Source organism: Streptomyces sp. NPDC001157 (assembly GCF_053598255.1).
Window position 1 is genome coordinate 1 of record NZ_JBSFJW010000055.1, and the last position, 45346, is coordinate 45346.

Below are 45346 nucleotides of genomic sequence, written 5' to 3' on the forward strand. Positions count from 1 at the left end.
CAAAGCCTGGGCCGACAACGGCTACAAGACCAAAGCCGTCGAACACGCCGCCCACCTCGGCATCGACCTCGAAATCGTCCAACGTGACCCCACCCTCCGCGGCTTCCACGTCCAGCCCCGCCGCTGGGTCATCGAACGCACCCTCGGCTGGCTCATGCACCACCGCCGCCTGGCCCGCGACTACGAAACCCACCCACACCGATCAGCCGCCATGATTCAGCTCGCCGTCATCAACCTCATGACCCGCCGCCTCACCCATGAAGCCACCACCAACTGGCGCGACCGCTAAGCCAAATGAAACAGACAACCGAGAATGAAACGCTCACTTAGAAGGCGCTTGGTCAGGGGTGGCATGCTGGGTCTCTGACCTGCATCGATATGTAGAGCTGAGGGGCTGTCAGGAAAACTTCCCGCGTTCTCGGGAAGCGGGGCCGTAGGGAGTCCTCAGGCATGGTGAGCACAAGGTGTCTGACGTTGCTCCGGCAGCTCATGGATTCTGGCCGTGCCCGCGATCTGTGCAAGTCGGCACTCTCAACTTGGGAAGCGACGGCGCTTGGGCGACCGCATGGCTGCTGAACTGGGCGTTTGCACTCGGGCGTGGTGCCTGAGGGCGCAGGACAGCACCGCTGTTGACCGTGGTTGTCCGGTCTTAAGTGCCTGTTTCTGAACCTGGTCCGCCAAAGATCTCGTAGCGCGGTGTGCTCGTTTCAGGGGGGCTTCCGCGCGTGTACCCCTCCGCCAGGGACGCTGTCCGCGATGATCACTTAGTCCGATTCACATGATCGGTGTCCGGCTCCATCAAGGAGGGCTGCATGAATCCGAGCTACGTCGAGAAGCGCGTGAAGGAGATCCTCACCCAGGAAATGGGCGATGCCGCGCCGAAGGAGATCAACAACCGCATGTTGCTCAGTTACTTGGATTTTGACGAGCTGAGCGTGACGGAGCTGGTCATGCAATTCGAGGAGGAGTTCGCAATGGAGATGGAGGAGGAGGAGTTCAACAAGTGCGTCATCGTCCAGGACCTCATTGACCTCATCATGGGTGGGCCTCATCATAGGTGACTGAAGTCGACGACGGGGCGGGTGCCGGCCGCCGCAGAGCTTCATGCTGGTGTGGATGGTGTAATGCTGGCGCGACGCCGAAAGGTGGCCCAGCCGGTAGGCCAAGGCCATCGTCATCACCTTGAGACCGATCAAGGTCCCGGTCGCCTGGTGGACTCCCGGTGACGCTGATGACCGTCAGAGCCACGGCGTTCGTAGCGTTCCTTAGTTCGCGCCACACCAGCCCCGGGAATTGCCGTTCGGGGAACGGTCACCGTGACCGTTTCCCGAACGCTTGCACAAAGCGACTATTTCGGGCCTGCGGCTCTTGACCTGCTGATATGGGGTTCAGAAACAGGCACTAAGGGCACGCCGTCGGCTCGCAGGCGCGGGAACGCCTCTCGGTGGCCGAGGGCGGTCGGCATTCGGAAGCGCGCCTTGGTCGGGATTGTGTCGTTGCGGGAGCACACAGAATCAGGGTTCGGCGGCGGCTGCACAGCGCCGATGTGGGCGGCATCGGCGCGGACCAGCAGTTGTGGTTATGTGCGGGGCACTACAGATGGCCGGTGTGGTCACCGCCGGCTGGTGGCGACGTAGGTGCCGTGCCAGGTGTGGTCCCAGACCTGGCCGGTGGCGGCGTTGACCGACAGCATGCCGGTGATCTTCCCGGACTGCATGGTGTGCAGGGTGTAGTAGCCGGGGTAGGACTCCGGGGCGACTGTGGTCAGCGTGCTGCCGTGCTCGCGGAGCCACTGCCGGGCGATGTCCTGGGCCTGCGTGGCCGAGACCCGGGCCTGGTTCCGGCCGCCGTAGTGCATGCCGTAGGCGGTGTTCCACATCATCGCGGGCCCGTACTCGATCTGTACGGCGCCGTCGGCGGGGTTGACCAGGACTTCGGTGGCGGGCCGGCCACCGGTTGTCTCCAGCTCGGCGTAGAAGTTGCGGGAGAACTGCATGACCTCGCCGACCCGCAGGCCGAGGCGGTCGGCGAACGCCGTCGCCCGCTGGCGGGCCTGGCCGAGGGTCTGCACCCGGTGGCCGTTGCCTGCCAGCCACCAGTTACCCATCATGTTGCTGCCCATCATGCCCGGGCCCCATGACCCCGAGCCGCCGCCCATCATGCCGGAGCTCTGGCCGCTCCACATGTCCGGTCCCCATCCGCTGGTCGGGCCCGTGGTGGGGGCGCTGCTCGCCCCGGGGGCCGGAGTGGTGGGCGCTCGACTGGCCGACGCGGTGGGGGTGCGGCAGGCGGTTCCGGCGTTGCCGGAGGCGGTACTGGTCGTACCGCAGGCACCGACGGCCACGGTGCCCGCCAGGGCCAGAGCCGCGACAGCGGCGGTCCGTGCACGCCTACGGGTCATGATCCTCACCTCTGCGGTCGGTGATCCCCGTCCGCGACCGCCGTACCGCGGCCGCCCGCTGGGCCGGTCCTGCAGCCAGCTTCCCGCCACGCGGACGGCCCGTCCCAGGGCCGTCCGGCCCCTGTCCGCCGGCGACCGGTCCCACCAGGGCGCTGCTCGTGGGCCCGGACGCGGGCCTGCCTCTGCAGCCGGTTCGCACAGGACTGCTTCCGGTGCGGGGCACCCGGGTGGGGGCTTACCCGCCGAGGCTCGACGGGTCTGCAGTCGTACTCCTCGGTGCGCCACACCTTGATGTCCTCACGGACAGCGAGCCGGTGACCAGGAAGGGCGCACCGAGTGGGCGCTCGGCACAGCCCTGCAGCGTCATGAAGATCCGCGAGGCGACGGACAGAGCGATGCTGAACCAGTTGGTTGAGGGCTTTTCGGCGGGCAGTACAGGAGGAAGAGGCACGGGTTGCAGGTCCGCGCCCCGGGCGCCGTTGACCAGCAGGTGCGACGACGGGATCGCGGCCCGTCGCGCACGCTGGCGGGGGCCGGTGTCAGGACCGGCCCCCGCACGGCCTGCTCAGCTCTTGCCCAGCATCTTGTTCATCTGCGTGATCTCGGCGTTCTGAGTGGTGATGATGCCGTCGGCCAGGGAGGTGGCGGCGCCGTACCTGCCCTTGTTCTTCTCGGTGGTGGCCATCTCGACGGCGCCCTTGTGGTGCTCGATCATCATGGTCAGGAACATGGTGTCGAACTCCTTGCCGGACAGCTTCTTCAGCCCGGCCATGTGGGCGCTGCTCATCATGCCGGGCATGCCGGACTGGCCCATGCCGGGCATGGAGGACATGGAGTTGCCGGACGTCGGCATGTCCTTGCCCCAGGACTTCAGCCAGCCGGACATGGCCGTGATCTCCGGTCCCTGTGCCTTCTCGATCCGTGCGGCGAGCTCCTTGACCTGGGCGGAGGAGGCCCGGTCGGCGGCGAGTCGCGCCATCTGAACGGCCTGCTGGTGGTGCGGGATCATGCCCTGGGCGAAGGTGACGTCCTCGGCGTTGTACGTGTCGGCGGCGGTGTCTCCATCAGTGGAGGACGACGCGGATGTGCCGGCGGACGCGGCGCTGCCGCTGTCGCTGCTGCCGCCGCCGCAGGCGCTGAGGACGAGCGCGGCGGTCGTGGTGGCCGCGATCAGCGCGGCGCGGCGGGTGAGGGTGCGGGGGGTTGCGGACATGTTCGAACTCCTGTGGTGGGAGGAAGAGGGATTCCGGGCGTGCGCGAGCACCGCGCCGGTGGACGGCGCGGTGTTCCAGCAGGCTCTAGATCCGCAGGAGTTGGAGTTCGGCCAGAGAAGGCGGCGCGCGGGTGCCGTCCGGCGCCGCGGCGGAGTGCGGGCACGCGGCGTCGGCTTGTATGGCGAAGGCGACCGGATCGGGCGCGGCCGTGGGCAGTTCCGGCCCGCCGCCGATGGCCGCGGACACGCAGGTCGGGTCGGCGTGCTGGACGAGGCATCCGCCGCAACGGCCGCCGGAGCAGTCACCGTCGTCCATCGCAACGGGAGTTGCCAGGGGACGGTGGTGGACGCGATCCGGGGCGAGGCCGCCGGGCGCCAGGGCATGCATGCTCAACAGCCCCGCGAGCAGCCCCAGTACGAGCAGCACCTGCCACCGCCGTACGGGCGGTTGCGCGAGGCGCTGCTCGGAACTGGTCACAGGGCTTGTCCTGGGTCGGGGGCGGCAAGTGGCTCGTGATGGATACGGGGGTGGCATTGCTCGCGTTCACCACGGCCGGGACGGTTTCGGGGTTACGTCGTCATCGGCTGGGGTCGGTGCGCCGTGAGGCGCCCGCATGGGCGAGGGCGGCGCCGGAGCCCGCGCAGGTCGGCTACCGCCATGGTTTTGTGCGTGTTCGGGATTAATTCGGTCGTCGTCCGCAACATTCCCGCCAGGGGTAAGGGAATGGGCGGGGACAGCGGCCGTGAGGGGGCCTACACACGCAGTGCCCGGCGCAGCGTGTCGCTGAGTTCCGCGTATTTCTCCTCGGCCCGGGCGGGATCGGTGCGGACGGCCTCACTGACGCAGCTGCGCACGTGGTCGTCGAGGAGGCCGAGGGCGACCTCCTGCAGGGCGTGGCTGGCGGCGGTGATCTGGGTGAGGACGTCGATGCAGTAGCGGTCGTCGGTGACCATGCGGGAGATGCCGCGTATCTGGCCCTCGATCTTGTTGAGGCGGTCCAGGTGGTCGGCCTTGTGGGCGGCGTAACCGGGTGTTTCGCCCCGGTGCTGCGGGGTCGCCGGAGTGGTGGTCATCGGGGTTCCCCTCCCTCGTGTCCCTCGTGCCCGGTCCCCGGCGTGGGGGCCGTGTAGCGGTCCGGGTCGGCGTCGAAGGCGGCGGCGCAGTGGGCGGAGCAGAAGCAGTGGGTGCCGTGCTCGGTCTGCCGGTGCTCGGCTGCGGTCGCCCTGTCCACCTGCATGCCGCACACCGGGTCCGTGACCGTGCCGCTGGCCTGGGAAGCGGGTGCGTGCCGATGAGCCACCGTGGCGGCCACGTCCGCAGCCGCTGCCAGGTCGGCGGCGGACTCGACCCGGGGCTGAACCCGGGCGGGCCGGGCGGGTGGCAGCGGCTGGACGTGCCAGCGGCGCAGCCGGGAGGCGTTGGTGACGACCGACAAGGAGCTGAGCGCCATGGCCGCGGCGGCGATGACCGGGCTGAGCCGGATGCCCCACAGCGGGTAGAGGGCGCCCGCGGCGAGGGGGATGCCGACGCCGTTGTAGACCAGGGCGAAGAACAGGTTCTGCCGGATGTTGCGCATGGTGGCCCGCGACAGGCGGATCGCGGTGACGACCCCGCTGAGCGAGCCCGAGATGAGGGTGATGTCGGCGGCCTCGATGGCCACGTCGGTGCCGGTACCGATGGCGAGGCCCACGTCGGCGGCGGCCAGGGCGGGGGCGTCGTTGATGCCGTCGCCGACCATGCCGACGGTGCGGCCCTCGCCCTGCAGACGGCGGATCTCGTCGGCCTTGTGTTCCGGCAGGACTTCGGCCAGCACCCGTCGTACGCCGACCTGCCCGGCGATCGCCGCGGCGGTGCGGGCGTTGTCTCCGGTGAGGATGACGACCTCGATGCCGAGGCGCTGCAGGGCCGCGATGGCGGCGGCGGAGTCGTTCTTGACGGTGTCGGCGACCGCCAGTACGCCCGCGGGACGTCCGTCGACGGCCGCGAGGACGGGGGTCTTGCCGTCGCCCGAGTAGACGGTCGCCACGGGGACGAGGTCGGTGGTGTCGATGCCGACGTCGCCGAGCAGGCGCGCGGTGCCGACCAGGACGACCCGCCCGTCGACGGTGGCCTGGACGCCCTTGCCGGTGACCGAGTCGAAGCCGGTCGCCGTCGGCGGGTGCAGTCCGCGGTCCCGTACGCCGGAGACGACGGCCTGGGCAAGGGGGTGTTCGCTGTCGGCCTCGGCGGCGGCCACCAGCCGCAGCAGCTCGGCCTCGTCGAATCCGCCGGCCGGGTGGACGTCGGTCAGGACGGGCCTGCCCTCGGTGACCGTGCCGGTCTTGTCCAGGACCACGGTGTCCAGCTTGTGCGCGGTCTCCAGGGCCTCGGCGGAACGGATCAGGATGCCGGCCTGCGCGCCCTTGCCGGTGCCCACCATCACCGACAGCGGCGTGGCGAGCCCGAGCGCGCACGGGCAGGCGATGATCAGCACCGCGACCGCGGAGACCAGCGCGAGGGTCAGCGCGGGTGATGGCCCGAGGGTGAACCAGAGGGCGAAGGTGCCGACCGCCACGGCAATGACCGCGGGCACGAAGTACGCCGACACGGCGTCCGCGAGCCGCTGGATGGGGGCCTTGGACGCCTGGGCCTGCTGCACCAGGCGGATGATCTGGGCGAGCATCGTGTCCGCGCCGACCTTGGCCGCCCGCACCCGCAGGGACCCGGTGCCGTTGACGGTGGCCCCGATGACGACATCCCCGCTGTGCTTTGTCACGGGCATCGCCTCGCCGGTGACCATCGACTCGTCCACGGCGGAGGAACCCGAGAGCACGTCGGCGTCGACGGGGATCTTCTCTCCGGGCCGGATGACGATCTCGTCCCCGACCACGACGTCCTCGATGGGGATCTCGGTCTCGGCGCCGTCCCGTACGACCCGCGCGGTGCGGGCCTGCAGGCCCAGCAGGGCACGGATGGCCTCGCCGGTGCCGGCCTTCGCGCGCGCCTCAAGGAGCCGCCCGACCAGGATCAGGGTGAGGATGACGCCGACGGCCTCGAAGTAGACCTCCCGCACGTCCTCGGGCAGCAGGCCGGGGGCCAGAGTGACCAGCAGGCTGTAGCCGTAGGCGGCACTCGTACCCAGCGTGATCAGGGAGTTCATGTCCGCGGCCCGGTGACGCAGGGTGAGCCAGCCCGTCACATGGACCGGCCACCCGGTGTAGAACATCACCGGCGTGATCAGCGCCAGCTGCAGCCAGTGATTCAGCATCCAGCCGGGCACCCAGTCCGCGCCGAAGACCTCGTGCGCCATCACCGCGAACAGCACCGGAGCGGTAAGCACCGCGCCCACCAGCACCCTGCGGGTGAGGTCCTCGATCTCGGCCCGCCGTTCGGCGGCGTCAGCGGCCTCCGACTCGGCCGCCGTCCGCTCCTCACCGACCCTTGGCCCGCCCCTCTCCGGACGTGCCGCCGTGGCGCCGCGGCCGTCCGTGGCGGGCGGTGCGGAGCCTTCCGCGGGTTCGACCAGCAGCGTGCCGTGAATCATGTTCATGCCGCAGGCGAAGCCGAAGGAGCCCGGCCGGTCGGGGCTCAGCCGCACGGTGGTGCGGGTGTGGGCGGGCAGGCCCGCGCCGACCCTGAGGTCGGGGAAGACCACACGGGAGGTGCACTCGCCTGCCTCCTGCCGGTCGAAGACCAGCTCCACCGGCGTGCCCTGGCGGACCTTGATCACGTCAGGGCTGTAGCCGCCCCGTACCGTCACCTCCACCCGCTGCACGCCGCCCTCCAGCCGCGCGGCACCGGCCCGGCGCGGCCCGAAGAAATACCAGCCCAGTGCCGCGATCAGTAGGGCCGCGGCCAGAACGACAACGACATCGACGGCGCCCATGAGCCTGCTCGCCTCCCTGGTCGGTCTGCCTTCAGCCTGAACTCCGGTACCCCTACCAGGTAGGGGCTGAACGGCCCACCGGTCCTGGACCGTCCGGCCCCAGACCGGCACATCGGGCGGAGGGACGATACGTATGAAGACAGAAGTCCCCGGGGTGCCGAGCCGCACCCCGATCGCCGAAGAGCCGAAGCAGGTGAGTGGCGATGATGTTCTGGTACGGCCATGACGTCGGCGGCTGGGGCTGGTTCATGATGTCCGCCGGCATGATCCTCTTCTGGGCCCTGATCATCTTCTTCGGTGTCCTGCTCTACCGCGCCCTCGCCCGGCCGGACGGGACCGGGACGACGGCCGGCACCCTGCCGCAGGGGCCCACCCCCGAACAGCTCCTCGCCGAGCGCTTCGCCCGAGGAGAGATCGACGAGGACGACTACAACCGCCGTCTGACGGTCCTGCGCGGACGGACCGGCGAAGGCGCCAGGCTCGCCAAGAGCTGATCGCACACCTGATCTCACACCTGACGGGCACGCTCTCAGGAGGCCCGCGATGAACACCAACCAGCGCAATTACGGCCTGTATGCCGTCGCGGTGGCGATCGCCGTGGTCGGCGCCCTGGCCCTGGGGGTGCCGGTGGGCACGCTCGCCCTCCTGGCGGTCGTCCTCGCCTGCCCGCTGATGATGTTCTTCATGATGCGCGGCATGCACGGTGACGGCGGTCACGGCACACCCCGCAAGTCCCCACCGGAGGACGACCCGCTGGCCGAGCACCACAGGCCGCCCTACGGAAGGGGCCGGACCTGACCGGTCCGGCCGCCGCGCCCACGGCGGGTGCCGCCGGGAGTTCGCCCGGCACCTGAGCACGCACCGAGGAGGCCGCCATGGCTGACTCCGCCTACGGTCAGTGGCCGCTGGTCATCCTGAACACGCTGCTGTTCGTCGCGTTCGTCGCGTTCGCCGCGGGCTTCTTCCACCCCGCGAGCAAGCGGGACTGGCGGGCGATGGGCGCGTACAGCGCCTTCCTGGTGGCCCTGTTCACGGAGATCTACGGCACGCCGCTGACCGTCTACCTGCTGGGCGGTTGGCTCGGTTTGCGCTTCCCGCTGCTGCAGGACACCCACGCGGGCGGCCACCTCTGGAACGACCTGATCGGCCGGATCGGCGACCTGCACCTGAGCCCCTTCCACCTGGCCCCCTACGTGGCCATCGGCGGCGGTTTCTGGCTGATCGCCACGGCATGGAAGACCCTGCACGCCGTCGCTCAGGCCGACCGGTTGGCCACGACCGGCGCCTACGCATGGGTCCGTCATCCGCAGTACGACGGCTTCCTTCTCGTCGTGATCGGTTTCTTGCTGCAGTGGCCCACGATCCCGACGCTGGTGATGTTCCCGGTCCTGGTGTACGTCCACGTCCGCCTCGCCCGCGGCGAAGAACAGGAAGTGGCCTGGCGCTTCGGCCCCGAATGGGACGCCTACGCCGCTGGCACACCACGCTTCGTCCCGCGCCGCCGCAGGACTCCGCCCGCACCTCGCCCTCTGCACCGGGCCGCGCGGGACGACCGGCCCCGACATGCCTCAACCACCCACATTTCCGGAGGCTGAACGTGTACCCCAACTCCGCGTCAGCCGCGGCACGTTCGCGGCGCCCCAGAGCAGCCGCCCGGACGACCGCGACCGTTCTGCTCACGGCCGGTCTGCTCACCCTGTCCGGCTCGGCGGCGTTCGCGCACGGGGGCGAGGGGAGCGATCGGTCCTTCGACCTCGTACGGCAGGGCATCGCCTATCTGGTGACCAAGCCGCATGACTCGATGGCCATCGAGGACAAGATCAACGACTCGCTGGAGGCCAAGGACATCTCCCACGTGGACCTCGCCTATGTGCGCAAGGCCCAGCAGGCGTTCAAGTCCGGCGACCTCACCGCCACCCGCATCCTGCTGGAGCGGTCCATCGGCGCCCGCCTGGCCACCACACCCGCAGACCCCGTGCCGATCGACAGTCCGCTGCCGGTCACCGGCACCGAGACCGGCACCCTCGTGGTCGCCGACCCGCTGCCCGGCCGCGGCACGCTGCACGCCGGGGACTGGGGTCTGCTCGCCGGCAGCGTCGCCGTAGGAGCCGTGGGCGTGACCCTGGCGATCCGTATCCGCCCCCACGACACCCATGGGGGAGCGCCCTCCGCGGGAGGCACGTCATGACCCGCATGGAACCGGCACCCACCGAACCGCCCGTCGAACCGGCACACCCCGAACACGTCGGCAGAACAAGGCGCTTCATGGATGCCGTCGACGAACGTCTGGGCATCAAGGCCATCCAGTACCCGGTGCCCTCGCACGCCAACACCGTCGGCTACAGCCTCGGTGGCCTGACCGCTGTCAGCCTGCTGATCCTCATCGCCACCGGCATCGTGATGGCCCAGTTCTACAACCCGGATCCGGCCTTCGCGAACGCCTCCGTACGCCACCTCGTCAACGGTGTCTACCTCGGCAAGTACCTGCGCGGACTGCACTACTGGGCCGCCGAGGCCATGTATGTCCTCGCGATCCTCCACCTCCTGCGCATCTACCTGACCGGCTCCTACAAGCGCCCCCGTGAGGGCAACTACCTCATCGGCGTCGGCATGTTCGCCCTGATCATCGGCGCCATGTTCACCGGCACCGTGCTGAAGTGGGACCAGGAGGGCTACGAGGCCCTGAGCCACAACCTGGAGATCGGCAAGCTGCTGGGCGGCCTGGGCTTCTGGTTCCATTCGGACTTCTCGGGCCAAGTGCCCCTCCTGGTACGCCTGTACGTCGCCCACGTGTCACTGATCCCGATGATGATCCTGGGCCTGCTGGTGCTGCACGCCCTGCTGGTCAAACGGCACAAGATCTCACCGCGCCCGGACAACCCCACCGAGACCGGTGAGCCGTCCGAGCCGTTCACGCACCACCTGCGCCGCATCGGCGCCCTCGGCCTGATCCTGCTGTCCGCCCTGTCCGTGCTGGCGATCGTCTTCCCGCCGGGCATCGGCTCGACGCCGGTGGAGGGCATCGAGGTCACCAAGCCGCCGTGGATGTACTGGTGGCTGTTCACCCTGGAGAACTGGATCGGCCTGCCCGGCATCCTCTGGGGCGCCGGCGTCCTCTTCGCCCTGCTGATCGCCCTGCCCTTCGTCGACCGCGGCTCCGAACGCCACTGGCGCCGCCGCCCGGTCGCGATGATCCTCGGTGCGGCCGTGATCGTCTTCCTGATCGTGCTGACGATCCTGGAGGCCGTCACCTCTCCCGCCCAGCACCTGATGGGAGGCTGACGCCATGTCCCGCGCCCAGGTGAGCCTGTGGACCCTGACCATCGTCGCCGTCCTCGCCACCGGCGGCACCGCCCAGGCCCTCGCCGCCCCGGCCTCCACGGCCGCGGACGTCACGGTCGCCGCCGGCCTGTTCCTCCTCGCCGTCACCGGCACCCTGCTCTTCCGGGTCCTGCGCCACCTCCTGCGGTCATCGACACCGCCCCACCCCTAGGGAGCAGCCATGACCGCCGTCAGCGCACTCCAGGCCCCACCGGTCCTGGCGGCCGCCGGGATCGAGAAGAGCTTCCGGCGCGGGACCTGGCCGCAACGCCGCCGGACCCCGGTCCTGCGGGGCGTCGACCTCGCGCTGGCGCCGGGCGAAGTGGTCGGCCTGGTCGGGGAGAACGGCGCCGGCAAGAGCACCCTGATGAAGATCCTCGTCGGCGCCCTGGCCCCGGACGCCGGCACGGTCGCCCACGCCGGGCAACTCGGCTACTGCCCCCAGGAGCCCGTCCTCTACGAACGCCTCACCTGCGACGAGCACTTCGAACTCTTCGGCCGCGCCTACGACTTGGCCGACCGGACCGAACGCCGAGCCCGCCGGGCCCTGTACGAGTCCCTCGGCTTCGAACGCTACGCCGCCACCCGCACCGAACACCTCTCGGGCGGCACCCTGTCCAAGCTCAACCTCGCCCTCGCGCTGCTCGCCGACCCCGAGGTACTGCTCCTCGACGAGCCGTACTCGGGTTTCGACTTCGATACCTACCTCAGGTTCTGGGACCTGGTCGCAGACCGTCGTACCGCAGGCCGCTCCGTCCTGATCATCAGCCACTTCGTCACCGACGAGGAACGCTTCGACCGGATCGTCGAACTGCGCGAGGGCCGGGCGGTGCCACGATGACGCCCACGACCGTTTCCACCGACGTGCTGCTGGCCCGCCGCTTCCTGGCCGCGGCCGCCCGCACCCCGGTCAACCTGCTCACCCTCGTCCTCGTCCCGGTGGTGTTCGTGGTGGTCGCCGCCGGACCGCTGGAGGACGCGGCCGGCCTGCTCGGCGGCCCGGGCGGACCCGCCGTGCAGACCGCGACGGCCGGCTGGGCGGCCGGCTTCATCGCCGCGATCGGCATGTACTTCCAGACCCGCGAGGCCCGCGCCGCCGACCGCCGCCTGGTCCAGGCAGGACTTGCTCCGGCACGCCTGGTCACCGCCCGCATGGCCACCGGGCTCACTCTCGCGCTGGTCGCGTCGGCAGCGGCCCTGGTGGCCCTGGCCGCCCGCTCCGGCCTGGGCGACCAGCCGGGTCGTGCGGTGGCCGGAACCCTGTTGTACGCCGTCGTCTACCTGGCCATCGGCGCCCTGACCGGCGCGCTGGTCACCAGCCCCGTGAACGGCACCGTCCTCGTTCTGTTCGTGTGGATCCTGGACGTCTTCTTCGGCCCGGTGATGGGCTCCGCCGACCGCCCCGCCACCCGCGTGCTGCCCACGCACTTCGTCACCCTCTGGACGGTCGACCTGCCCTCGCACCACAGCGGCCGGATCGGCGACCTCGGCTGGGCCCTCGTCTGGGCGTCCGCCGCTCTGGCCACCGCCTGGCTGGTCATCACCGCCACCAGCCGCACCGCCCACGCCCGCCGCACCCGGGGCCAGTCGGCCACGGGCGTCCGCATGGCCCTGCGCGAGGCGGCCCGCAACCCCGTCCCGTGGGCCCTGCTGATCGCCGTACCGGTCGTCTTCGTCCTGCTCGCCGTGGCCACCACCCCCGGCGAATGGACCACGATGAGCGTGCGCGAGAACGGCGCCACGACACTTGGCCGCTTCTGGCTGCCCGACATCCACGGCGGCATTATGGCCCCCATCGCGATCGCCTCCCTGGCCGCCCTGGTCGGCCTGTTCACCGTCCTCGACGCCCGCACCGGCGACCGCCGCCTGGCTCTGTCCGGCTTCCGCCCGCTGCCCCTGCTCCTCTCCCGTCTGACGGTCGTCCTCCTCGGCGCGCTGGTCGCCACGGCCGCCTCGCTGGCGGTGACGGCCACCGTGTTCGACGCTCGCCAATGGGGCTGGTACATCGCCGCGAACACACTGATCGCCCTCACCTACGCCCTGCTCGGCGTCCTCCTCGGTCCGCTCTTCGGCCGGGTCGGCGGCGTCCTGATCGCCTTCCTGCTGCCCTTCATCGACCTGGGCATAGAACAGAGCCCGATGCTCCACCCCACTCCGCCCGCCTGGGCGCACGCGCTGCCCGGCTACGGCGCCGGCCGCGTCCTCACCGACGCCGCACTGACCCCCGGCTTCGACGAACTCACCGGCCTGCTCACCGCCCTGGCCTGGCTCGCCGGCCTCGCCCTGGCCGTGCTGCTGCTCTTCGGGGCCACCGCACACACGTCCGGGACACGTGGCCGCAGGCCGGATCCGGCACGGACTACGACCCTCGCTGCCGGATGAGCTGTGCGAGGTTGGTACGGACGCATGCCGCAGTGGAGCGGTCAGCAGGGCAGGTCCAGGGTGATCGCGCTCCCGCGCTCAGTGTTCTCGGCGTGTGCCGTTCCACCGTGGGCGGTGACCACCTCCTGGACGAAGGCGAGTCCCAGGCCCGATCCCTCGCCGGTGCGGCTGGCTTCGGCGCGGGCGAAGCGGTCGAAGGCCCGGGGCAGGAACTCCGGTGAGAAACCGGGCCCCTCGTCGGCGACGCACAGTCGAAGCCGGCCCTCGTGGACGGCGGCGGTGAACCGGACGGCCCCACGGCCGTGGCGCAGGGCGTTGTCGAGCAGGTTGCCGATCGCGGGCACCAGCCAGCGGGCGTCGATGTCGATGGTCGCGTCGGCCGTCTCGACGGTCAGGGCACGTCCGTTCCGCTCCGCGGTGCGCAGATACGGGGCGACGGCGGTGTCGGCGAGGTCGGCCAGGCGTACGGGCGCTCGGGTGATGTGGTCGCTGCTGCCGAGCTCCTCCAGGTCGAGGAGTGCGTTGGAGAGGTCGATCAGGCGCTGGACCTCGGTGTCCACGGAGCGCAGGGTGTCGGTGAGTTCGCCGGCGGAGCGGGGGCGGTGCAGCGCGACGTCGAGTTCGGCCCGCATCAGGGTGAGCGGGGTGCGCAGTTCGTGGCTGGCGTCCGCGATGAAACGGCGCTCGCGTTCGGCGGATGCTTCGAGGCGGTCGAGCATGTGGTTGAGGGTGTGGCCGAGCCGGGTGATCTCGTCGTGGCGGTCGGCGGGAACGTCGAGCCGCGTGTTCTGGGCGCCGTCGGCGAGGGTGGCGGCGCCGCTGCGGTAGCGCTCGACGGGACGCAGGGCGGCGCGGGCGGTGCGATAGCCGACGTACGAGGCCGCGATCAGGGTCAGGGCCGAGGCGATCCCCAGCTGGGCGAGGAGTTCGCGCAACGCCTCGTCACGGTGGCCGCGCCGGAGGGCGGCGACCACGATCCGGGGCTGTCCGTCCGTCGTGACGCGCCTGGCCTGCAGCCGCAGGGTGCCGGAGGTGATCGGCAGCAGCGAGCCGACGTTCCGTCGGACGGTGGCTCCGTCCTTGACGGCGCTCAACTCGGCGGAAGTGAGCAGCAGTTGGTGGCGGAGGGCATCGCTGGACTGCAGGACGCGGCCTTGCGAGTCGAGGACCTGCCGGAGGCTGCCGCTGGGACCCGGCGGCAGTGCCTCACCCCCGCGGACGGCCTGGTCGAGGCTGTGCTGATAGGTGGTGAGGTCGTCGTTGAGCTGCTGGTCCAGGGCGGTCTTGACCCGCCAGTAGACCAGTCCGGCGGCCCCGGTCAGGACCAGGGACATGGTGACGGCGACGGCCAGTACGAGGCGGGTGACCACGGGCAGCCGCCGGAACCAGGCCCGCAGCCGGGTCCGGAGTCCGTCCGGCCGGATCACGGCGCGGTCTCCAGGCGGTAGCCGCGCCCGCGCAGGGTCGTGATCGTCGTACGGCCGAAGGCGCGGTCGACCTTGGCACGCACCTTGGAGACGTGCACGTCGATGGCGTTGCTGCGCAGGTCGGTCTCGCCGTCCCAGACCTCGTCGAGCAGCTGGAGGCGGGTCACGACCCGGCCGGCGTTCTCCATCAGCACCCGCAGCACGTCGAACTCACGGCGGGAGAGTTCGAGTTCGCTGTCCGCCCGCCAGGCCCGCTGCTGATCCGGGTCGAGGACGAGGTCGCCGACCTGGAGGCGGCCGGTGGTTTCGGGGCGGCGCCGGGAGATGGCCCGCAGCCGGGCCAGCAGCTCCTCCATGGCGAAGGGCTTGACCACGTAGTCGTCGGCGCCGGCGTCCAGACCGGCCACCCGCTCGTTGATGGCGCCGCGCGCCGTCAGCAGGATCACCGGGACGTCGATGCCCTCGGCGCGCAGCGTCCGGCACACCTCGACGCCGTCCGCCCCCGGCAGCATGACGTCGAGAACCACGGCGTCCACGCGCGGGTCGCGGGCGGCGGCCAGCCCGGAGGGGCCGTCGTAGTGGCCCTCGGCGGTGTGGCCGGACTCGGTGAGGTAGCGGACGACCAGGTCCGTGAGGCGCGTCTCGTCGTCGACGACCAGGTAGTGCATGCCGGCCAGGCTAACCGTGCCGGGTCGCTGCGAGGACGGCTCCCCGGGTCGGGAAGGCTTCATGGTCTGTTCATGTGAAGTCCCTACCGTCGTTCATGTCGCGGTGCACCGCGGGCCGCGACCGGTCCGCCGTCCGACGTGCCGGGACGGAAGGGACACTCATGCACGCAGCGGTCACGGTGCTCGCCGCCAAGGGCATCACCGCCCACATCGCCCCCATGGACCTGATGACCCGCGGCGCCCTCGACGTCGTCGCCCTGCTCGTCCTGGTCGGCTGGCTCTACCGGCGGCGCCCCAGCGTACCGGCGATGCCGCTGGTCCTGGTCGCGCTGAACGTCGGCCTGTTCGCCGCGATGAGCACCATCAGCGCGGGAAAGTTCCCCGCCGGGGTCGGCTTCGGGCTGTTCGGCATACTCTCCCTGGTGCGGCTGCGCAGCGCGGCGTTCATCCTGCGCGACGTCGCCTACACCTTCGTCGCGCTGGTCATCGCCCTGTGCACCGGGCTTCCGCAACGCGACAGCTGGCTCGTCATCGCCCTGGCCGCGGTGGTCCTGGTCGCGGTCCTGGTGGTCGACGACCCCCGATCCTACGAGCCGCCCACCCGCACCGTGAAGCTCACGCTGGACCGGATCTACGACGACCCCTCCCTGATCGCCCAGGACGTCGCGTTCCGCTTCGGCCAGGCACCGCTGTCCGTAGTGGTCGACGAGGTCGACTACGTACGCGAGACCACCCGGGTCTCGGCCCGCTACCCGGCGGCACCGGACGAGCGCGCCGCCGTCCCGGAGACCGAGCCGCATGAGCAGGTGCTGACGTCATGATGTCGGCGTCCTCGCTCACGACCGCGCTCGGTCTGTCCGCCCTGCGCGGCGCCACGCTCGCCGAGGTCGACGCGGCCGCCGCCCTGCAGCACCGCACCGACCGCAAGTACCTTCTCCCGCTCGACGAGGCGGGCACCTTCGTCCGCCTGCTCGCCGACAGCCACCACGTCCTCGACCTCGACGGACGCCGTACGACGAGCTACCTCAGCACCTACTTCGACACCCGGCAACTGGCCGCCTGGCGTGCGCACGTCCAAGGCCGGCGCCACCGCTGGAAGGTCCGCACCCGCCTGTATGCGGAGGACGGACTGTGCCGGGTGGAGGTGAAGACGAAGGACGGCCGCGGTGCCACGGTCAAGCAGGCCCTCAAGGTCGCAGCCACCGCGTACGGCGAACTCGGCGTCCAGGCGGCCGAGTTCGTCGACGACGTGCTGGACGCGTCCGGCATCCCCGTCACGGCCGGGGAGCTGAGCCCCGCCGCCGAGATCCGCTACGTCCGCGCCGCCCTCGCCGACCTGGACCGCGGCACCCGCGTCACCCTCGACAGCCACCTCACCTGCCACCACGGCGAACGTGCCGCCGCCCTCGACTCCGCCCACGTGCTCGTCGAGACCAAGGGCGGTCTCCAACTTGCCTCCGCCGACCGGTTGTTGCTGCGCCTGGGCGCCCGCCCGGTGTCGCTGAGCAAGTACGTCATCGGCCGGTCTCTCCTCACCCCCGGCCTGCCCGACAACGACGTACGCCGCCTCGCCCGCACTCACTTCACCACCGAGGCGACCCCGGTACCGCTCCTCGAAAGGACCCCCGCCGCATGAACGCCCTGCGCGGTATCAAATGGCCGTACGCCGTGATCGCGCTGGTGGCCGTCGCCGCTGCCGCCGTCGGCCTCCTGCGACCGCAGCTGATCCCGGCCGCCTCCTCCACCTCCGCGAAGAAGAAGCCGGGAGCGACGGCCCTGATCAAGCAGAACCCGCCGCCCGCACTCTTCACCGACGCCCAGATCACGGCGATCGGCGGGCAGGCATCGGCCGAGCGCAAGAAGGCCGACGCTCTCTTCGCGCACTGGAAGGCCGCTCACGGCACCACCCGTGACGACAAGGCGTTCGCCGCCTGGGCCGCGCAGCAGGTCCCGGCCCCGCCGACGGTCAGGCAACGCACCGCCGAACTCCACCAGGTCCAGGCACTCGCCAAGACCCGCACCGCAGCCGGGAAGAAGGCCGCCACCTGGCTGGAGCTGTACGGCAAGAAGGACATCTGGAAGCTCTACCTCCACGACCAGCGCGAACTGGTCCCCGCCGCGCAGGGCAAGGCGGAGAAGGCCGAACTGAAGGCAGCCCTGAAACTGGCCAAGACGATCAGCGACCAACTCGCGGCCAAGGACAAGGAGCCGGCCCCCTTCGTCCTGGACCCCACCCTGCGCCCGGAGAAGCACATCAAACCCGGCGCCAAGGGCCCGTACTCCTACCCCTCCCGCCATGCCGCCCGCTCCGCCGCGGCCGTCACCTTCCTCTCCGCGCTCTCCCCGCACAAGGCCGAGGACTACGAGTGGATGCGGGCCGAGGTCCTCTACTCCCGCCTCTATATGGCCGGCCACGTCGCCAGTGACCTCATCGCCGGCACCCTCCTCGGCGACCTGATCGGCGACTACGAACTGGCCGTCAGCGGCCACTGACACAGGCCACCTGCCGTTCACCGACCCTGTACCCCGATGTGTCGGTGCCGACGAACGCGGCGCGCTGGATCGGTGCGGTGCAGCACCGTATGGCTCGGGCAGGGGAGTATCTGAGTGCTTCGGCGGTGGACCTCGTCATCGCTGATACCGCTTCGCAACCCTTTCCGGTCCGTCCGCTTCAGCTGACTACTGGGCCTGTCTCACCACAACGATCAGTTTGCTTATGGAGCAGATCACGGCGGCGACCGGTGAGGAAGCACCCACCTGCAAGACCGTCCTGAGCGCACGTGAGTAAGGCTCTCCCGCTCCGCAGCCGCACTGACCGATCGACCCGGATGAAAGCGCCCGGAAGGTGAGGCGGGGCACGACGAAGGCCCCGACCGGTGAACGGTCGGGGCCTTTCGACCCTGTGGGACGTCAGAGTTCCTTGATCCGGATGTGGCGGAAGGCGACCTTTCCGGTGTGGGCCTGAAGGCCGATGAAGCCCGAGGCCGGGTCGGCGGTGGCCGGCTTGCCGCGCCAGGTGTCGGTATTGGTGAACAGGGAGGTCTGCGTGCCGTCCATGCGGACGGTGTAGGTGTCGCCGCGGACTTCGATCTCGCAGTCGGTCCACTGGCCGGCGACGAGCGGTGCGGGGCGCTGGTACGCCTGTCCCTGAGGTACGGGGATGTTGTAGATGGCGCCGGTACGGTGCTGGTCCTGTCCGTCCGGTGCGGCCGTGTCGTCGATCTGGATCTCGAAGCCGGTGTCGACGGCCACCCAGTGCTGGTTGGTGTACGGGATCAGGTGGGTGGGGTCGGCCCGGTCCGGGACGGGCCGGCGAGGGTCCCGGGACCGTACGAAGATCCCGGAGTTGTCCCGGACCGACTCGACGCGCAGTTGCAGTCGCAGGATGAAATCGCTGAAGGGCTGTCGCGCGTAGTAGAGCAGGCCGAGTTCGCTGCCGCCGGGCTGGGTGACGATGGCTCCGTCGGTCAGGGCGAAGGTTCCGCCGCCGACTCCTTGCCAGAGACTGAAGGTACGGTCCGTGCCGTCGAAGAGGGGACGGAATCCAGCTTCGGGGGCCACGGGGTGTGGCCGGGGCAGGATGTGGTCGGCGGTACGGCGGGAGAGGGCCACCCCGGAGAGCATGGGGTTGGGCGAGCCGATGGCCGGCAGGACGCACGGGCCGACGGCGTGGAGGTTGTCGCTCTCGTGCAGTCGGCCCCAGACGTCGGTCACCGAGGTGGTCGCGTCTTCGCCCATCCACAGGGTGCCGCTTTCGTGGTGCGTGGAGGAGAGCGTGTCGCGGCGGGCATCGGCCGAAGGAGGGGTGTTCTGCCAGCCGCCGCTGCCCAGGTACTGGATCGGCCCGCCGTCAGCGAGGACGAGGGCGATCTCGTCGGTGGCCTGGTCCAGCGCCTTCCAGAGCGCCATGTTGCGTCCGGTCGGGTCGGCCGGGTCCTGGGCCTCCAGCCGTACCAGGGCCCGCGGCATGCCGTAGTCGTAGGGGCCCTGTGGGCCGAACACGTCCAGGGCGACGCGGTTTTGGGGATCGGGGGAGGTCTTGTCGCCGGTCATCTCGCCGATGCCGCGCAGGGTCACGATGACCCACTCGTCATTCAGGTCGCGGAAGCGGTCGAGGGTGTCGATGTCGGGGATCTTCTTGAACAGTTCGGCCTCGGAGTCGGTACCGAGTGCCCCGACGCCGGAGGCCGTGATCTGGACGTGGAAGTGGCCCAGGCTGCCGTCGTGGTGGGTGTGCACGCCCTTGACGAACAGGGCGGAGACGGCGAGTTCCTTGATGCCGGCCAGGGCGCTGTCGAGGGAGGCCCGGGGCAGGCGGATGGTGACGTTGGAGCGCAGGTGCGCCATCAGGTTGCGGCCGATCAGGCCGTGGCTGTTCGGCAGGGTGGACAGGGCGAGGCGGGTGTTCTCCACCGTGCCCAGGCCGAGGAAGACGTGCCCGCCCGCGGGGACGTCGATGGTGCCCTGGTTGGTGACCACGCGGGTGATGTGGCCGCCCTGACGCTCCAGACGGATGACCTTGGTGCGGTCGACCAGCATCAGCCGCTTCTTCACGTCCCGCTCGGCAGGCCCGCCCACCGCGCTCTGTTCCGCTTCCGCCTGCGCCAACCGGGCGGCCCGGATGAGCAGTTGCATGGCGTTGAACTTGTTGAACGGGAAGAAGCCGGGGCGCGGGGAAGCGGACTGCACTGCGAGTGGGGCGTCCAGTTCGCGCATCAGCTGCGCTTTCGGCTGCTTGGCGGTCATCGGGGTGCCCCGGTTGCCGACGAGCGCGGTGGAGTTGGCCGAGCGGCTGCGCAGTCCGTCGAACAGCCGCTCCTTCAGGGCCTCGTGGAGGGGGCCGTACACGAAGTCGTTGGTCTCGGAGGTGCCGATCTGCTCGGCTGCCGCGTCCAGATAGCCGCCCGCGGTGAGGTCGTCGACCACGGCCTTGGGCCAGCCGTCCAGCTCGGAGTCGATGAAGTACGGAGACCACCCGCCCCAGAACAGGGACCGGCCGCCCGGGCAGAACGCCAGACCGGGGAAGCGCTGGTTCCACGCCTGCGGGCTGTCCGAATTCCACGGGACACCCCATATCTCGCCGGGATTCAGCTGGGGCGGGAGGTTCTGCGTGTGCTCGGGAAGGGCGAATGGACCGGCCTCCAGTACGAGAATGCGGTGGGCGCGCGAGGTGTCATTGAAGAACAGGTGACTCGCGAGGATCGCGCCGAAGCTTCCGCCACCGAGCACGATCATGTCGAATGGCCGCGCATCCGCATGTGCACCTGTATCGGTGCTGGCCAGGGCCTCGTCCAGGCCGTTGCACACATAGCGGCCCATCACGTCCAGGGTGAAGTCGGTGGTCTGGGGAACCAGGCTGGTCGGCATAATCGGAACCTCCGCCGAGTGGGCGCGCCATAGGATTTCGGACGCGGCTGGCTGACCGGTTTAATCCTCATCAAGAGGGCCGTCAACGAAAACAGGGAAAGTGTCAGAGTGTGTTCCGCTCCACTGATTTCCTTGTGTGTGCGGCTGCCTCACCCACAGCTGACACACCAGCCGGAGAGGCATGGTCACGCCGACATCGCTATCGCGGAATCGAATCAGTCGCGCGGAAGGCGGGCAGGCATCCGACACCACCACCCGTTCCAGCGTGCTGGACAGGGCTGGCTGCTGCAACTCGAGTCCTGGATGGGGCGCAAGCCTCGAAGAGGGGGTGTGAAGGGTTTCGTAAGGGGCGTTGTCGGTGTCGCGGACGCGGTAGTGACAGGGAGTCGACCCGCCCCTCATGATGGGCGTTGAGCGCGCCGTTGCGGCTCCCCAGGCGCCTCCCGCCTGTTCCGGACCAGCCCGCGCCTCCCCACGCGAACCGGCGTTCGCCCACTGTGTCGTACGTCGAGGCCCCCCTCTCAGCGTGTTCGCGCAAGTACGCACCACCTGACCGGCCACTTTCGCAGGCGGCCCAACAGGTCGCCATCTGGGGGGAATTCATGTCCACGACGGTCGTCGTGATCGGGGCGGCCCCGTACGGCCTGTCCACCGCCGCGCACCTCAAGGCACGCGGCCTGCACGTCAGGATCTTCGGCTCGCCGATGGCGAGGTGGGCCGAGAACATGCCCGCGGGCATGCTGCTGAAGTCGCCGCCGAGTGCCTCGGTGCTGTCCGCACCGAAGCCCGGCTTCACTCCGAACGCCTACGCCCGTCAGACGGGCGAGCCTGGACGCCCGCCTGACGGGACACGATCCGGTGCCGGTCGTACTTCGTCAGGGAGCACACGGTCTTCGCGGAGACCTTCCACGCGGAGTCCTGATGCACGGACACCCCCGGGCCGTCCGGTCCACCTCTGGGTGCGTAGCGCCGTCGTGGCCGGCGCAGCGCCGTGGCCGGTGATCGTCCTGCTGCTCGCTGCTTTCCGGGGCGTTCGGATGCTCCGAAACCGAGTGGGTGGTGGGTACGCCGCGTCGCACTGCGATTTTGCGTAATTGGTCGATTACGCTCTGTGTGTGATCCGTGTGATGGTCGGCAGCCGCGTTCGGGGTCGTCCCGCGCCGTCCGTCCTGCTCATCGGGTTCATTCTGCTGGTGGCGTCCCATTTGCTGGGCGCCCTGCACGGGCCGGGCTTCCTCGGCCCCCACGCGCCGCTCATGCCCTTGAGAGCGGTGCAGCCCACTACCGCAGCGGAGGCGGTGGAGGTGGCAGGGGCGGAGGCGACCGGCTCCGACCACGAACACCACCACGAAGTCTTCGAGGACACCGTCGAACACGCGATTGACCGCGTGCGAGTCTCCGCGGACGGCCCGCTCCACGCCCCTCAGCCGGTCGAGCCGGTCATCGATCAACCGTTCACGCACGCATCGCCCGACCGCGCCGGCCCGGACAGCGGTCTGCCATGGCCGCCGGGCGGACGATCCGCATGCGCCCGGCATTGCGTCTGGCGGCAGTAGGCACCACCCGCACGCCCTCACCCGGGCCGCGCTGAGGACAGCGGCGGTCCACGGTCCGGCGTGCCCAAGCGCCCCTGCACCGCCAGCACCGCACCCATCTGACCGATGGGTGCGAAGGAGCCGTACCTACATGGATCCCACCCTGCTCGAATCCCTCATGCCCGTCGGGGCAGACGCCCCCGTTCCCCCGATCGCCCGCCGCCCTGCTCACCTGGTGGGCAACACCCCGGTCCTGTGGATCGACGAGCCGTTCGCCCCGTCGGGCCGCGGCTTCCACGCCAAGCTGGAAGGCACCAATCCCGGTGGCATCAAGGACCGCCCCGGCCTGCACATGATCCGCGAGGCGCGTCGGCGCGGCGACCTCGCACCGGGTGCGCCGATCGTCGAGTCCTCCAGCGGCACCCTCGGACTCGGACTCGCCCTGGCCGGGCTGACGTACGACCATCCCGTCACCGTCGTCACCGACCCGGGCATGGAGCCCTCGATGGTCCGGCTGCTCACCGCCCTCGGCGCGCACGTCGACCAGGTGACCGCACCGCATCCCGACGGAGGTTGGCAGCGGGCCCGCCAGGAGCGTGTCGCCGAACTGCTGGCCCGCACGCCGGGCGCGTACTGCCCGGACCAGTACCACAACCCCGACAACACGGCCGCCTACCGTCCACTGGCCGCCGAGCTCATCGCCCAACTCGGCCGCATCGACGTCCTGGTGGCGGCGGTCGGCACGGGCGGGCACTCGGCCGGTATCGCGGCCGGGCTGCGTGAGTCGTGTCCCGGGCTGAGGCTGATCGGGGTGGACACGGTCGGCTCGACGATCTTCGGCCAGCCCGCCGGGCCGCGGCTCATGAGGGGTCTGGGGTCGAGCATCTACCCCTCCAACGTCGATTACGGCGCCTTCGCGGAGGTCCACTGGGTGGCCCCGGCCGAGGCGGTGTGGGCCTGCCGGCAGCTGGCTCGCCGTCACTACGCGTCCGGAGGCTGGAGCGTCGGAGCGGTGGCACTGGTGGCCGGGTGGGCGGCACGGACGTATCCCGCCGCAACCCGGATCGCCGCGATCTTCCCCGACGGCCCGCACCGCTACCTGGAGACCGTCTACAACGACGCCTGGTGCCGGGAGCACGGACTCCTCGGCCAGGAACCGCCCACGGAACCCGACGAGATCGCCGACCAGGACGAGTGCGTGGTCACCGGCTGGACGCGATGCGGTCGGGTTCGGGACCCGCTCGGGCGTGCGGCGGCGAAGGAGGGCGTGCGATGAGGCGGCTGCGGGCCCAGGTGGCCTCCTTCGACCGGCCGGCACGGCTGTTGATGGTGAACCAGTTCGCCATCAACCTGGGCTTCTACATGCTGATGCCCTATCTGGCCGACCACCTCGCACACGGCCTCGGCCTGGCGGCCTGGGCGGTCGGGCTGGTGCTGGGCGTGCGGAACCTCTCCCAACAGGGCATGTTCCTCGTCGGCGGCACCCTCGCCGACCGCTACGGCTGCAAGCCCATGATCCTGGCCGGCTGCGCCCTGCGCACGGTCGCCTTCGGGCTGCTCGCGGTGGCGGCCAGCCTGCCCGTCTTGATCGTGGCCTCGGCGCTGACGGGCCTGGCGGGTGCGCTGTTCAACCCTGCCGTACGGGCGTATCTGGCCGCCGAGGCGGGAGAGGAGCGGCGGGTGGAGGCGTTCGCCGCCTTCAACGTCTTCTACCAGGCGGGCATCCTCGTCGGCCCCCTCGCCGGACTCGCCCTTCTTACCTGGGACTTCGGCGCGGTCTGCACGGTCGCCGCACTCATCTTCGGCGCGCTGGCCGTCCTTCAGGCTCGCGCCCTGCCCGCCCGTCCACCGACCGACCGGAGCTCCGAACCCGCCTGGCGGGCAGTGGCCGCCGACTGGCGCACCATCGCCGCGAACAAGCCGTTCCTGCTTTTCGCCGCGGCGATGAGCGGCTCCTACCTCCTGGCCTTCCAGGTCTACCTCGCCCTGCCGCTCCGCGCCCGCGAACTGTTCGGGGAGCGGAGCGGATTGGTGACCGGCGCGATCTTCGCCGTCTCGGCGCTCGCCGCACTGTCCGGGCAACTGAAGCTGACCGCATGGGCGAAACGGAACCTGCCCGGACCGCGGGCCATCGCATACGGGCTGGTGGTGATGGGCGCAGCCTTCCTGCCGCTGCTCCCCGGGGCGCGTGATGCCGTCATCGGGGTGTGTGCCCTGACGCTGTGCGCGGCGCTGCTCGCCTGGGGTGGGGCACTGCTCTACCCCTTCGAGATGGACACCGTCGTACGGCTCTCCGGCGACCGGCTGGTCGCCACGTATTACGGCGCCTACAACACCGCCTCCGGCATCGCGATCTCGCTCGGGAACCTGGCCGTCGGGACGCTGTTCGACACGGGTGTGGGGTGGTTGCCGTGGGCGGTGCTGGCTGCCACGGGACTGGTGTGCGCGGGGCTGGTGGCATGGTTGCACCGCGCCGGGCATCTGGCGCCTCAGTCAATTCCGGTGCCTGGCTGAGGTGACACCGGCGTCGGCTCAGCGCGCCTTCGTCATGGGTGGACGTGGAGACTGTCCGCGAGGCGGGCGTGGCTGTGCCGCCAACCGCCCCGCACCGGCACGGCGTCAACAAGGTGTGGATGGTGGTCGTCGAGACCGGTGTGCTCGTGCTCGACGAGTGCGAGTGCCGGTTCCTTCGGCGGCCACAGCCGCACCGCCAGGAGACCGGCGACCAGGGCGATCACCCCCAGGGCAGCCACGGCCGACTGGAGGCCCGCCTCAGCGCCGAGCCAGCCGGCCAGGGGATATGTCAGCAGCCAGCAACTGTGCGAGAGGGAGAACTGGGCGGCGAAGGCCGAGGTGCGCTGCTCGGGCGGGACCGAGCGGCGGATCAGGCGGCCGGTCGGGGTGAGCACCATCGAGCACGCGGCGCCGAAGGCGGCCCAGGTGAGCAGCAGCGCGGGCCAGCGCCAGGCGCCGCTGCCGGCCGCGGTGAGGGCACCGAGCCCGGCGAAGCCGACCGCCAGTGTGAGGGCGCCGGACAGCATCACCGTGCGGTCGGATACGCGGTCGAGCAGGCGGGGCAGCAGCAGGGCGACGAGCATCGAACCGCCGCCGTACGCCCCGAGGGCGAGCGGTACGTCCGCCGGACCGCGTCCGAGCTGATCGCGTACGTACACAACGCTGTTGACCGTGACCATCGCGCTCGCCGCGGCTACCGCCAGGTTGAGGACGAGCAGAGCCCTCAGGCGCGGGGTGGCGAGGAAGACGCGGGTGCCCGCGGTCGCCTTGGCGTACACGCCGCCGGCGGGGGGCCCGTCCCTGACGGCCGGCTTGGGCAGGACGACGGAGACCACCAGGGCGGCCGAGGCCAGGAAGCCGGCCACCGTGCCCAGGAACAGCCAGTTGTAGGTGATCAGGGAGAGCAGCGCGGCTGCGAGGGCGGGGGAGAAGAGGCTTTCCAGGTCGTAGGCGAGACGGGACAGCGACAGCGCCTGCGTGTAGTCGCGCTCGGCGAGGAGTACGTCGGGGATGACCGCCTGGAAGGTCGGTGTGAAGGCGGCGGATGCCGACTGGAGCAGGAAGATCAGGACGTAGACCTGCCAGACCTGGTCCACGAACGGCAGCGTCAGCGCCACCGTGGCACGTATCAGGTCCGCGCCGACCATCAGGGCCCGGCGCGGCAGCCGGTCGGCGACCGCGCCGACGACCGGGGCGATCGCCACGTACGCCACCATCTTGATCGCGAGCGCGGTACCGAGCACCGAACCGGCGTCGGCGGCCGCGATGTCGTACGCCAGCAGGCCGAGCGCCACCGTGGCCAGGCCGGTGCCGACAAGGGCGATGACCTGGGCGGTGAAGAGGTGGCGGTAGGCGCGGTTGCGCAGGACGGCGAGCATGCGGCGGTCTCCCGGGCCGGTCGGAGGCGGGTGGGACTTGCGTCCACTGTATAGATGAGTGCGCACCTGCGCACATATCGATTTCAAGCCGGAATCGCTGACGCCCGTCCCTGCCCGCTCCGGCCTCTACGCTGTGTGCATGCCTGCTCGCGAATCTCTGCCAACTGCACCCGAGGCGCATCTGCGTCCCCCGGACAGCGCGCGTCTCGCGGAGGCGACCGAGGTGTTCTCGCTGCTGTCGGACGCGACCCGGCTGCACCTGCTGTGGCTGCTCGCTCAGGAGGAGTCGGACGTCGGCTCGCTGGCCGAGCGGTGCGAGGCGTCCCGCACGGGGGTGAGCCAGCACCTGGCGAAGCTGCGGCTCGCGGGGCTGGTCGAGACGCGGCGTGAGGGGCGGCACATCTACTACCGCCTGAGCGACGGGCATCTGCGGCGGCTGGTGATGGAGGCCCTCAGCCATGCCGACCACCGGGTCAGCGGGAAGGCACCGCACGACTGAGGGCGGCGGTGGCCGGCCGAGGGCCTCCGCGAGGGTTTACTCCTGAGCACCGGTCCGGCGGCGTACGAGATAGACGGCGCCGCCTGCGACGAGGAGGGCCGCGGCGCCTGTGCCGACCCAGGCACCGGCCGACAGACCGCCGCCGTCGTCGTCCTTCTGCTCGGCCTGGGCGGCGGGGGAGGCCGACGGGGGCGTCCCCTCGGCCGTCGGCGAGGGGGATACGGATGCCGTCTCGCTTTATAGACTTCGGCGTTTCGGTGTCTGGATCTGCCTCGGGACCGGTGCTTCTGCCCGCACCGGCTACCCACCGAGCACGTCGGCGAGTTGGGTGCGGGAGCTGATGCCGAGCTTGGGAAACGCCCTGTAGAGGTGGTGTCCCACCGTGCGCGGGCTCAGTAGCAGCTGGGTGGCGATCTCCCTGTTGGTCGCGCCGGTCGCGGCGAGCCGTACCACCTCGCGCTCCTGCGGACTCAGCCGCGCGATCGGCGAGTCCGCGGCGAGCCCCGGGTCGTGGTGCCCGCCCGCCGCCCGCAGCTCGGTCTGGGCCCGCCGCGCCCACGGCCGAGCGCCCACTCGGTCGAAGCGCTCCAGCGCGGCGCGCAGCCGCTCGCGCGCGTCGAGCTTGCGGCGCTGCCTGCGCAGCCACTCGCCGAAGAGCAGCTCGGTGCGGGCTCGCTCGAAGCTGTCGTCGATCGAGTGCAGGTCGAGGGCGGCGAGGTAGTGTTCCTCGGCCTGGGAATCGGGTCCGACAAGGGCCCGGCAGCGGAGGAGCTGCGCGTGGACCGCGGGCTGCCGGAGGGCGTCCGCGCAGGCCGCGAAGGCATCCGCGGGCGCCTTCGCCCGCTCCGGGCGGCCGGCCCGCACGGCTGCCTCGACCAGGTCGGGCAGCAGGTGGCGGCCCATCAGCGGGTGGCCGGCTTCATCCCGCGCCGTCTCCAGCCGCTCCAGCGCCCGCTGGCTCTGTCCGGAGCCGAGGTCGAGCAGGCCCAGCGCCCACAGCGCGTCGGAGGTGCCCCGGCCGACGCCCCGCGGGCGGGTGTACTCCAGGGCCAGGTCGGCGAGTTCACGGGTGCGGTCCTCCTCGCCGCGGGCGGCGGCCAGCACGGCGAGCAGGGCGCGCAGGTGGGCGATCCGGTGGTGGAGGCCGTAGTAGTCGGCGAGCCGGAGCGCCTCGGCGGCGTGCGCCTGGGCGTCGTCGCGGCGGCCGAGCGCGAGCTCCACCTGGGCGAGCAGGTGCAGTGTGGTGGGCAGCCAGCCGCCGACGCCGTGGTCGCGGCAGTGCGCCACGGCGGCGGAGGCGACCCGGTGTGCGGTCGTGTGGTCGGCGAGCAGGTGGCAGTAGTGCCCGGTCATCAGCCGGTCCATCAGGCTGACTTCATCGCGGTCGCAGGCGGCCACCAGCTCGGCGAGCGGCCGCCGCGCGCCACGGACGTCAGGGTCAGCGGGGACGTCGTCCGCGGCCGCATCCGCGTTCTCGTGCCGGGTGGCCGTCGCGTCGGCGAAGACGTGCGCCGGCACCGCGAGGACCGGCAGATCGGGTGCGCGGGCCGCGATCTGGGCGATCAGCGCTGCGTCCCCCGCGGCGAACGCCGCGTGCAGCGCGTCCGTCAGCAGCACGGGGAGTTTGTCGGGGCGCTGCGCGGCGGTCGCGTCCGCGCCCTCGGCGAGGATCCGGGCGGCCCGCGCCGGGCTGCCGAAGCCGAGCTCGACCACGGCCCGCACTCGGGCGAAGTCCGCGGCCATTCCAGGGTCCTGCAGCGGCTGCGGCACCTGGTCGGCGAGGGCGCCGCAGCGCTCGTCCTGTCCGGCCTCGCTGGCCCGCTGCGCCGCGCCGATCAGACGCCTCGCCCGCAGCGCCGGCTCTGCGGTCAGCTGAGCGGCCCGCTCGTAGGCAGCGGAGGCCGAAGCCATCGCCTGCCGGCTTCCCGCCCACTCGGCGACCCTCTCCAGCTCCGCGGCCACCCGCTCGTCCGGCCCGGTCGCCGCCGCGGCCAGGTGCCAGGCTCGGCGGTGCGCGTGCCCGGCGCCGTCCAGCGTCCGCGCCAACGCCAGGTGCGCCGCGATCCGCTCCGCGAGTGGCGCGCTGCGGTAGGCGGCGAACCGAACCAGTGGATGCCGGAAACGCAGCCCTGTGCCGGAGACGGCCAGCAGCCCGGCTCGCTCGGCGGGCGCCAGATCGTCGACCGATGCCCCGGACCGGGCTGCCGCCGCCAGCACCGCGGTCAAGTCCCCGGTGTCGTCCGCGGCGGCCACCGCGAGGATCAGGCGGGTGGCCTCGGGCAGCCTGCGGATCCGCTCGGCGAGCGACTCCTGCAGCCGACTAGGCAGCGCCGACGACACCTCTGGCAGCACCAGCGGCCCCAGTTGGCCGGACCGCTGCGCCGGGGTGAGCGCTGCGGACAGCTCCCGCAGCGCCAGCGGATTGCCTTGCGCCTGGTCGATGATCTGCTCGGCGACGTGCGGCGCGAGCCCGGGCAGCAGCGCCGCGGCCGCGCTCCGGCCGATGCCGGTGACGTGCAGCCTGGGCAGCGCGCGCCCGGTACTGCCGGGCCAGTCGCCGCGGGCGGCGAAGAGCATCGCCACGCCCTCGGCGCGCAGCCTGCGGGCGGCGAACGCCAGCACATCCACAGACGGCTGGTCCAGCCACTGCACGTCGTCGACGAGACACAGCAGGGGCGTGTCGGTGGCGGCTTCGGCCAGGACGGACAGCGCGGCGAGGGCGACGGTCAGCCGGTCCTGCACCGGCGCGTCGACGAGGCCGAAGACGGAGCCCAGCGCCTGGGCCTGCGGGGCGGGCAGCCGGTCGAGCACCTCAAGGATCGGCAGGAAGAGCTGGTGCAGTCCGCTGAAGCCCAGCTCCATCTCGGACTCGATGCCCTCGACGCGCAGCACCCGCAGGCCCTGCGCGCGGGCGGCGACGTGGTCGAGGAGCGCGGTCTTGCCGATGCCGGCCTCGCCGTGCAGCAGCAGGGCGCTGCTCTCGCCGCGCAGGGCGTCGGCGAGCATCAGCTCGATCCGCCGCAGCTCCTCGTCGCGTCCCTGCACCCATGCCCCCCGGCCCCACCAACCCGGCCACCGTCGGGCCTCGTTGATCGTCACTGTACGCGGACGGGGCGAATGGACCGGGGACGCACCCGGGGGCGGCGACCGCTGCGCCTACGGCACTCGCTCCTGCTCGGCCGCCGGCGCCGACCAGATCATCCGGATCTCCGTGGTCCGGTAGCCGGCCCGGGCGAAGGCCGCCGCCATCGGCGCGTTCCCGGTGTCGGTGGTGGCGGTGATCAACTCGGCGCCGGCCTCCGCATGGCTCCGGGTGACCTCGGCGAGCAGGTCATCCACATAGCCGCGGCCACGGAACTCGGGCAGCACACCGAGGAATCCGACGTTCCGGGCGTACGGCGTCGCGGAGGGAATCACCAGTCCGGCGAGCCGCCCGTCGGGGTCGTACGCCAGCCGCCACCACTCCCGCTCGCCCGGGCAGCCAAGATAGAACTCCAACTCCTCCCGGGCGGCCGCCTCGACGCCCATCGCGGCGACGTTCCGGCGGGTCTCGTCGTCGAGGCTGCCGACCGCGATCCGCCGGAACATCCCGAGGAACTCCTCGTCGGAGGCCGGCGCGAAGCTGAGCCGGCCCTCGCCCCCCGGCAGCGGATCGCCGCTGGCCCACTCCAGCCGCAGCCGCTCCACCTCATGGCTGAGGCCGGCGGCCCGCGCGGCGCTCCGGCGCCAGGCCACCGCGTCCGCCGCCACCGCATCGTCGCGCCAACCGACCGGCAGCGTCAGGTTGTACAGCGGCGGCTTCGGCGCGCCCGCGGCGGCGAACGCCTGCAGCCCGGCGGTGAGCAGCCCGGTCGCCACCCGGGCCCGGTCGCCCGCCCCGGGGTCGACGTGCAGGCAGTCCAAGGCGATCGGGTGGGCGCTGTCCGCCCGGCCCCACCACAGGGCGCGGGCCAGCAGCCGGCCGTCGCCGTCCTCGGCGATCCAGGTCCACTCCGGCCGGTACATCCCCTGCCCGAGCTCATCCCGGTAGCGGTCGGCGTCGATCCAGCCGACGGGTTCGGTGACCGTCACCGCGGCGACGCGGTCGACCTCGGCTCCGGTCGTGGGTCGAAACAGCATCGGTGCTCCTAGCGTCGGACGTAACTGGTCAAGGTGGTGCCGGTGAGGAAGACCCGGGAGTCGCGGAGCAGCCATTCGCCGGGGGCGAGGGGGGCGCGGAACAGTGGGATGCCGCTGCCGAACACCACCGGGTAGCGCTTCACCACCAGTTCGTCGATCTCGCCCAGCAGCTGCCCGGCCAGGCTCGCCCCGCCGCACAGCCAGATGCCCGCGCCCGGCTGCCGCTTGAGGCCGCGGACGAGCTCCACCGGGTCCCCCGACACCACCTCCACCTCGGGGTCCGTCCGGGTCAGGGTGGAGGAGAAGACGTACTGCCGCAGGTGCGGATAGGGGCTGGTGACGCCGATCCGCAGGGTGGGATCGTAGGTGGCGCGGCCCATCAGAATCGTGTCGAAGACCTTGTTGGGCGCATCGACGAGACCCAGCGCCTCACGGGTATGGCCAGGGATCGTCTCGGGGTACTCGGTGAGGATCGCGTCCTTCAGGTCGCCGTCGAAACCGGAGGAGTGGGTCTCCCCGTCCGGTCCGGCGATGAAGCCGTCGAGACTGCAGCCGATGTAGTAGGTGAGCCGGCGCATGGGCCGCCTTTCACTTCGCCGGGTGACCGTCGGGCCGAGGGCGACCGACGAGGACAGCCCGAACCTAGGCCCCGGTCACCGCCGCGGGCATCGGTCACGACGACCCAATGTGCCAGTCCGACTTGCCGGCCTTTCCGGCTGTCGTGGTCAGCCGTCTACCTGGACAGCTCCCGGATCGCGGCGGCGCTCCGGACGATCCGCCAGCGCTGTGACCACATAGGTCACCGAGCTGGGAGCAGCCGTGCGGCGTGTGGGCGGTCCGGGTCTGACAGCCGCCGGCAAGGGCACCGAGGGCAGAGCGCGCCCGGACTGAGTCGTACAGGTGGCGCATCGAGTTTCGGCGATCAGACGGTGAACGCCCGTTCGTCCAGCATCGGGCATGGTCCGGGTGGATGGAGGAGGATCCCGAGGCGGCGGTGCGTTTCTACGCAGTCATTCGCCGGCCTCGATGTCGGCGCAGCCGGGACTTGGCCGGTCAGTGGAGCAGCAGGCCGAGGGCCCCTGCCGCGGCGACGACGTACGGCTCGGGGAGCTTGAAGCGCCACAGCAGGGCGAGGGTGACCAGGGCTGTCGCGGCGGTGGGCAGGTCGATGACGGCCTGGCGGGTCAGGACGACCACCGCTCCGCACAGAGCGCCGCCCGCGGCGGCGGTGGCTCCGGTGACGAATGCTTGGAGCTGGGGGTTGTCGCGGTGGCGGATGAACCAGCGGCCGGGGACGACGACGCCCAGGTAGATGGGGATGAAGATGGCGACGGCGGCGACCAGCGCACCGGTGGCGCCGCCGACGAGGTAGCCGATGAAGGCGGCGGTGATCACGACCGGGCCGGGGGTGATCAGCCCCATTGCTACGGCGTCCAGGAACTGTGCCTGGGTCAGCCAGTGGTGCTGGGTGACCACCCCGTCGCGGAGCAGGGGGACGATGGCCAGGCCGGAGCCGAAGACCAGGGCGCCGGTCTTGAGGAAGAACAGACCGAGGGAGACGAGCGTCCCGCCGGAGGCGAGGGCGCCGAGGGTGGTGGAGGCGAGCGGCCAGGCGGCGATGCTGAGCGTGGACGTGCCCTCGGAGAGGTCGGGGGTACGGCGGCGCGGCAGGCGCAGGCGCGGCCGGGCGTCGAGGGTGATCATCAGGAGGCCGGCGCCGACGATGAGGTAGATCGGTTCCCTGCCGGTGAGGGCGGTGACGGAGAAGACCACCGCGCTGATGGCCCAGGCCCGCCAGTCCTTGCCGTCGGTGAGACGGACCAGCTTGTACGCGGCGATGGTGATGATCGCCATGACGGCGGGGGCGATGCCGTAGAAGAGTGCCTGTACGGCGCTCAGGCCCGCGTAGTGGGAGTACACGGCGGCGACGCCGGTGACCATGAGGAACGACGGCGTGATGAAGGCGAGCGCGGTCGCCGCGGCGCCGAGCGCGCCGCGCCGGAGGTAGCCGACCCACATGGCGACCTGTGCGGCCAGTGGGCCGGGCATGGTCTGTCCGAGGGCGACGCCGTTGAGGAACTCCTGCCTGGCGATCCAGCCGCGTTTTTCCACGAGGTCGCGCTGCATGTAGCCGACGACGGCGATGGGTCCGCCGAATCCGAGGGTGCCCAGGCGCAGGAAGTACCGCAGCACCGCGGGGAAGCCCGGGTCGCCTGGCGCCGTTGCCGTGGCTCGTTCGGGGGGCTCGGTGTCGGCTGGGCGGCTGGGCGGTGGGTCCTCGGAACTCATGCGGGCACTGTAACCACGGTTGCACTCCTCTATCAATGGGCGCAGGCGCCGGTCAGACGGTGATGACGTTGACTGCCAGGGAGGCGAGGGTGGCCAGTGCCCGGGTCTGGGCGTGCGGCGTGGGTCTGCCGGGAGGCGGAGGTCGGCGTAGCGGCTGAGGGAGACGTATGTGAGGACGGGCGCGGCCCGGTCGTTGGCGGAGAATCCCGGCAGGCCGTCCTTGTTCAGCGGAGTCATGTTCGCGGAGGTCCGCCACAGGTACACGGAGGCTGCTGACAGCACCGCTACCGCCGCGATGTCGGGCCATGCGGAGCGGGGAAGCCGCCAGATCGCCGCGGCGAGCGCGAGAATGCCGGTGAGCCCGGCTGTCAGGGCGATGTGGGGGGTGCTGAAGATTTCGGGCGACGCGGCGATGGCGAGGGCCATGGCTTGGCCCTGGATGAATGTGCGGATGGTTGAACGGCGTCAGGAGGGCTCGCGGCCGAGCAGCATGGCGCGGTGGTGGTACTCGTACAGGCCGTCGAAGAGTGGGCCGGTCAGCTCCAGGATCCGTTGGTCGTCGCAGATCATGGACAGCCCGCGCAGGATGACGTCCACGCCGGGGGCTTCGGGGGCGTCGTAGCGTTCGTCGTCGAGGTCGGCCTCGTGGACGATCTCGGCGACTCTCCACAGCACCGGGTCGGTGAGCTCGTAGTGGCGCAGGATCGTCTCGAAGGAGCAGTCGCCGCCGTGGTGGCCGAGTTGCACGCCGCGCATGTCGAACGGGGTTGCGCCGTCCGGGACTTCGGCGGGATCGGTGACGAAGGCGAACTCCGCCTCCTTGTCGATGTGCCGGCGGATGAGCCAGGCGCAGGCTGCCCGGTCGATGTGGATCCCGGCGCGGGTGGCCCACTTCATTGGGTTTTCTCCTGGTGGCTTGCGGCCTTCGGTGCTGTGCCGGCTTTGCCGCCTGGTTCGTCGGCGAGGGCGCGGACGGCGGCGTGCGCGCGATCGCGTTCGAGGGGCGGGAAGAAGTCGCGGCGGCCGATGCGGCGCAGTTCGGCGCGGAGTCTGCGCACGACGGATGCGGCGCCCGCCGTGCCGGTGGCCTGGGTCGCCTGGTCGATGACGGCCTGGTACTCGGCGGTGCGGGCGGTGGCCATGGCCGCCGCCAGCTCGCGTTCCTGGGCGTGGGTCGCGGGGCGGGCGATCCAGATGGAGGCGGTGCCGCCGGCCTCGATCGCCTCGTCCGCGATCCACTCCAGCTGTTCGCGGGTGCGGGCGTCGGCGGGGAGGGCGACCAGGCCGTCGGAGAGCTGGGCGACTCCGAGGCGCTTGAGCTTGCGCCAGAGGGTGATGCGGGGTGTGGAGGGTTCGCGGGGCATCCGGTAGGACAACAGGACCCACTCGCCCGGTTCACGGGCCGGCCGGTCAGCGATCATGGCGTGTACCGATCCGTGCAGCGGACGTTGTCCGGTTCATCGACGCTCCCCACAGCGGCTCATGTCTGACGTAACCATGGTTGCATGTCGTTTTGGGCGCCTCAAGAGGTCGTGGGTGGCTGCGGGAGGGCGGGGACGCTGATCCATACGGCGCCGCCGTCGGGATGGTTGCAGGCGCCGTACTGGCCGTCGGCGGCGCGCGCGATGGCGGCGGTGATGGCCAGGCCGAGACCGGTGCCGCTGGTGGCGCGGGACCGGTCGGCCTGGGTGAAGCGGTCGAAGGCGCGCGGGAGGAAGTCGGGCGGGAAGCCGGTGCCGTGGTCGCGGACCTCGATGCGGATCCGTCCGTCGTCAGGACGGGCGGTCACCTCCACGGGGCCGCGGCCGTGCTGCTGGGCGTTGTGGATCAGGTTGGTGAGCGCGCGTTCCAGCCGGTCACTGGGCACTGCGGCGGTGAGTCCGGGCGGACAGTCGACGGTGACTGTCTGATCGGGGGCTCCGTTGCGCAGGCGGGCGGCCACGCGGTGCAGAACCGGGGCCAGGTCGGGCACCGTCGACCCGGCCGCGGTGGCATCCCGGCGGTCGGTGCGGGCCAGGAGCAGCAGGTCCTCGGCGAGCTGGACCAGACGTTCCGTCTCCTCGTGCGCGGACACGAGTGCGGCGTGCAGTTCGGTGGCGTCGCGGGGGTGCCGGAGGGCGAGTTCGATCTCGGTGCGCAACAGGCTGAGCGGGGTGCGCAGTTCATGGCTGGCGTCGGCCACGAAGAGGCGCTCGTGGTCGAGCGCGGTCTGGAGGCGGGTGAGCATGTCGTTGAGGGTGGTGGCGAGGCGGGCGATCTCGTCGTTGCTGGGCGGTACGTCGAGGCGGTGGCCGGGGGTGTCCTCGGTGACGGAGGCGGCCTGGGTGCGCATGCGTTCCACCGGGCGCAGGGCAGCGGCGGCCAGCCAGTAGGCGCCGACGGTGGCCAGGACGAACACGATGGGCAGCGCGGTGGCCAGTTCGCGGGCGAGGTCGTCGAGGGCAGCCTACTGGGCCTGGCGGGCGATGCCGGTGGCCGTGCCGTACTCGCTCTGGGCCTCGCGGAAACGGCTGAGCGTGACGTAGCCGGCACCGGCCAGGACCAGCACCATCGCGTCGAAGGCGGCCACGTCGGTCAGGGCGAGGGCCTGTGGCCCGTCGGCGGCGGTGTCGACGGCGTAACCCTCCTCGCTCAGGGCTCGGCGCAGCAGGTCCCGCATCTTGGGCTCGTCCTCGACCACCAGGATCCGCATCGCGCCTTCCCTCGTTCGCCGCTGCCACGCACGTTGTTGTGCCTTCCACGATCCCTGCCGCTGATGAAGGTGGCATGAAGGCGCATGTGCGGAGTGTCTTCATGCCAACTTCATCCGGGGCGGCTTCGCTGAGCACACAGGCACCTTCGACAACGATCTCGACGAGGAGTCGTCATGTCACCCCGTTCGCTCACGAAGCCGGCCGCCGGCACGGCGGCCGCGCTCCTGCTGGTGGCGGGCGCCGGCCTGTTGTCAGGCTGCGGCACCCAGAGAAGTGACGCGGCAGGCGGTACGAACGTGGTCGCGGCGCAAGCCGCCTCCCGGCACCACCACCTTCAGCAGCCCGTGCCGACCAAGGACGCGGACTGGAAGCCGGTCGCCGACACCCTCGGTCGCACCGGCACCCTCATGAACGGCACCGTCTACCGCGTCCCGCTGCCCCGCAAGGACCTGACCGTCACCACCCAGGGCGTCACCGTGAAGCCCGGCTTGTCGCTGGGCGGTTACGCGGCCTTCGCCAAGTACAAGCACGAGACCATGTTCATGGGCGACCTGGTCGCCACCGAGGACGAACTGCCCAAGGTCACCGACGCGTTGCAGGCCGCCGGTATCGAACAGACGGCCCTGCACAAGCACCTGCTCCAGCAGTCCCCGGCGATCTGGTGGACCCACATCCACGCCATGGGCGACCCGGTGAAGCTCGCCCAGGGGGTCAAGGCCGCCCTGGCCGCGACGGCCATCCCGCCCGCCTCACCGCCCCCGACCACCCAGCCGCCCATCGACCTGGACACCGCCGGCATCGACAAGGCTCTCGGCCGCAAGGGCACCGCCGACGGCGGCATCTACAAGTTCTTCCTCGCCCGCAACGAGACCATCAACGACGGCACCCACGTACTGCCCTCCGCTCTCGGTCTGACCACCGGCATCAACTTCCAGCCGCTCGGGGACAACAAAGCCGCCATCAACGGCGACTTCGTCATGACCGCCCCCGAGGTGCAGAAGGTCATCCAGGCGCTGCGCAAGGGCAACATCTACATCGTCGAGCTCCACAACCACTCCCTGGACGAACAGCCCCGCCTGTTCTACCTGCACTACTGGGCCACGGCCGACGGCGTCACCCTCGCCAAGGCGCTGCGTCCGGCCCTGGACGCCACCAACCTCACACCGCCCACCTCGTAGGACACCCACGGAAGTTGATCCAGCAGGGGAGGGGAGCACACCGTGCTGAGCTACGGACATCTGCTGAACGGGGCCATGCTGACCGCCATCGCCGAGGCCGCCCTGATGGGGCAGTACCACGCTGGCGCAAGGCTGGCCTGATCGCCACCACCGCGGCGATCGGCTTCCTGGCACCGTTCGGCTGGCAGGTCGTCCTGAAGGCGACCCACTCCTACGAGTTCTACACGGACCTCCCCTTCCCACCCGTCCCCATCAGCTGGCAGGACACCGGCAGCGGCGTCGTCACCTACGCCATCCGCACCTTCGTCCTGTCCTACGGACCGATGCGCTCTCAGCCCGCCCGAGCGGTGTCCAACCTCGCCCTGGCCACCGGGGCAGTAGCCCTTGTGGTCGACATCTACCTGTACTGAGCCCGCACCACAGGGAAAAGGCCGTACATGAACCCTCGCCTCAGCCCACGCGCCCTGTTCGCCCTCGCGGCCGGGCTCGTCGTCGCCATCGCAGCCGCGACAGCCGGCGTCCTGCTCACCCGTGACGGAGGCCAGCCGCCGAAGGAGGCACTCCCGCTCCAGCAGGTCAAGGAGATCCCTTTGCCGGGCAACAGCTCCCGCTTCGACTACGAGAGCCTCGATGCCGGCCGCGGGCTGCTGTTCATCGCCCACCTCGGCGCGGGCCAGGTCATCGAGGTGGACGTCCGCGCGAACCGCGTCGTGCGGACGATCGACGGCCTTCCCGGCGTACACGGCGTGCTCGTGGTTCCCGCCCGCCACCGGGTGTACGCCACCGCCACCGACGCCAACGAGGTGGCGGCCATCGACGAGAACACCGGCAAGGTCCTGCGTCGCAGCCCCACCGGCGACTACCCCGACGGCCTGGCCGACGACCCGCAGCACGGCACCGTGTGGACCACCAACGAGTCCGGCGGCTCGGAGACCGTCGTCGACGCCGACACCGGGAAGGTCCGCGGCACTGTGACGGTCGGCGGCGAGGCGGGCAACGTCGCCTACGACCCCACCACCCGACGGATGCTGGTGGCCGTCCAGTCGCGGAACGACCTAGCCGTCATCGACCCGGCCACCCTCCACATCACCCGCCGTGTCCCCCTGCCCGGCTGCGACCACGGCCTCGTCCTCGCCCCGGCAGACCGGTTGGCGTTCGTCGCCTGCGACGGCAACGCCCGCCTGCTCACCGTCGACCTGACCACCTGGCAGGTCACCGGCACCGACCGGGTCGGCCAGGAGCCCGACGTCCTCGCCTACGACCCCGTCGCTCGCCGCCTGTACGTCGCCGCGGAGTCCGGCTGGGTAACCATTGCCGACAACCGCGACCGGCACCTGACCGTCACCGGCAACGCCCACCTCGCCGACGGCGCGCACGTCGTCGCGGTCGACTCCACCACGCACCGCAGCTACTTCCCCGTCCCGCACGGCACCGACGGGCACCCGGCCCTCCTCGTCTACCGTCCCGCGCGGTAGAGGTGTAACCATGGTTGCACTGCTCGATGGCCGACGGAGGTAGGCACCCGTGGAGACAAGCGCGTTCGCCCTGAACCACGTCACGGTGCGACGCGGCGGGACGACCCTGCTGGAGGAGATCACCTGCGGGATCCCCGCCGCGGCCTGCACCGCACTCGTGGGACCGAGCGGCGCCGGCAAATCCACCTTCCTGCGCCTGCTCAACCGCCTCGACGAACCCATGACCGGCACTGTCACCTTCCAGGACCGTCCCCTGCCCGCCTGGAACGTCCTCACCCTGCGCCGCCAGGTCACCCTCGTCGGCCAACAGGCCGTCCTGCTCACCGACACCGTCCTGGACGACCTGCGCGTCGGCCGCCCCGACCTCGACCGGCACGAAGCCGCGGCCCTGCTCGACCGCGCCCACCTGCCCGCCAGGTACCTCGACCGCGCTACCACGAACCTCTCCGGCGGCGAGGCCCAACGCGTCTGCCTGGCCAGGGCGTTGGCCGTCACACCGCAGGCGCTGCTGCTGGACGAGCCCACCTCCGCCCTCGACGCCGTCGGCACCGCGGCCGTCGAGGACGTCGTACGCGAACTGGTCACCGACGGCCTGACCGTCGTCCTGGTCAGCCACAACACCGCCCAGGCCCGCCGCATATCCGACCACGTCCTGGTGCTCGACCACGGACGCCTTGTCGAACAAGGCGAGGCTCACCAGGTCGGCTATCTCAAGGAGTCCGCGTGAACCCCGCCGTCCCCAGCTGGGCGGGCGTCGCCGCCTCCGCCGCGTTGGTCGCCCTCACCGTCGCCGTGGCCTGGCACGGACGCCTCCGCCTGGCCCGCGACATCACCCTTGCCGCCGTCCGCGCCGCACTCCAACTCGCCGCCGTCGGCGCCCTGTTGCTCCTGGTCTTCCGCCACACCGGTCTGACAGGAGCCATCGGCTGGCTCGCCCTCATGGTGGTGATCGCCGGCCAGGTCGCCGCCCGCCGCACCCCTGCCCTGCCCAAGGCGCTGCCCACCGCGACCGTCGCGATCACCATCGGCACGGCGGCCACGATGGGCACCCTGCTCGCCCTCGGCGTGATCGCCACCCAGGCTCGCGTCGTCATCCCCGTCGGCGGCATGGTCGTGTCCGGCGCCATGCAGGCCACCGCCCTCGCCCTGACCCGCCTCCACGACGAGGTGCGCACCGCCCGCCCCGCCATCGAGGCCCGCCTCAGCCTCGGCCTCGCCGCCACCGACGCCTTCGCCCCGCACCAGCGCACCATCGTGCGAACGGCCCTCATCCCGGCCCTCGACTCCACCAAGACGGTCGGCGTCATCAGCCTGCCCGGCGCCATGACCGGGCTGATCCTCGCCGGAGTCGACCCCTTCACGGCGATCCGGTACCAGATCGTCGTGATGTACATGCTGCTCGCCGCCGCAGCACTCGCCGCAGTCACCGCCGTCCGCCTCACCGAACGCGCGCTGTTCGACGACGCCCACCGCCTGCGTCCGCTCGCCGAACGACCGGCGAGCGGACGGCGATGAACGGACGCGGTGCAGTCCACCAACGCATCAGTGGGAGAGCTTGCAGGGCCGAGCCGTGGTCTCCCTCTCAAAGTCACATCTGGGCTTCCAGGAGTGACCGAGGTCCTCAGACGGGGTGAGGCGCGTGATCCTCACGTCTGGGTGTGCTGTGCCACGTATCGTCTTCCGGGTGACTGATGCGACCGTCAGTCCTCCTTTCACCCAACCGGTTCTCTGGTCGCGGAGGTGGGTGGCGGTGTCTGGTGCCTGTTCCCGTGGGCCGCGGGTGCTCACGTCCGGGGTATTGACCTCAGCCTGCCCCAGGCAGCGTCACTGGGCGCTCACCTGGGTCGTCTGCATGTAAGCCTGGGCCGGGCCTGTGGCCGAGGCTTGCTGCCCGTCGTGCCCGATGCGGTCACGGCGGAGGTCACGTCGCCGGAGCACGCTGTTGAGAAGTCGCACCGACTCACCACGGCAGTGGCAGACAAGGGGACCGGCAGCGCCTTCGACGAGGCGGCCGCCGCCGCTCTTGATCAACGTCGGGCGCTGATCGCCGAGCATGCCGCCTGTCGCCCGCAGCACACGACCCCCGAAGGGGAGCATGGCTGGACGCACGGCGATGTCCAGTACCGGAACCTGTTGTGGGAGGGCGAGGAGCTCGCCGCCGTCCTGGACTGGGACCGGGTCGGCGTGCGGCCGTACGCGGAAGAGGTCGTGCGGACGGCGCAGGTGCAGTTCGGGGTGGACGGGGTGTTCGACCTCGCGCGCGTCTCGGCGTTCGTCGGTGGGTACCGGTCCGTGATGCCGCTGGAGGACACCGCGCTCGCGGATGGGGCTCGTCGGCTGTGGTGGAAGCGGATGACGGACTTCTGGCAGCTGAAGTTCCACTACGACCGCGGTGACTTCTCCTGCGATGAGCTGTTCACCGCGGATGAGGCGCTGCTGCACTGGTGGACGGACCGGCTCGATCAGGTCGAGGACGCGTTCGCCGCCGGATAGATCCCGAGGGCTTCGAGGTCCGGCAGACGCGGCCGGGTGAAGCGTGCGGCGCGCTGCCGGGCCTGCTCTCCCAAGGCGTGGTGGTCGGCAGCGCGGATGGCCTCCGCCCACACCTGTGGTCCTGCCGTGTGGGGCAGCATGGTTCATTCATCGGTAGCGGTGTGATGTGAGGGCGGGTCCCGACTGCGCCGGTTTCACGGGCATTGGTGTCCAACTCCTTCCCCGACCCTCTCGCGTGTTTCTGGGTGGATTCGTACCGGCTGCCTCCCGCGAACGGTGCGGACGCTCTACCTGATCAGCTACAGAGCCAAACCCCGCTGCAGAACGGGGGAGGGTACATCTCGGACCGCCTGAAGTTCGTGTAAGGGTGCGCGGTACCTGTCCTTACTGTTACGGGAGCGCAAGGGGTTCCCGCAGGTGTCGCACGACGGATGGCGAATGATGAAGATGACAGCCGTTTGCCGTCATCATGATCGACAACTCGGCTGGTTCACGCCTGGAACTCGGTGAGATCGATGGTGTGAACGCGCAACGGATAGTCGTACACCGGGTGCGCCGTCTCTCGCTCCGGCACCATGCCGAGCTTGCGGATGACGTTCTCGGAGGCGTCGTCACCCACCCGGTTAATACTGATGATGCGGTCGAGGCCGCGGTCCTGGAGCGCGAACTCCAGCGTGGCGTGGGCGGCTTCGGACGCGTACCCCTGCCCCCAGAACTGTGAGCCGAGCCGCCAACTGATCGCTACGGCGGGCAGTATCTCCGGCAGGAACTCGGGAACGGACAGACCTGTGAAGCCGGCCAGCTCACCCGAGGCCAGCAGCTCAATGGCAAAGAGTCCGAAGCCCTCCTCGTCCCACTCCTCCTCCCACCGCTCGATGTCCTCCACCGTGTGGTCCAGGTCGCGCACCGAGCCCTCGTCGATCCAGCGCATGACCCGCGGGTCCGCGTTGATGTCCGCCATCGGGGGAAGGTCGTCGTCATGCCAGCGACGGAGGAGGAGGCGGGGTGTACGGATCTCGGTCATGGCGCCCATTCTGCCGAAGGCAACGGCCCGTCGGTAATCGGCTGCTCCCCGTGCTGCCGCTTCGGGAGGCAAGGCATCAAGCCGTCTGCACTGCACACCGTGACGGGGAAGCACCAGAAAGACGCCTGGGCAAATGACGTGCCGCCATGCCAGCGGGGTCGCGATTGGCAGCTGGCCGCAGTACCAAGATTTTTCTCGGGACTGCGGTCAGCGGAAACCCGCCCTGGGCTCCGGCGATCCAGAGTTGCTCAACTGATTCCCAAGCAGTCCTGCCTGAGCAAGGACGCCGGAATCGTCGGCCGAGAGGGGGAGTCTGAGCTCACTTCGAAATGGCCGTTCAAGAGAGCGACAGAATAGTGAGGGCTACGGCTCGACACGTGGTGGACGAGGCTGGCCTCAACCGGTGCCGCGGTGGGGGCCAGGGCCAGTCCCGTGGTCTAGGGGTTCATTGATGAGCTACTGAGCTCGAACTCATGAAGTCGTAGCGGTGAGGGACAGCCCGGTTCCGGCGAGGCATCCGTCGATGAGGTGGGGTCGGTATTGGATCTTCCTCATCCCGTGACGGATGGTCTGGACCAAGCCAACCGTCACCGTAAGCGCCACGCTTGTGCTCGCTCTGCCAATGCACCCCCAGAACGCATCCGCTTCGCCGCTGATGACGACCACCTGGACCGTACGCGTCACGGCGCTCGGCTCGTCCCAGAACGCTCTGCGCACCGAGCGCATCGGCGATCACCAGCCCGCTTCGTCACCGCCCCCAGCGCGTCCACCAGCTCGGCAGGCGTCCCCACACACCGGCCGCGGTGGCGTGCCGCGCTGCCCGCCTACCCTCCCGGTGTCACCAGGCCTGTCTCATAGGCGATCACTACCGCTTGGGCCCGGCTGTTCAGGCCGAGCTTGGTCATGACGCGGTTGAGATGGGTCTTGACCGTTGCCTCGCTGATGGAGAGCCGGTCGGCGATCTCCGGGTTGGACAGGCCGCGCGCAATGAGTCTGAGGACGTCGACCTCACGGGAGGTCAACGTGCCGAGGCCCGGCGGGGGTTGGGAGTCGGGCGTGGATCGGTCCTGTTGGGCATACGCCTCGACGAGCCGACGAGTCACGCTCGGGGCGAAGAGCGCGTCGCCGCCCCCGACCGCGGCCACGGCTGCCAGCAGCCGCTCGGGTCCTGAGTCCTTGAGCAGAAAGCCGGATGCCCCGGCGCGCAATGCTCCGTAGACGTATTCGTCGAGGTCGAAGGTAGTCAGGACCAGCACCCGGGGCGGGGGGTCGACCGCTTCCGTGAGGATGCGCCTGGTGGCCTGGATGCCGTTCATGCCGGGCATGCGGATGTCCATCAGGACCACGTCGGGCCGGGTCTCGGCGGCCAGCCGCACCGCCGCCTCGCCGTCCCCCGCCTCGCCGGCGACCTCGAAACCGGGCGCAGCGTTGAGAAGGCCGACGAGGCCGGCGCGGATGAGGAACTGGTCGTCGACGACGAGGACTCTGGTCATCTCCTACCCTCGTCTCCCCACCGTGCGCCAGTTGTCGACGTCGGCAGGGTCAGACGGACCGCGAAACCCCCCTCGGCGCGCGGGCCGACGCTGATCGTCCCGTCGTAGAGCTTGGCCCGCTCCCGCATGCCAATCAAGCCGTGTCCGCCGCCTGCCAGGACTTCGGCCGGAATCAGCCCGTCTCCGTGGCCCGTTCCGTTGTCCGTGACAGTGACGATCAATTCATGCTGCCGGTAGTGAAGTCGCACCTGTGCGTCGGCGTGGTGAGTATGTTTGAGGACGTTGGTCAAGGCCTCCTGGACGACGCGGTATGCGCACAATTCGACGCCCGGGGCGAGCGGACGCACGGTGCCCTTGATGCTCAGCTCGACCGGGACGCCACCGGCCCGGATACGCTTGAGCAGGTCGTCGAGTCGAGCGAGGGTGGGCATGGGGGCGGCTGACTCGGCGCCGCCCAGATCGTGTTCCCGCAGGACGTGCAGAATGCGCCGCAGCTCCTCCAAGGCCTCGCCGCTGGTGTCCTCGATGGTGCCGAGCGCGCCCCGGGCAGTGGCGGTATCGGAGTCCAGGACGAACCGGGCCAGGCCGGCCTGCACGGAGATCACCGACATGTGGTGGGCGACGACGTCGTGCAGCTCCCGCGCTATGCGCCCACGTTCGGCGGCGACCTCACGGCGGGCCCGCTCGGCCTGCTCGCCGCGCAGCTGCCGGGCGAGTTCGCGGGAGCGGCGGGCCAGCGTGCCGGACCACACCAGCACCAAGCTGAACAGCAGGGCCTGGCTCACCACTAGCGTCATCGACAAGCTGTCGCTGATCACACCCGCATACACCCACTTGGCGGTCATCACGGCGGCACAGCCGACGGCAATCCGTGCCGAATACACCGACGCCACCGTGTACAGGGCAAGCATCGAGCCCAACGCGGATGCCACTGGCCAGTACCCCAGGCTGATGAAGGCGACGCCGGCCAACTGCACGGCCGCGAACACCACCATCGGTACCCTGCTCCGAAAGGCGACCGGCAGGTGCCCCAGGGCGAGCAGCACATAGGCAGGGGCGTCGAGTTTCGGCCAGCCCCGCGCCTCCGAGACCTGACCCAGCCGGACGGCCACCCATGTCATGGCGAGCGCGATCAGCGTGTCGAGGACGAGCGGGCGGGGCGTAGGCATGCGCATCGCCGCAGCCTAAGGCCGGTGAACGCGCGGCGGCGTCAACCTTTCGCGGTACCCCGGAAGTTGCAGGAACCACTACCGCGGAAGTCGCACGAACCGCGCGGCTACTGTGCTCGGTGGGGCCAGAGTTCCACCCACTGTGGGACGCGACAGCTACGCCGCTGCGCCTACCGTCATGGCGCATCGGCACCGCCCGACCCAGCGGTGCCGCACAGCCTGCGGGAGACGGGTTCCATCTCGCCTTGCTTACTCGAAACGGGGAGGCCGGAAGTGCATAAGTCTTCAAAGCAATTCGCCATCATAGCTGCGCTGACTGTAGCGGCGACCGTCAGTATTTCTTCGCCGGCATCGGCCGCCGATTATGCCAGCTATGAAAACCGTCGTACCAATGTTTGCCTTGACAGCAACAGCGCCGGTAGTGCTTACACACAGGGGTGCAATACCGGATATTATCAGGACTGGGATTTGCAGTTCATCAGCGGGACCTCGTACTACCTCAAGAACAGGGCGACGGGCCGGTGTCTCGACGCCAACTCCGCGAATTCGGTTTACACGCTTTCCTGCAACGGTGGCACAAACCAGCGGTGGCGGCGGGTCTACCCAAGTTCTAGCAGTTACGGTCAGTGGATCAACGTGCAGACTGGAAAATGTCTCACCGCCACCAACCTATCCGGAACGCACGCCGTCTACACGTCCGTCTGCACGGACTCGCCCGACAACCAGCAGATTCGCTGGCTCAGGATTTAGTACTGCAACGGTGCTTGTTCTGATTGCTGGGCAGTTTCAGGGACTGTGTCCGCGTCGTTTGTAGTGGCTGATGCGGGCTTGGTGTTGGCGT

45 protein-coding genes are annotated in these 45346 nt (G+C 70.5%); 24 read left to right on the forward strand and 21 right to left on the reverse strand.

Annotated features, from left to right (window positions below; translation table 11 throughout):
• The coding region (locus tag ACWDAG_RS44565) for a transposase (protein WP_450701290.1) at positions 1-289 on the forward strand (289 nt) is incomplete at its 5' end.
• Positions 290-812: 523 nt separating this feature from the next.
• Positions 813-1061 carry a phosphopantetheine-binding protein gene (locus ACWDAG_RS44570; protein WP_344406891.1) on the forward strand — a complete coding sequence of 83 codons (249 nt, stop codon included), beginning with the start codon at positions 813-815 and terminating at the stop codon, positions 1059-1061.
• Between the two features lie 551 nt (positions 1062-1612).
• On the opposite strand, the gene ACWDAG_RS44575 is transcribed toward ACWDAG_RS44570, so the two are convergent.
• From ACWDAG_RS44575 to ACWDAG_RS44595, 5 genes are all read right to left on the reverse strand, one after another.
• The gene (locus ACWDAG_RS44575) at positions 1613-2401 is read right to left on the reverse strand and encodes a hypothetical protein (protein WP_450701291.1); all 789 of its coding nucleotides are present in this window, start codon (positions 2399-2401) and stop codon (positions 1613-1615) included.
• A gap of 565 nt (positions 2402-2966) precedes the next feature.
• Positions 2967-3614 carry a DUF305 domain-containing protein gene (locus tag ACWDAG_RS44580; protein ID WP_450701292.1) on the reverse strand — a complete coding sequence of 216 codons (648 nt, stop codon included), beginning with the start codon at positions 3612-3614 and terminating at the stop codon, positions 2967-2969.
• Between the two features lie 85 nt (positions 3615-3699).
• Complete coding sequence (locus ACWDAG_RS44585) at positions 3700-4092, reverse strand: DUF6153 family protein (protein WP_450701293.1); 393 nt, start codon at positions 4090-4092, stop codon at positions 3700-3702.
• 275 nt (positions 4093-4367) lie between these two features.
• Positions 4368-4688, reverse strand: coding sequence for a metal-sensitive transcriptional regulator (locus ACWDAG_RS44590; protein WP_450701294.1), 321 nt, complete (start codon positions 4686-4688; stop codon positions 4368-4370).
• Positions 4685-7480 (reverse strand): heavy metal translocating P-type ATPase, encoded by a 2796-nt coding sequence (locus ACWDAG_RS44595; RefSeq protein ID WP_450701295.1) that lies wholly within the window; start codon positions 7478-7480, stop codon positions 4685-4687. The genes ACWDAG_RS44590 and ACWDAG_RS44595 overlap by 4 nt, the downstream gene beginning before the upstream one ends.
• A gap of 203 nt (positions 7481-7683) precedes the next feature.
• Between ACWDAG_RS44595 and ACWDAG_RS44600 the strand changes: the two genes are divergently transcribed.
• The 8 genes from ACWDAG_RS44600 to ACWDAG_RS44635 all read left to right on the forward strand — a co-directional run bounded on the left by ACWDAG_RS44600 (position 7684) and on the right by ACWDAG_RS44635 (position 13183).
• Positions 7684-7974 (forward strand): SHOCT domain-containing protein, encoded by a 291-nt coding sequence (locus ACWDAG_RS44600; RefSeq protein ID WP_450701296.1) that lies wholly within the window; start codon positions 7684-7686, stop codon positions 7972-7974.
• A gap of 49 nt (positions 7975-8023) precedes the next feature.
• Positions 8024-8278 (forward strand): DUF2933 domain-containing protein, encoded by a 255-nt coding sequence (locus ACWDAG_RS44605; protein ID WP_450701297.1) that lies wholly within the window; start codon positions 8024-8026, stop codon positions 8276-8278.
• Positions 8279-8355: 77 nt separating this feature from the next.
• Positions 8356-9075: a methyltransferase family protein gene (locus tag ACWDAG_RS44610; RefSeq protein ID WP_450701298.1), complete on the forward strand. Its 720-nt coding sequence runs from the start codon at positions 8356-8358 to the stop codon at positions 9073-9075.
• Positions 9076-9077: 2 nt separating this feature from the next.
• Positions 9078-9668 carry a hypothetical protein gene (locus tag ACWDAG_RS44615; RefSeq protein ID WP_450701299.1) on the forward strand — a complete coding sequence of 197 codons (591 nt, stop codon included), beginning with the start codon at positions 9078-9080 and terminating at the stop codon, positions 9666-9668.
• Positions 9665-10762: a cytochrome b gene (locus ACWDAG_RS44620; protein WP_450701300.1), complete on the forward strand. Its 1098-nt coding sequence runs from the start codon at positions 9665-9667 to the stop codon at positions 10760-10762. The genes ACWDAG_RS44615 and ACWDAG_RS44620 overlap by 4 nt, the downstream gene beginning before the upstream one ends.
• A gap of 4 nt (positions 10763-10766) precedes the next feature.
• Positions 10767-10973 (forward strand): hypothetical protein, encoded by a 207-nt coding sequence (locus ACWDAG_RS44625; RefSeq protein WP_450701301.1) that lies wholly within the window; start codon positions 10767-10769, stop codon positions 10971-10973.
• 9 nt (positions 10974-10982) lie between these two features.
• Positions 10983-11642, forward strand: coding sequence for an ATP-binding cassette domain-containing protein (locus tag ACWDAG_RS44630; RefSeq protein ID WP_450701302.1), 660 nt, complete (start codon positions 10983-10985; stop codon positions 11640-11642).
• Positions 11639-13183 carry an ABC transporter permease gene (locus ACWDAG_RS44635; protein WP_450701303.1) on the forward strand — a complete coding sequence of 515 codons (1545 nt, stop codon included), beginning with the start codon at positions 11639-11641 and terminating at the stop codon, positions 13181-13183. Before ACWDAG_RS44630 ends, ACWDAG_RS44635 begins: the two co-directional genes overlap by 4 nt.
• A 41-nt stretch (positions 13184-13224) precedes the next feature.
• On the opposite strand, the gene ACWDAG_RS44640 is transcribed toward ACWDAG_RS44635, so the two are convergent.
• Complete coding sequence (locus ACWDAG_RS44640) at positions 13225-14610, reverse strand: ATP-binding protein (RefSeq protein WP_450701304.1); 1386 nt, start codon at positions 14608-14610, stop codon at positions 13225-13227.
• A complete protein-coding gene (locus ACWDAG_RS44645; RefSeq protein WP_450701305.1) occupies positions 14607-15278 on the reverse strand; it encodes a response regulator transcription factor in 672 nt (223 codons plus the stop codon). Before ACWDAG_RS44645 ends, ACWDAG_RS44640 begins: the two co-directional genes overlap by 4 nt.
• A gap of 161 nt (positions 15279-15439) precedes the next feature.
• On the opposite strand from ACWDAG_RS44645, the gene ACWDAG_RS44650 reads away from it, so the two are divergent.
• Genes ACWDAG_RS44650 through ACWDAG_RS44660 form a run of 3 tightly spaced genes read left to right on the forward strand, consistent with a single transcriptional unit; the run spans position 15440 to position 17771 of the window.
• The gene (locus ACWDAG_RS44650) at positions 15440-16099 is read left to right on the forward strand and encodes a DUF4956 domain-containing protein (RefSeq protein ID WP_450701306.1); all 660 of its coding nucleotides are present in this window, start codon (positions 15440-15442) and stop codon (positions 16097-16099) included.
• Positions 16096-16914, forward strand: coding sequence for a polyphosphate polymerase domain-containing protein (locus ACWDAG_RS44655; RefSeq protein WP_450701307.1), 819 nt, complete (start codon positions 16096-16098; stop codon positions 16912-16914). The genes ACWDAG_RS44650 and ACWDAG_RS44655 overlap by 4 nt, the downstream gene beginning before the upstream one ends.
• On the forward strand, positions 16911-17771 hold the full coding sequence (locus tag ACWDAG_RS44660; RefSeq protein WP_450701308.1) for a phosphatase PAP2 family protein: 861 nt from the start codon (positions 16911-16913) through the stop codon (positions 17769-17771). Before ACWDAG_RS44655 ends, ACWDAG_RS44660 begins: the two co-directional genes overlap by 4 nt.
• 417 nt (positions 17772-18188) lie before the next feature.
• On the opposite strand, the gene ACWDAG_RS44665 is transcribed toward ACWDAG_RS44660, so the two are convergent.
• The gene (locus tag ACWDAG_RS44665) at positions 18189-20645 is read right to left on the reverse strand and encodes a family 16 glycoside hydrolase (RefSeq protein WP_450701309.1); all 2457 of its coding nucleotides are present in this window, start codon (positions 20643-20645) and stop codon (positions 18189-18191) included.
• A gap of 1115 nt (positions 20646-21760) precedes the next feature.
• Between ACWDAG_RS44665 and ACWDAG_RS44670 the strand changes: the two genes are divergently transcribed.
• The 3 genes from ACWDAG_RS44670 (at position 21761) to ACWDAG_RS44680 (ending at position 24694) form a co-directional block, all read left to right on the forward strand.
• Positions 21761-22201, forward strand: coding sequence for a hypothetical protein (locus ACWDAG_RS44670; RefSeq protein ID WP_450701310.1), 441 nt, complete (start codon positions 21761-21763; stop codon positions 22199-22201).
• Positions 22202-22358: 157 nt separating this feature from the next.
• Positions 22359-23456 (forward strand): PLP-dependent cysteine synthase family protein, encoded by a 1098-nt coding sequence (locus ACWDAG_RS44675; protein ID WP_450701333.1) that lies wholly within the window; start codon positions 22359-22361, stop codon positions 23454-23456.
• A complete protein-coding gene (locus tag ACWDAG_RS44680; RefSeq protein WP_450701311.1) occupies positions 23453-24694 on the forward strand; it encodes an MDR family MFS transporter in 1242 nt (413 codons plus the stop codon). The genes ACWDAG_RS44675 and ACWDAG_RS44680 overlap by 4 nt, the downstream gene beginning before the upstream one ends.
• A 32-nt stretch (positions 24695-24726) precedes the next feature.
• On the opposite strand, the gene ACWDAG_RS44685 is transcribed toward ACWDAG_RS44680, so the two are convergent.
• Positions 24727-26073, reverse strand: a complete 1347-nt coding sequence (locus ACWDAG_RS44685; RefSeq protein ID WP_450701312.1) for an MFS transporter — start codon at positions 26071-26073, stop codon at positions 24727-24729.
• Positions 26074-26212: 139 nt separating this feature from the next.
• Between ACWDAG_RS44685 and ACWDAG_RS44690 the strand changes: the two genes are divergently transcribed.
• Positions 26213-26572, forward strand: a complete 360-nt coding sequence (locus tag ACWDAG_RS44690) for an ArsR/SmtB family transcription factor (RefSeq protein WP_450701313.1) — start codon at positions 26213-26215, stop codon at positions 26570-26572.
• Between the two features lie 300 nt (positions 26573-26872).
• On the opposite strand, the gene ACWDAG_RS44695 is transcribed toward ACWDAG_RS44690, so the two are convergent.
• The 8 genes from ACWDAG_RS44695 to ACWDAG_RS44730 all read right to left on the reverse strand — a co-directional run bounded on the left by ACWDAG_RS44695 (position 26873) and on the right by ACWDAG_RS44730 (position 35672).
• On the reverse strand, positions 26873-29617 hold the full coding sequence (locus tag ACWDAG_RS44695; RefSeq protein WP_450701314.1) for an AAA family ATPase: 2745 nt from the start codon (positions 29615-29617) through the stop codon (positions 26873-26875).
• A 111-nt stretch (positions 29618-29728) separates the two neighbouring features.
• Complete coding sequence (locus ACWDAG_RS44700; protein WP_450701315.1) at positions 29729-30691, reverse strand: GNAT family N-acetyltransferase; 963 nt, start codon at positions 30689-30691, stop codon at positions 29729-29731.
• A gap of 8 nt (positions 30692-30699) precedes the next feature.
• Positions 30700-31269, reverse strand: a complete 570-nt coding sequence (locus tag ACWDAG_RS44705) for a dihydrofolate reductase family protein (RefSeq protein WP_450701316.1) — start codon at positions 31267-31269, stop codon at positions 30700-30702.
• 475 nt (positions 31270-31744) lie between these two features.
• Positions 31745-32980 carry a chromate efflux transporter gene (gene chrA, locus ACWDAG_RS44710; RefSeq protein ID WP_450701317.1) on the reverse strand — a complete coding sequence of 412 codons (1236 nt, stop codon included), beginning with the start codon at positions 32978-32980 and terminating at the stop codon, positions 31745-31747.
• A 465-nt stretch (positions 32981-33445) separates the two neighbouring features.
• Positions 33446-33877, reverse strand: coding sequence for a chromate resistance protein ChrB domain-containing protein (locus tag ACWDAG_RS44715; RefSeq protein ID WP_450701318.1), 432 nt, complete (start codon positions 33875-33877; stop codon positions 33446-33448).
• Positions 33874-34401, reverse strand: a complete 528-nt coding sequence (locus ACWDAG_RS44720; RefSeq protein ID WP_450701319.1) for a Chromate resistance protein ChrB — start codon at positions 34399-34401, stop codon at positions 33874-33876. The genes ACWDAG_RS44715 and ACWDAG_RS44720 overlap by 4 nt, the downstream gene beginning before the upstream one ends.
• 101 nt (positions 34402-34502) lie before the next feature.
• Entirely contained in the window at positions 34503-35378 is an 876-nt protein-coding gene (locus ACWDAG_RS44725; RefSeq protein ID WP_450701320.1) for a HAMP domain-containing sensor histidine kinase, read from the reverse strand.
• 48 nt (positions 35379-35426) lie between these two features.
• On the reverse strand, positions 35427-35672 hold the full coding sequence (locus tag ACWDAG_RS44730; protein WP_450701321.1) for a response regulator: 246 nt from the start codon (positions 35670-35672) through the stop codon (positions 35427-35429).
• A gap of 174 nt (positions 35673-35846) precedes the next feature.
• Here ACWDAG_RS44730 and ACWDAG_RS44735 point away from each other — a divergent pair, with 174 nt between their 5' ends.
• From ACWDAG_RS44735 to ACWDAG_RS44760, 6 genes are all read left to right on the forward strand, one after another.
• Positions 35847-36851 (forward strand): DUF1259 domain-containing protein, encoded by a 1005-nt coding sequence (locus ACWDAG_RS44735; RefSeq protein WP_450701322.1) that lies wholly within the window; start codon positions 35847-35849, stop codon positions 36849-36851.
• Positions 36852-36865: 14 nt separating this feature from the next.
• On the forward strand, positions 36866-37261 hold the full coding sequence (locus tag ACWDAG_RS44740) for a hypothetical protein (protein WP_450701323.1): 396 nt from the start codon (positions 36866-36868) through the stop codon (positions 37259-37261).
• A gap of 27 nt (positions 37262-37288) precedes the next feature.
• Complete coding sequence (locus tag ACWDAG_RS44745; RefSeq protein ID WP_450701324.1) at positions 37289-38326, forward strand: hypothetical protein; 1038 nt, start codon at positions 37289-37291, stop codon at positions 38324-38326.
• 49 nt (positions 38327-38375) lie between these two features.
• Positions 38376-39053, forward strand: a complete 678-nt coding sequence (locus ACWDAG_RS44750) for an ABC transporter ATP-binding protein (protein ID WP_450701325.1) — start codon at positions 38376-38378, stop codon at positions 39051-39053.
• Positions 39050-39841, forward strand: coding sequence for an ABC transporter permease (locus ACWDAG_RS44755; RefSeq protein ID WP_450701326.1), 792 nt, complete (start codon positions 39050-39052; stop codon positions 39839-39841). Before ACWDAG_RS44750 ends, ACWDAG_RS44755 begins: the two co-directional genes overlap by 4 nt.
• Positions 39842-40066: 225 nt before the next feature.
• Positions 40067-40819 carry a phosphotransferase gene (locus tag ACWDAG_RS44760; RefSeq protein WP_450701327.1) on the forward strand — a complete coding sequence of 251 codons (753 nt, stop codon included), beginning with the start codon at positions 40067-40069 and terminating at the stop codon, positions 40817-40819.
• Here ACWDAG_RS44760 and ACWDAG_RS44765 read toward each other — a convergent pair.
• The 4 genes from ACWDAG_RS44765 to ACWDAG_RS44780 form a co-directional block, all read right to left on the reverse strand.
• Positions 40789-40959 (reverse strand): hypothetical protein, encoded by a 171-nt coding sequence (locus tag ACWDAG_RS44765; protein WP_450701328.1) that lies wholly within the window; start codon positions 40957-40959, stop codon positions 40789-40791. The genes ACWDAG_RS44760 and ACWDAG_RS44765 overlap by 31 nt on opposite strands.
• Before the next feature lie 350 nt (positions 40960-41309).
• Positions 41310-41843: a GNAT family N-acetyltransferase gene (locus ACWDAG_RS44770; RefSeq protein ID WP_450701329.1), complete on the reverse strand. Its 534-nt coding sequence runs from the start codon at positions 41841-41843 to the stop codon at positions 41310-41312.
• Positions 41844-42667: 824 nt separating this feature from the next.
• Positions 42668-43336, reverse strand: a complete 669-nt coding sequence (locus ACWDAG_RS44775) for a response regulator (protein ID WP_450701330.1) — start codon at positions 43334-43336, stop codon at positions 42668-42670.
• Positions 43333-44511 carry a sensor histidine kinase gene (locus ACWDAG_RS44780; RefSeq protein ID WP_450701331.1) on the reverse strand — a complete coding sequence of 393 codons (1179 nt, stop codon included), beginning with the start codon at positions 44509-44511 and terminating at the stop codon, positions 43333-43335. The genes ACWDAG_RS44775 and ACWDAG_RS44780 overlap by 4 nt, the downstream gene beginning before the upstream one ends.
• A gap of 267 nt (positions 44512-44778) precedes the next feature.
• Here ACWDAG_RS44780 and ACWDAG_RS44785 point away from each other — a divergent pair, with 267 nt between their 5' ends.
• A complete protein-coding gene (locus tag ACWDAG_RS44785; protein ID WP_450701332.1) occupies positions 44779-45255 on the forward strand; it encodes an RICIN domain-containing protein in 477 nt (158 codons plus the stop codon).
• Positions 45256-45346: the final 91 nt, after the last annotated feature.

What these genes read in the sequence shown, in the direction of transcription:
- ACWDAG_RS44635 (WP_450701303.1), top strand. Translation starts at nt 11,639, where the DNA reads ATGACGCCCACGACCGTTTCCACCGACGTGCTGCTGGCCCGCCGCTTC.
- ACWDAG_RS44590 (WP_450701294.1), bottom strand. Translation starts at nt 4,688, where the DNA reads ATGACCACCACTCCGGCGACCCCGCAGCACCGGGGCGAAACACCCGGT.
- ACWDAG_RS44680 (WP_450701311.1), top strand. Translation starts at nt 23,453, where the DNA reads ATGAGGCGGCTGCGGGCCCAGGTGGCCTCCTTCGACCGGCCGGCACGG.
- ACWDAG_RS44675 (WP_450701333.1), top strand. Translation starts at nt 22,359, where the DNA reads ATGCCCGTCGGGGCAGACGCCCCCGTTCCCCCGATCGCCCGCCGCCCT.
- ACWDAG_RS44595 (WP_450701295.1), bottom strand. Translation starts at nt 7,480, where the DNA reads ATGGGCGCCGTCGATGTCGTTGTCGTTCTGGCCGCGGCCCTACTGATC.
- ACWDAG_RS44605 (WP_450701297.1), top strand. Translation starts at nt 8,024, where the DNA reads ATGAACACCAACCAGCGCAATTACGGCCTGTATGCCGTCGCGGTGGCG.
- ACWDAG_RS44655 (WP_450701307.1), top strand. Translation starts at nt 16,096, where the DNA reads ATGATGTCGGCGTCCTCGCTCACGACCGCGCTCGGTCTGTCCGCCCTG.
- ACWDAG_RS44660 (WP_450701308.1), top strand. Translation starts at nt 16,911, where the DNA reads ATGAACGCCCTGCGCGGTATCAAATGGCCGTACGCCGTGATCGCGCTG.
- ACWDAG_RS44730 (WP_450701321.1), bottom strand. Translation starts at nt 35,672, where the DNA reads ATGCGGATCCTGGTGGTCGAGGACGAGCCCAAGATGCGGGACCTGCTG.
- ACWDAG_RS44600 (WP_450701296.1), top strand. Translation starts at nt 7,684, where the DNA reads ATGATGTTCTGGTACGGCCATGACGTCGGCGGCTGGGGCTGGTTCATG.
- ACWDAG_RS44650 (WP_450701306.1), top strand. Translation starts at nt 15,440, where the DNA reads ATGCACGCAGCGGTCACGGTGCTCGCCGCCAAGGGCATCACCGCCCAC.
- ACWDAG_RS44720 (WP_450701319.1), bottom strand. Translation starts at nt 34,401, where the DNA reads ATGATCGCTGACCGGCCGGCCCGTGAACCGGGCGAGTGGGTCCTGTTG.
- ACWDAG_RS44580 (WP_450701292.1), bottom strand. Translation starts at nt 3,614, where the DNA reads ATGTCCGCAACCCCCCGCACCCTCACCCGCCGCGCCGCGCTGATCGCG.
- ACWDAG_RS44610 (WP_450701298.1), top strand. Translation starts at nt 8,356, where the DNA reads ATGGCTGACTCCGCCTACGGTCAGTGGCCGCTGGTCATCCTGAACACG.
- ACWDAG_RS44745 (WP_450701324.1), top strand. Translation starts at nt 37,289, where the DNA reads ATGAACCCTCGCCTCAGCCCACGCGCCCTGTTCGCCCTCGCGGCCGGG.
- ACWDAG_RS44735 (WP_450701322.1), top strand. Translation starts at nt 35,847, where the DNA reads ATGTCACCCCGTTCGCTCACGAAGCCGGCCGCCGGCACGGCGGCCGCG.
- ACWDAG_RS44700 (WP_450701315.1), bottom strand. Translation starts at nt 30,691, where the DNA reads ATGCTGTTTCGACCCACGACCGGAGCCGAGGTCGACCGCGTCGCCGCG.
- ACWDAG_RS44625 (WP_450701301.1), top strand. Translation starts at nt 10,767, where the DNA reads ATGTCCCGCGCCCAGGTGAGCCTGTGGACCCTGACCATCGTCGCCGTC.
- ACWDAG_RS44770 (WP_450701329.1), bottom strand. Translation starts at nt 41,843, where the DNA reads ATGACCGAGATCCGTACACCCCGCCTCCTCCTCCGTCGCTGGCATGAC.
- ACWDAG_RS44685 (WP_450701312.1), bottom strand. Translation starts at nt 26,073, where the DNA reads ATGCTCGCCGTCCTGCGCAACCGCGCCTACCGCCACCTCTTCACCGCC.
- ACWDAG_RS44665 (WP_450701309.1), bottom strand. Translation starts at nt 20,645, where the DNA reads ATGCCGACCAGCCTGGTTCCCCAGACCACCGACTTCACCCTGGACGTG.
- chrA (WP_450701317.1), bottom strand. Translation starts at nt 32,980, where the DNA reads ATGAGTTCCGAGGACCCACCGCCCAGCCGCCCAGCCGACACCGAGCCC.
- ACWDAG_RS44780 (WP_450701331.1), bottom strand. Translation starts at nt 44,511, where the DNA reads ATGCGCATGCCTACGCCCCGCCCGCTCGTCCTCGACACGCTGATCGCG.
- ACWDAG_RS44575 (WP_450701291.1), bottom strand. Translation starts at nt 2,401, where the DNA reads ATGACCCGTAGGCGTGCACGGACCGCCGCTGTCGCGGCTCTGGCCCTG.
- ACWDAG_RS44705 (WP_450701316.1), bottom strand. Translation starts at nt 31,269, where the DNA reads ATGCGCCGGCTCACCTACTACATCGGCTGCAGTCTCGACGGCTTCATC.
- ACWDAG_RS44630 (WP_450701302.1), top strand. Translation starts at nt 10,983, where the DNA reads ATGACCGCCGTCAGCGCACTCCAGGCCCCACCGGTCCTGGCGGCCGCC.
- ACWDAG_RS44645 (WP_450701305.1), bottom strand. Translation starts at nt 15,278, where the DNA reads ATGCACTACCTGGTCGTCGACGACGAGACGCGCCTCACGGACCTGGTC.
- ACWDAG_RS44715 (WP_450701318.1), bottom strand. Translation starts at nt 33,877, where the DNA reads ATGAAGTGGGCCACCCGCGCCGGGATCCACATCGACCGGGCAGCCTGC.
- ACWDAG_RS44690 (WP_450701313.1), top strand. Translation starts at nt 26,213, where the DNA reads ATGCCTGCTCGCGAATCTCTGCCAACTGCACCCGAGGCGCATCTGCGT.
- ACWDAG_RS44765 (WP_450701328.1), bottom strand. Translation starts at nt 40,959, where the DNA reads ATGCTGCCCCACACGGCAGGACCACAGGTGTGGGCGGAGGCCATCCGC.
- ACWDAG_RS44570 (WP_344406891.1), top strand. Translation starts at nt 813, where the DNA reads ATGAATCCGAGCTACGTCGAGAAGCGCGTGAAGGAGATCCTCACCCAG.
- ACWDAG_RS44620 (WP_450701300.1), top strand. Translation starts at nt 9,665, where the DNA reads ATGACCCGCATGGAACCGGCACCCACCGAACCGCCCGTCGAACCGGCA.
- ACWDAG_RS44775 (WP_450701330.1), bottom strand. Translation starts at nt 43,336, where the DNA reads ATGACCAGAGTCCTCGTCGTCGACGACCAGTTCCTCATCCGCGCCGGC.